Source organism: Parapedobacter sp., assembly GCF_053550995.1.
On the sequence record NZ_JBMQOC010000121.1, the window covers coordinates 57672 to 115342 of the forward strand.

The following is a 57671-nucleotide window of genomic DNA, read 5'->3' on the forward strand; positions in this document are numbered from 1 at the left end:
AAGCGCAAATCGGGCAAGGTGTATATGATGATGGAAACCGCATTGTACACCCGTGAATTCCTCTATGGCTTGAAATTGGCCGAGACCGGGCAACTTGGTAAGATCCAATTCGTCCGCGGATCGCACATCCAGGATATGAGCATGGAGGGGTGGGCCGAATATTGGAAAGGTTATCCGCCGATGTTGAATGGCACGCACGCGATATCGCCGCTGTTGCGCATTAACAATACCATTGCCGAGTCGGTGGTTTGCCACGGTTCAGGGCGACTATCGGACGATTTGGCCAGCCGTTACAATGCACCGTATGCCGTAGAGACCGCCACATTCAAGTTGAAAGGCACCGACGTCGTAGCCGAAGCCACCCGCTCGCTGTTTGATGTGGTGCGTCAGTATCGCGAAAGCTACGATGTGTATGGGACGAAGATGTCGTTTGAGTGGGAACAGTTGCAAGACGAAGAACATGTGATTTTCGACGGCGGTGAGAATGCCCAGCGCATCGATGTGCCGGATACAGATGAGTTACTAATCCCGGAAATTGCCGATTTCACCAAGCGTGAGCGCATTGATGACCCGAACCACGTGTCGTTCCTTCAAGGTGCTGGCCACGGCGGTTCGCACCCCCACCTCGTACAGGAATTCGTTGCTGCTATCGTCGAAGGCCGCGACTCGGCCGTGGATGCGGCACTTGCGGCAAATTATACGTGTGCTGGGATCTGCGCCCATGAATCGGCCATGAAAGGCGGTGCACGTGTGGAAATCCCAAGTTTTGAATAAATAAGATTGGTTCATCAGTTAAGTTGGTTTTTAAATGATGCATATAGGAATTAGCACATTTGTTTGGGTGTCACCATTTTCAACGGCATCGTTCGATGTGTTGCGCAAGGCGAAGGACATCGGTTACGACGTCATCGAAATCGCCGTGGAAGATCGCGATCTGATCGATTGGGTAGCCTTGAAGAAAGTGAGCCGTGAGCTGGGTTTGCATGTGACGGTCAGTGGTGCCTTCGGCATGGATCGCGACATTTCCAGCGAACGGCCCGAAATCCGGGCGAATGGGCTTTCCTATATCATCGACTGCTTGGAAATCGCCAACGACTTTGAAAGCCCCGTGTTTGGCGGACCGCTGTATTCAGCGGTCGGTAAAACGCGGTTGGTTGCAGCCGAGCAGAAGGCGCAGGAAATGCAATGGTGCCAGGATAACCTCTATAAGGCCATTAGACGAGCGGAAACGCTGGGTGTCACATTAGCGCTGGAACCGCTAAATCGTTTTGAGACCGACATGGTCAATACGGTGGATCAGGCCATAGCCATCGTGGACCTACTGGATAGCCCTTACTTGAAGATTTTATTGGATACATTCCATAGTAACATCGAAGAAAAAAATATCCCGGCCAGTATCGTCAAGTTGGGTGATCGGCTCGTCCATATCCAAGCCAACGAGAATGACCGCGGAACACCCGGAACGGGCCATTTGGACTGGTTGGGTATACGGGATGCACTTCGTACCATTGGGTATGGGGGAAGCTTGGTGATTGAGACCTTTGGTGCACCTTCCAAAGAACTCGCCCGGGCGGCCAGCATCTGGCGGCCGTTGGCCAACAGTGCCGATGAGTTGGCAGCGGAAGGGTTTTCATTTTTGAAAGGGACATTTTGTTAAAAACAACCATTTAATAACACCAAATTATGAGAAGAAGGGATTTCATCTACATGCTGAATGCCGGGGTGGCGGCGAGTATGTTATCTAAAACGGCTTTCGGTAGGGTATCGCGGGGCAGGTCTGCCGTAGCCCGTATGCAAGAAGAGCTGGCATACCATACCATACAATCGATAACGTTTGGTGATGTGCGCATGCAATACCCCCGCTTCGTAGGGAAGAATGCGCGGTTGGACGTACATGGTTTCGGCCCACGTATCAGCATCTGTACCATCACGACGGACAAGGGCGCAACAGGCTGGGCGTCCCTAAGAGGCAGTCGTAGCGACGCACAGCGGATCGTGCCGGTATTGGTAGGCAAGAAACTGTCGGATGTGTTCCAAATTGATTTAGGCATCACTGACGACCAATACCTACCCTTCGATATTGCGTTGCACGACCTGGCTGGGGTGGCATTGAACAAGCCAGTTTACGCACTGTTGGGCCGAGAAACGCCATTTACCACGAAGTACTACAGTGGGATGATTTATTTCGACGACCTTGAACCAGCCCATGCGCCGGGAGGTATCGATAAGGTGTTGGCCAACTGTCGCTATGATTATGACTATGGCTACCGCCAGTTCAAATTAAAAATCGGCAGGGGCCACCGTTGGATGGCCCAGAAAGACGGGTTGGCCCGGGATATCGAGGTAACCAAGCGGGTAGCCGCCGCGTTCCCCGATTGCGAGATCTTGGTGGATGGCAACAATGGTTTTACGGTCAATGAGTTTACGGAGTACCTCGAAGGGATAGGCGATACGCCGCTATTCTGGATCGAGGAGCCATTCCATGAAACCATCCAGGATTATCGTAGACTGCGCGACTGGATGGCGAAAGCCAATGTGAAGAGCCTGCTCGCCGAAGGTGAGGCGGACCCCGACCCGGCATTGTTGGGCCAGCTGATGCAGCAAAAACTGATGGATGTACACATTTCGGATATCGAAGGGCTTGGGTTTACCAACTGGCGGAAACTCATGCCAAAGCTAATACAGTACGGCGTGCAAGCCTCCCCGCATGCTTGGGGTTCGCTGCTCAAAACGTACTATACCGCCCACATGGCCGGCGGCTTGGGGAATACGGTAACCATTGAAGGGGTTACGAGCACGTCTGATGATATAGATTTTAGCGCATATACCATAAAAGAAGGGAAGCTGATTCCACCCGATGCGCCGGGGTTCGGGTTGAAGTTGCTACGATAATTTGGTAGCTCCGAGAAGCTTCCAACCTTGTTCCTGAAGGTGCTAGGTCATTTGTTGCCAGATGATATTCATTCATATGCAGGGTTAATAAATGCAGTTATAAACAATTAAAACAAAAACTAAAGAACAATGAGTAAAGCTTTACTTGTAGCATTGCTATGGTGCGTTGGACTATCCATAGCAATGGCCCAAACCCGTTCCGTAACCGGAACGGTGCGGGATGCGGAAGGTGGTACGCCGATTGGCAATGCGACCATCAAAGCCTTGGCTAGCGGGCGGACCACGTCGAGCGCGGTCGATGGCACATTCTCCATTGAAGTGGTGTCCAATGGAGACTCCTTATTGGTTACCTATTTGGGTTACGATCAAACAGTGGTGTCGGTGGGCACGAATGCAAACAATGTGCCCATTGATTTAAGCGCGTCTTCCGAATCGTTGGAAGAAGTGGTGGTGACTGGTTTTGGTATGGCGCAGAAGAAAGAAACGTTAACAGGCGCCATTGCCTCGATCGGTGCCGATGACATCAGCAGATCGTTGGCCTCCACTACATCGGGTGCATTGGTTGGGAAATTGTCTGGCGTAAACTTCCGCCAAACGGACGGCCGTCCGGGGTCGTCAACCCAGCTGCGTATCAGGAACATGGGTAATCCATTGTACGTTATTGATGGGGTGCAGAAGGATGCCGGTCAATTCAATAACCTCGACTTCAACGACATCGAATCGATTGCGGTGTTGAAAGATGCATCCGCTGCCATCTACGGTGTGCGGGCAGCAAATGGTGTGGTGGTGGTTACTACGAAAAAAGGTAAGCGGAATACCAAAAACACATTCAGTTTGACCTCAAACTATGGTTTCCAAAACTTGTCTACCTTTCCTGAGCCGGCTGATGCAGTGACCTATGTGGAAAGTTACATTCAGTCCCAAACTGTACAACAGGTAGATAATTATCGGTATACCGCAGAAGATCTAGCCAAGTGGCGGCAAGGCACCGAGAAAGGCTACGTGCCATTTGATTGGCGGGATTTCATTTGGGAAACTTCACCCCAGGTTTACCTGAATGCCAATGTATCGGGTGGTTCAGACAAGATTAACTACTATTTCAGTCTGGGCCACCTCAATCAACAGGATGTAATTGTGAATTACGGTGGATTCAAGCGCACTAACGTACAGATGAACATCAACTCGCAAATTTCCGATCGTTTGAAAATCGGCGCCAGCTACAATGCGCGCCTTGAGTACCGCGAAAATCCAGGTGTACCGGGTGGTGATGACTTGTGGCTACCGCGGTTCGGTACCTTCCGCAATTTGCCGACGGTCCGCCCTTTCGCCAACGACAATCCACTATACCCTACACTGACGTCTAATGACCCGGGAACTAACTTCGGTTGGTTGACCTATGATTTAGCAGGTAAACGAACCGATACTTGGCGGGTTAGTCAGCTCAATTTTGATGCGGAATACGATATTATTGCTGGTCTGAAAGCAAAAGCATTGGTTGGATATTATTTTGCCAATCGCCGGATGGACAACCAGGAGTATACTTATAAGCTATACGGGTATGATGAAGCAACTGACACCTATCCGGTTATTTTCGAAAACAACAACCCTTGGCGCGAGCGTGAAATGGGCCATGTGGAAGAAATGACCTCTAACATCCAGTTAAACTATATCAAATCCTTTAACAATCACAATGTCTCGGTAATAGGTGGTGTAGAAACGATTTTGAGAAAAGAGCCCGGAGCATGGTTGCACTCCATCCCTACGGCGAATACATTGCACCTGATTGACTACGAGACGATGGACACCTACAACGATCGGGGTGATAATCCGCAAGCACGGGTAGGTTATATCGGAAAGATCAATTATGATTATAATGGCAAATATCTTTTTGAGGTGCTGGGTCGTTATGACGGTTCCTGGAAATTTCCACCCAACGACCGTTGGGGCTTCTTCCCAGCAGCATCTGCCGGATGGCGTATTTCGCAGGAGTCATTTTGGCAAGACGGTAAGCTCGCTACTATTGTTAACGATTTGAAAATAAGGGGCTCCTACGGTTTGGTGGGTGACGATGACACACCGGGTTATGCGGCATTTGATTACATGCCAGGATATAATTACAAACAAGGAGGATCGGTAATAGACGGACAATATGTCTTGGGTACGCAGCCACGTGGTCTGCCGGTGACCACGTTATCTTGGCTACGCGCTACAATGATCAACGTTGGTTTCGATGCAGGCTTCCTCAACAACCGGTTGACGACTACAGTCGAATTATTTCAACGTAAGCGTACTGGACTACCGGCGGGTCGTTACGACATTTTGTTGCCTAGCGAAGTGGGCTTCGGGCTGCCCAATGAAAACCTAAACTCCGACATGATTAAGGGTTGGGAGACTATGGTTCGTTGGAGCGACCGCGCGGGTGAACTGACCTACTCGTTGGGCGGTAATTTTACTTATTCTCGTTTTTACGATTGGGATCGCTATAAGCCACGTTTCAGTAACTCTTGGGATCAATATAGGGGATCACTTGTTCACCGGTTTGGGTACTTAAACTGGGGCTTGCAATCTGATGGGCAATTCCAAAGTTGGGAAGAGATTGCCGACTGGCCCATCGATAACGATCGCCAAGGAAACCGTACTTTACGCCCAGGCGACGTAAAATACAAGGACCTTAACGGCGATGCAGTGATTAATGATTTGGACCTTCGCCCGATAGGTTACCGTCAAGATGCAACACCGGTTATCAACTTTGGTCTAAACTTCTCGTTTGCTTACAAAAGCTTTGATTTAGCGCTTGATTTTTCTGGCGGTGCTATGTATACGTTCTACAAAGAATGGGAGATGCGTACCCCTTTCCAAAACGACGGGAACATTCCTCAATACTATGCGGATGAGGCTTGGAAGCTTTCCGATATCTGGGATGCAAATAGTGAGTTAATCCCGGGTAAATACCCCATGTTATTGATTGGCAACGGTAACCATAGCAACTACTGGAATAGCGATTTCTGGAAGCAGAATATCCGCTACATCAAGTTGCGAAACTTGGACTTCGGTTATTCATTGCCAAAGCGGATACTGGAGCCGCTATCCATCACTGGAGTGCGGGTGTATTTCTCCGGCCAGAATCTTTATACATTGACAAATCTGATCGGTATTGACCCGGAAACACAAGACAACAACGGCTTGGGTTACCCTACCATGCGGATTATGAACTTTGGTATCAATGTGAGGTTTTAGCGGGGTGAATAATGTTAGTTACTAGAAAGAAAATTGTTATGAAAAAGTCAAATATATTCAAAGTGATGCTGTTGGCCGGCGGTCTTTATTGCTTTAGTGGTTGCTCGGAATTTCTTGAACGACAACCTGATACGATTATGACCGATGACCAGATTTTCGGCGACGAAGTGATGATCCGCTCTGTATTGGCCAACTATTACGGAAGGGTGAGCTGGGGGCAACACATCAGCAACGACTATGCATACACGATTCTGGATGAAGCGGGTAAGTCTGATGGCGGGCCCGACAATATCCAAGGTTATGCAAATGATCTTTGGAGGGTCTACGATTACACACTGATTCGTAATATCAATCAGTTTTTGAAGGGTCTGCGTGAAACCACGGTGCTGGCGGAAGAGGATAAGCAAGTATATGAAGGTGAGGCCAGATTCCTTCGCGCATGGACATATTTCAATATGGCGCGCGGTTTGGGAGGCATGCCGATCGTCGGAGATGAGGTGTTCGATTATGAAAGTGGTATGGATATCACGGCGTTGCAATACCCTCGATCTACCGAAGCCGGAATATATGACTACATTATCGAGGAATGTGAGGCTATCGTTCCCTTATTATCTGATGAGACCAATACCCATGCGGCGCGTGCCAATAAATGGGTGGCGCTCATGTTAAAGGCGCGTGCGGCCATTTACGCTGGATCGCTGGCGAATTACAATAATAAGATGGCGAGCCCAATCACTACTCCCGGTGGCGAAGTCGGGATTCCGGCTGATCGTGCGGCGGGGTATTACGAACAAGCCTTAGCTGCGGCAAAAGATGTAATTGACAACAGCCCGTATGAGTTACAATTGAATAAACCGGACGATTTGGAGCGGAATTTCTATGAAGCATTAAGTGTAAAAGATAACAATAAAGAAGTCATCTGGGCACACGATCGGATTTACCCGGGATCCGGACAACAGACGCCCTTTACTACACGGAACATCCCCGGTTCGCATGCCGAGGATATCGACCGCGCTTATGCCGGCCCAATTCTGAACCTGGTGGAAGATTTTGAGTACGTGGACAATCGGAATGGTGATATCCGAATTCGGGATAACCAAGGTAATTATATCTTTTATGACGACCCACTGGATGCCTTCGCGAATAAAGATGCTCGTTTAGGTGGAACCGTGATTTTGCCAAATGCAACCTTCAAAGGCACCCCCGTGATTTTGCAGGCTGGTCAAAAAGTGTGGAACAATGGTGCGTGGCAAACCATAACTAGCGGCGGTGATGAAATGGATGACGCCGGTCGACTGATTACCGCAGCTAATGGACCGAATCGTTCAAGCGAACCTTATGTCAATAAGACGGGCTTCTTCTTCCGTAAATTCTTGGACGAAACCCCATTGGCATCAACCCGTGGACGAAACAGTGAGATGTGGTTTCCCCGTTTCCGGTTTGCCGAAGCGGTGCTGATTGCCGCCGAAGCCGCCATGGAATTGGGCCAACAGCCGGTAGCCGTCGGTTACATTAACCAAGTACGCGCACGCGCCGGTATTCAGCCGTTGACAAGCGTTACTGTGGATGATATCATACAGGAACGCCGGGTGGAGTTTGCTTTTGAAAACCATCGGTATTGGGATTTGAAGCGTTTTCGTAGAGCGCATATCGTGTGGAACGGCGTGGTGAATAGCCCGACTGCCCAACAATACGCTTTATTTCCTTATCTGGTGGTTGCACCGGGAACACCCAACGACGGAAAATATGTATTCGATCGCTTAGTGTTTAGTGGTTCGTTGCACCCGCGTTTCTTCGAGCTGAGGAATTATTACAATTTTATTGACTTAGGCTGGCGGAATGCGAACCCGAAGATTGTGTTGAATCCGTTTCAATAACCTATATGATTACAACAATGAGAAAATATGTAAATATGTTATTGCTTCCGGCCATAGTGGCCGTGAGCAGTTGCGGACTGGATAATTACGATGCACCCGAATCCAAGTTGGTTGGCCGGGTCGTTTACAACGGCGAACCGGTGGGCGTCCGGGGCACGGGCGAAGCGGTACAGCTGCAACTTTACCAAGATGGCTATGAGTTGAGAAACCCTATCCCCGTATACGTCAGCCAAGACGGCAGTTTCGAAGCGAAGCTATTTGATGGCGAGTACAAGCTGGTTACCCGGGACAACAACGGCCCATGGGTAAACGACCGCGATACGACCGTCATTAATGTGAAAGGTACGGCAAACGTCGATATCGAGGTGACGCCATTCTACACCTTATCAAACGTCCAGTTATCGCTGGACGGTAGCAGCGCCAACGCGTCTTTCCAAATCAATGAAGTCGCAGGTGGTCGGGACATCGATTATGTGATGATTTTAGTAAGTAAAACATCTTTCGTTGACGACGTCTCATACACGGCCCGGGTCGATATCGATGATGCGGCAGCCGGAAATACCATCACCGGCTCGATTGATCTCACCAACAATCAAGATTTTCAGTCGGGCCGAGCATTGTACGCACGCGTAGGCTTACGACCCGTTGGTAAAGACCAAGCGATTTATTCGCAGGTTGTTAAGTTGCGATAAGTCGTAAAAGGCTGATATTTAACCGTCTCGCCTTAAGCGAGACGGTTTTTTTCGTTTTATTATCGGTCTCTATTGCATTAACCAATCGCCAAGGATACCCCGTTTCCCTTGCTTCAAACCCCACCTTTCCTTATCCTTCCTTCGGGCTCTATCCCCCTGTGTCCCGCATATACCTCGGTAAATGGCCCGGCCAACGGCACTTTATCGAAGGGTAAGCGGCTACATAGCGGGAGAGAGGCGCGTTTGGAAAAGCAATGTATAGGGCATGGGTCGTGCCGGGGTTGGCATCACCGAAGCCAATCCGGAGACCATCCCTTAAGGAGATGGAGCGCAGTGGAAGAGCATCTGATTTGTCTGGTGCTTGATGCCTGTACGGGCTAAAATGATATAATTTGACTGTAAAGGGGCAACATATTGTGGTTTTGCGACAGCACTCCGCTCTACCTTTGTAATACAAACAATTATAGCCGAAGGGTGCATGTAACTTTTACTGGGATGAAGAAGAAAATAGCCGACTATCGTATACTGACTGTATTGCTGATAACTTTCTGCGGCGGCGTGGCAACGGCCCAGTCGCCCGAAAAAAGGCCAAACATGATCATCATCATGGCAGACGACCTGGATTCGCGGCAACTGAGTTGTTATGGTGGACAGAACCTGAAAACAACCCATATCGACCGGCTGGCTTCGGAAGGGATGAAATTCAGCGCCTTGATTGCTTCCGAAGCGATGTGTATACCCACGCGGGCATCGCTGTTCACCGGCTTATATCCCGTGGGGCACGGCGCTTATCAGAACCATAAGCCGGTGAACCGTGACTTGAAAAGCGTGGCTCATTACCTCAATGACTTGGGCTATCGCGTAGGGCTCACGGGTAAGGATCATGTGACACACCCACGGTCTGTTTTTCCGTTCGATCGGGTGGATGGGTTTGAGCCGAATTGCGTCGCGTCAACCGACGAATACTTCTTGGATAGCATAAGGAACTACATCGGCCAAGGCGAGCCGTATTGCCTTTTTGTAATGAGTATCAACCCGCATGCACCGTGGACAGTGGGCAATCCAGATGAATTCAATCCGGAGGAACTCGTCTTACCCGCCCATTGGGTGGATACCGAACGGACGAGGACCGAATTCTGTAAGTATTTGGCGGAAGTACGCCGGCTAGATGACCAGGTGGGCGATATCGTGGGCCTGCTGGAAGAGACCGGAACCACTGATAATACGATTGTCATTTTCTTGGGTGAGCAGGGCCCCCAATTCCCCGGAGGGAAATGGACATTGTACGATAATGGGCAAAAAAGTTCGATGATTATCAAGTGGCCGGGGAACGTACAGCCTGGAACAGAAACCGATGCGATAGTGCAGTATGAAGATATTACGCCCACCTTGGTCGACATCGTGGGCGGAAAACCAATTACGGGGTTGGATGGACGAAGCTTCGCGGCGGTTTTAGTCGGAAAGGAGATGAGGCATCGGGACGTCGCCTACGGCATTCACAATAATATTCCTGAGGGACCCGCGTATCCCATCCGAAGTATACGTGACCTCCATTACAAGTTGATCTGGAACCTTACGCCCGATTCGACCTATTACATCAAGTACATGCTGAATACGGCGAATAAAAAGCTGGCGTGGACGAGCTGGATGGAACGCGCCGCCCAGGATGATCGTGCAAAAGCATTGACGGAGCGTATCGTGCGGAAGCCGGCGATTGAATTCTATGATATCGTTATGGATCCTTTCGAATTGGAAAACTTGGCCGAAAAGCCGGAATACCGGACGTTGGTTCAACGTTACCAAGCGAAGTTGCAAGGATGGATGGAAGCACAGGGGGACGAGGGCGCCGCGCTTGATGTACCGATTAGACGCGATTAATTACCATTATGAATAAACATACATCAAACCCTAATTTCTTCACCAAGCTAACGGTGTTTTTTGTCGCTAGCATCGTAGGCTCGATTGCCGGATCGTGTGCAGCGATAGATAAGCCGGAACAACCCAACGTACTGCTGATCATGGTCGACGATCTTCGGCCCGCGATCGGCGCTTATGGAGACCCGGTAGCCCTTACGCCCAATTTGGACAAGCTGGCAGCCGGGGGCGTGCTGTTTGAACGGGCGTATTGCAACCAAGCCGTCTGTGGGCCGTCGAGATACAATCTCCTGCTGGGCAGTCGATCCACATCGTCGGGGATATACAACTTCGGACGCGATTTCCGCGACCCTTATCCGGATGCGGTAACACTACCCCAATATTTCAAACAGCATGGCTATCATACCGAGTCGATGGGTAAAGTTTTCCACATCGGGCATGGCACATATGGCGACACCGCATCGTGGAGCGTGCCGCACCATAAGGACTTGGTAATCGAGTATGTCGACCCGGCAAGTAAGAAGGCAGGGCTTACCCGTGAGGAAGCTTTGTTTGCTAATATGGAGTGGGGTTACTCCAGGTCGCTTCCGCGGGGAATGGCGTGGGAATCGCCGGATGTGGCCGACGATGCTTATGCCGACGGACGTGTAGCGGCACGGGCCGCCGATCGGCTTCGGACGCTGAAATCAGCATCCCGCAAGCCGTTTTTTCTGGCGGTGGGGTTCGCACGGCCACACCTCCCGTTTTCGGTTCCTCAAAAGTATTGGGACCTATATGACGCGGATAAGTTGCCACTACCCCACCTTACCACACGGCCGGAGGGGGCACCTCCTTATGCGGTGAAGTATGGCGATGAAATAGACCAATATGCGCCATTGCCGACAAAAGTGACGGAAGAACCATTTTCGGATAGTCTTAGCCGGACACTGATCCATGGATACTACGCGGCGGTAAGCTATGTGGATAATCAGATCGGCACGGTATTAAACGAATTGGAGGCCTTGGGTCTCGACGAAAATACGATCGTCGTATTGTGGGGCGACCACGGTTACTTGCTCGGTGAGATGGGCATGTGGACCAAGCACGTGAATTATGAATTAGCCAACCGCATTCCGTTAATTATTGCCGCACCGGGTACCGCCCAGCCAGGCTCGCGTACCGCCCAGCTTACCGAAACCGTAGATATCTATCCTACGCTGGTCGCATTGGCGGGCCTACCTAGCCCCAAAGTGCAGCAGCCATTGGATGGCCTAAGCATGGTGCCCGTATTGAACGATCCCGAAACACGTATCCGTGACCATGCCTACCATTGTTTCCCTCGGGGCGGCCGGTTGGGTAGGGCTATTCGGACGGACCGTTACCGGCTGGTGGAGTGGCAGAAGATTGGTGATACCACCAGTCCGGTGGAATATGAGTTGTACGATTACCAAAATGGCGATATGGAAGTTGTGAACGTCGCGGATGAGCAGCCGGCTTTACGCGATTCCCTCCGGGCGCTCTTGGCAAGGCATCCCGCAGCGACGCCGCCACGCCCTGCAAGTAATCGATAATCTATCATGCAATGCATCTAAATTTATGTTAACTTCGACTTCATGATGAGAACCACGAAACCGGTGATAAAGACGCTTTTGCTATGGGGGCTTATGTGGTGTAGCTTAACCGCTTCTAGCCAAGAGCCCCCAAATATCATTGTCATCCTCGCAGACGATATGGGCTTCAGCGATATCGGTGCGTTTGGTGGCAAAATCATTCCTACGCCGCGGCTTGACCATTTTGCGACGGAGGGAACGAAATTCACCCAGTATTACAGTGCTTCCCCGATTTGCAGTCCGTCTCGGACAAGCATCTTAACGGGGATGTTTCCGGGCGAATGGAATTTTACCACTTTCCTGAACGATCGGCGCAGCAATGGCCGGGCGGAACAGGCCAACTACCTGAATGTGCATGCTCCTTCCATCGCTAAAGTACTGAAAGCAGCCGGATATGCCACCGGTCATTTCGGTAAATGGCATATGGGCGGTGGTCGCGACATCAAGAATGCGCCTGGATTCGAGCTGTACGGTTTCGATGAGCATGCGAGTACCTACGAAAGCCCCGAGCCCGACCCGGCACTGACCGCTACAGATTGGATATGGTCCGACGTGGACAGTGTGAAGCGGTGGGATCGAACGGCTTACTTCGTCGATAAAACCCTCGATTTCCTGCGCCGGCACAAGGGAACACCATGTTTCGTCAACCTCTGGCCCGACGATATGCATACCCCCTGGGTACCCGAAGAAAATCGACGCCAAGCTGGAGAGTTCCCCATGAACCCCAATGAAGAAGCCGCCTTCAAAGGGGTCCTTGCCGAATTCGATAAACAGATGGGTCGACTATTCGATGGGTTGGATGACCTGGGAATTGCCGAGAACACGCTGGTTATCTTTACCAGTGACAACGGGCCATTGCCAAGCTTCAAAGGTAGCCGATCCGGTGGACTCCGCGGAACGAAGCTGTCGCTTTACGAAGGGGGTATCCGTATGCCGTTCATCGTCCGGTGGCCGGGGCATGTCCCCGCCGGGATTACCGACAGTATCTCCGTACTGAACTCGACCGATCTTTTCCCAACGCTGTCGTCGGTCGCTTTTGCCGAGCTGCCAGCTAATTATAAAGGCGATGGCGAAAATCGGGTGGACGTGTTGACGGGAAGTCCGGCACCAAGGACAAAAGACATGTATTGGGAGTATGGACGGAATGACTATGCGTTTAATTATCCAAAGGGACGCAATCGGAGTCCGAACCTGGCCATCCGGTCTGGAAAGTGGAAACTACTGATGGATTACCAAAGTGACCATGTGGTGTTGTACGATATGGAAAACGATGGTTACGAAACGACCAACGTCGCTGCTTCACATCCCGACATCGTGGATGAATTGCGAACCAAACTTTACACATGGCGTTCGTACCTGCCCGACCTGACGCCGGAAAGAGCGGATCCCACACGGAAATAATTCCCATTCAATGGTACGATGTATTTTTAACGTGATAGATTTTGAAGTTTCCATTACTTAACAAACGGATGCTTGATATGATGATAAACAGAAAGAAATATGGTGTGGTAGGCTGGTGTTTGATCGCGTGGGTGTTTACGGGGTATGCACAGCAAAGCGAACGCTCCACGGCCTATCACCTCGTCGAGAATATCGGATATCGTGATCATGATATCGAAGATGCGTACGCAAAAGAGCGGTGTGTATTGGATGTGTACTATCCTGAAAATAAAGAAAACTTCCCCACGGTCGTCTGGTTCCATGGTGGGGGGATCACCGGGGGACAGAAGTTCATCCCCGATGAATTGAAAGAAAAGGGGCTGGCGGTGGTCGCCGTCAATTACCGGCTAAGCCCAAAGGTGAAGGCCCCGACCTATATCGACGATGCGGCAGCGGCGGTAGCCTGGACGTTTAAACACATTACGGATTACGGTGGCGACCCCACAAAAATCATTATTTCCGGCCATTCAGCAGGTGGGTATCTGGTGGCCATGGTGGGATTGGACAAATCGTGGCTCCAAAAGTACGGCGAAGATGCGGATAAACTGGCCGCTATTGTCGACTTCAGTGGGCATGCCATCACCCACATGACCGTCCGTGCCGAACGAGGAATCAAGGATACGCGGCCGATTATCGATGAATATGCGCCGCTTTACCACGTTCGGAAGGATGCCCCGCCGTTGGTACTCATCACGGGCGACCGGGAAATGGAGATGCTCGGCAGGTATGAGGAAAACGCCTATTTTTATCGGATGATGAAATTTGTAGGACATAACGATGTACATCTTTATGAATTGGATGGCTTTGATCATGGCGCCATGGCTGCACCCGCCTTCCATATCCTGCTCCATTATGTAAATGAATTGACCAAAACAAAACACTAGACGATGAATCCAAATAAAGTTATTGCCGCTCTTTTCACTGTCGCGCTGCCATTCGTTGTTAATGCGCAAAACATCCCCACGTCGTTCAACAATCCGTTGAATGTGGCCTTGGGGGATCCCTATGTGATTTATGACGAAGAGACCGCTCGGTACTATATGTATGGTACCGGCGGCGCGAACCATGGCTTTGCTGCCTATTCGGCTAAGGATCTGATGAACTGGAAGCCGGAAGGCCAGGTCTACTATGCCAGCAACGAAAATGGTTGGAGCGATTCCACGGCTGCATGGGGAGGCGCTTATTGGGCACCTGAAGTATACGCACATAAGGGCAAATTTTATATGTTCTACAGTGCGCAATGGAAAGATAATCCCGGTGGGGAGCTGGAGAATTTCCGTATTGGCGTTGCTGTGGCCGACAGGCCTACAGGGCCGTTCGTTGATCTGCCCAGCGGCCCGCTTTTCGATCCCGGTTACCCGATTATCGATGCCAATGTCTATTTTGCAGACGACGGACGCATATTCCTATATTATTCACGTTGCTGTTATAAGCACCCGGTAGAAAGCGAAGTGGCTAGCTGGGCGCGACAGAAAGGATGGTTCGATGAGATCGAAGAGAGCTGGGTATATGGCGTGGAGCTCAAGCCGGACTTCTCGGGCATTATCGGCGAACCTGTGTTGTTATTGCGGCCACCCGTTGAAATGACCAATGCGCAGGCGGAGTGGGAGAGCCGTTCGGTGACCAGTAAAGAAGTGAACCGTCGGTGGACGGAGGGTTCCTTCACCTTCAAACACGAGGGTACCTACTACATGATGTATTCGGCCAATCACTTTGCTGGTGAAAACTATGCCGTGGGTTATGCAACGGCCGAACACCCCCTTGGGCCGTATACCAAAGCGGCCAACAACCCCGTGTTGGAAAAAAATACCGCAAGTGGCGGCAATGTAACGGGTACCGGCCATAATAGCGTGGTATTCCTGCCCGGTGGGCGGATGTTGTGCGTGTATCACGGGCGTACCAAAAAGACGGGCAATGAACGGGTAGTCTTTATCGACGAGATGGAAATCAATGACAACGGCGTGCTAAAGGTGATGGGCCCTACAACGGCACGTTGATACTAAAGGATTTTGATGTTTTTTTGGGCGAAGGTGCCCAATAGTTGATCCGTAGGTTCTAGTTCGGTAATCAGGTAGTCAACCTGACTTGCTGAGCAGATGTTGAGCCATTTTACGCTATTCAGCTTTTCGGAAATGCTGATGACAGCCACTTTCTTTGCCGATCGGATAAGTGCTTTCTTTACCTGTACCACTTCCCAGTCAAGGTCTGTCAACCCCTCTTCCGAAGAAAAGGCATTCGCACCGAGGATACAGAGGTCGGCCTTTAAGCCCGCTAGCTGGTTAACGACGCTTGCTCCGATATGCAGATTCGCGTTTTTTGCCAATTTTCCGCCGATGCTGATCACGTCGAGGCTTTCATGCTGAGCAAGTGTAATGGCCACTTGTGGGCTTATGGTAATGAAAGTGGCTTTCAAATTTGAGGGGATAACTTTAGCCAGTTCGAGCATGGTTGTCCCACCTTCCGTCAAGATAACCATGTTGTTTTTAATCAATGTCAGTGTTTTGTGTGCGATTTGGGCTTTGGCGGTTGCCGCATAAACCACGTTGTCTGAATTGAAAGGTGTGACAAATGACTTGCCGATAGCACCCCCATGTACCCTGATCAATTTTCCTTCGGCTGCCAACTCCTTGATATCGCGGCGAATGGTGTCGTCTGAAACATTCAATTGCTCACTTAGGTCAACGGACAGCACTTTGTTATGCAGGTTGACTTCCTTCAAAATAAAAGCTTGCCTTTTATCCTTTCTCATCCCTTTGGTTGTTTGGCTGAATGTGCGGGTTCCCGCAAATCCGTACGTCCTAATACCGCAAATATACGAATTAATTCCATGTGGCGGGCCGTATTGCTGACTTGAATTCTTGGTTTATGCGTATTTGATATTTGTAAATTAGAAAAAATATTGCAATTTACGTTTCGATGTGTATATTTGCTGTTATTATGCTGTTTTTATGCGTTAATGAGAAAGTAATAACTAACCCAATACTTAATTTATGAATCGTGATTATACTCGAATCGCTTTAAATCAGGCCCGTATCGGCCCGTTGTATCACATCGTGAATGTGATAGCGCTGGTATTGATTTTCGCCTGCGCGGCGGTTGCACAAGAAGGGCGGCAGATTTCCGGCAAAGTGACCGATGACGTGGGACAGCCCATTTCCGGCGTCACAGTATCTGTCAAGCACCGTGCACAATCGACCGTGACGACCGGCGCTGAGGGACAGTTTTCAATTACGGCTTTGACCATGGATACCCTCCTGCTGACCCACCTCAGTTACGAGCCCCAGGAAATCCCTGTCGGAGACAACGTTGTTCTTACGGTGATTATGACGGCTTCCGCCAGTATGATGGAAGAGATTGCCGTTGTGGGGTATGGAACGCAACGGAAAATTACAGTGACGGGGGCACAGTCAACCATCTCAGTCAGGGAAGTGGAGCGGGCGTCCACGCCATCCATCTCTAACGCGATTGCGGGGAAGATGCCTGGCATTATTACCAGGCAGTCGAGCGGCGAACCCGGAGCCGATGCTGCACAAGTGTTTATCCGTGGACTTTCCACATTCGGGAACAATTCCCCCTTGATTCTCATCGACGGCGTGGAGCGTAACATGAATCAAATCAACGCACAGGAAATCGAGAGCTTTACCATACTCAAAGACGCGTCGGCGACCGCGGTCTATGGTGTCAGAGGGGCAAACGGTGTCATCATTATCAATACGAAGCGGGGGGTAGTGGGCAAACCGGAAATCACTTTCCGTACCGAAACAGCTTCGTTGACCGCGCTGCGGTTGCCCGAATACATTAATGGGGGTGAATATGCGCTTCTGATGAACGAAGCCCGCAATTTCCAGGGCCTGGACCCGCGATGGTCAGCGGCGGAAATTGACAAATTTTTTGATCAAACGGATCCTTATCTGTATCCGGATGCTGATTGGACGGCAGCTGTATTGAATAAAAAAACTTGGCAAACCATCAACAACCTTAGCGTAACAGGCGGATCGGAGATTATAAAGTATTATACCAATGTGGGTTATACCCTGCAAAATGGTATTTACAAGCAGGATCCCGCGAATAAATATAATACGAATGCCAACGTCAAACGCTACAATTTCCGAAGCAACGTGGATATCAACTTGGCCCGGAACCTGACCATGCAGCTGGGGATCGGCGGGATCATTCAAAACGGCAATTATCCGGGGGCCTCTTCAGGCCAGATATTCGACATGCTGAGGGTTATCTCACCGATCGCCTATCCGGTGCTGAATCCAGATGGCACACCGGGCGGCGCTTCCACCTATATCGGTGGCAACCCTTGGGGGCTTGCAACGCAGTCGGGTTACTCAACACAAGACCACACCACCCTCCAAGCGACTTTCGGTGGTAGATGGGATCTTTCATCGTTGTTGTTGGAAGGATTATCGGTGCGCGGGCTTTTCTCTTACGATCGTTATGCCCTAACGAACAACGTGCGTACCAAGGAATTTGAAGTGAAAAGATACCTGGGCAAGGATCCGGAAACGGGTGAAGACCGTTACAGTACGCCTTTCCGCGAGGAGAAACCCTTAGGCTATGCGATAGCTAATGCGGGCAATCGTGCCATTTATATGGAAGGCCAAGTCAACTTTGAGCGAACGTTCGACACACATTACCTGACAGCCATGCTGTTGTACAACCAGCGCGATTATGTGGATCTCACGGCAGGGAGCTCCATCCAGAACTTGCCTTTCCGGAAGCAGGGAGTTTCCGGGAGGTTTACCTATGCTTTCCATGATCGATATCTCGCCGAGGTGAACTTTGGATACAACGGCTCGGAAAACTTCCCCAAAGGCAGGCGCTTCGGTTTCTTCCCGGCGTTTTCGGCAGGCTGGGTGGTTTCGAACGAAACCTTCTGGAATTGGGAGCTGGTGAACCATTTCAAAATCCGTGGTTCGCATGGAAAGGTAGGTAACGATCAGATCGGCCAGCGCTTTCTGTTCCTGAACACCATCAATACCGCAGGCCAATCGTATCTGTTCGGACCCGACCAACAGTTGTACTACGGAATGGAGGAAAACCAAATCGGAAACGACAGGGTAACCTGGGAACGGGCGACGAAAAACAATCTTGGTATCGATGTAGGATTACTCAACGACAGGATTACACTGCAGGTGGATGCGTTTAATGAGCACCGATCAGGTATCCTCATGCGGCGGTCCACGGTGCCTGATGTGGCTGGATTCTTCCCATGGTCTATTCCCTATGCCAATATCGGGGTGATGAAGAATAAAGGGGTTGATGCCCTTCTGGAGGTACGTAACGCCACTACGTCCGGCTGGATGTATACATTCCGCGGCAACTTCACTTTTGCCAAAAATGAAATTATTGAAAACGACGAGCCGGAACGCCGTTATCCCTACTTGTCGTCGCGGGGGCTGGCGTTGGGGACACACCACACGTATATTGCGGAAGGATTTTTTGAAAGTGAGGAAGAGATAAAAGCCTGGCCCCGCCAAACGTTTTCAGTAGCTCGCCCGGGGGATGTGAAGTACCGTGATATAAACGGCGACGGGCTGGTCGATTCATACGACCGCGTGCCGGTTGGATACCCGCGACTGCCGCAGATGTCATTTGGTTTCGGCGGTACCGTTGCTTATAAGTGGTTGGATTTCAGTTTGTACTTTACCGGGGCTGCTCAATCGAGTATTTTCCTGAGCGGTTACTCCATGTGGCCGTTCTATGACGGCGAAGGGGTGAACAATGTCTTGCGCGAATACTATGATAATCGTTGGACTCCCGGCCGCGAGGACGCACTTTACCCTGCTATTGACCGTGGAAACAATCCGAATAATTTCCTTAATTCGACCATCTGGCTGCGGAATGGAAACTACCTCCGGTTACGAAATGCCGAAATCGGCTTTAATTTACCGGAACATGTAGTCCGCCGACTGTATGTGAAGGATCTCCGTTTATTTGTCAACGGCATGAACCTGTATACATGGGACCATGTCAAGATCATCGATCCCGAATCAAACGATGGGACCGGTGGATACCCGCTGCAGCGATCCTTCAACTTCGGCGTGCAAATTAATTTCAATTAACCATCACTAACCAAATAATGATGAAGAAGCTTATTACACTTGGATTTGCCGCCATCGTTCAACTGATGATCGCATCCTGCCAAAAGGGCTTTTTGGATAAAGCACCGGAGGAAGACATTACCATTGAAGAGGCTTTCTTGCAACGTCGGTATGCAGAAGCTTTCCTGACAGATATTTATGCCGGGGTACCGAATGAAATTTATTTCACTGACATGGCTGAAATTCAGCCGTTTGTTATTGCTTCTGATGAGCTGAACGTGCCGTGGCCAGAGAAATTTGCCAAGCTGGTGAACCGCGGCTCGTGGAATGCATTCAATGTGGCGGGGCAAATATGGAAGAACATGTATGAAGGAATACGAAAAGCCAATATATTCTTGAAATACATTGAGCTTACCCCATTGGATAACACCTTTACCCAAGTGGATAAAGACCGTTGGATTGGTGAAGCACTGTTTTTGCGGGCATTTTACCACTTTATGCTGATGCGGATATACGGCCCCGTGCCTATCATGGATTATGCGGCCAGTTTGGATGAAGATTTCCATCAGATTAAGCGCCGGCCACTGGATGAATGTGTAGCGTTCGTCGTTAGCCAATGCGACGAAGCCATCCAGCGACTACCGATGAAAGTCGTAGAAAACCGCCATCTCGGCCGTCCCACAGCCGCTTCAGCACTAGCTTTGAAGGCACGGGTACTGCTTTACAATGCCAGCCCGCTATGGAATGGGAATCCTGACTATACCGATTTTACCAACACCGATGGAACGGCCCTGTTTTCCACTGCATACGCTGCGGATAGGTGGGCAATCGCTGCCGAAGCAAATAAGCAATGCATCGATCAATGTGAACAAGCCGGTTATCGTTTATTCCGGTCGGCAAGCAACGATCCGATCGCAAACTATCAACAATTATTCATTACCAATCACAATGAGGAAGTGTTGTTTGCCCGTAACAGCGGCCGCGACGCATGGATGGAGCGTTGCGCTTTCCCTGGTAGCTTGGGTGGATGGAACGGTTGGAATCCCACGCAGTACATCGTCGACGCGTACGAAATGGCCAATGGCCAAATGCCGATAACCAGCTACACCCCTAGTGGTAGTCCGGTTGTCAATACTGCTTCGGGCTACCAAGAAGCCGGTTATGTGGCGGCAGACGATCCGCAGGGTAGATGGCAGGCAGGCGTGCGTAACATGTATATAAACCGTGATCCGCGCTTCTATGCAACGATCAACTTCAATGGGGCAACGTTTGCTGGCCATCGGATGGAATTTTGGCAGACCGGCGCCGATGGCCGGGGTAACGCCGGCCGGGATTATAACACCACCGGTTACCTGCTGAAGAAATTCCTTGACCCCTCGGTAAACCTTTCGAAGGGTGAAATTTCGCTGAAGACTTGGATTTTTTTCCGACTGGGTGAAATTTACCTCAACTATGCCGAAGCGTTGAATGAAGCGAGTGGCCCCGTTGGCGATGTATACCAATATGTAAATGCGATCCGCGAACGGGCAGGCATGCCCCCATTGCCTGCCGGCCTGTCCAAGGAGCAGATGCGAGAACGTATCCGGCATGAGCGGCGCATCGAGCTGGCTTTCGAAACCCATCGATATTTTGACTGCCACCGTTGGAAAATTGCCGATCAAACCGAAAGCGGCCCGTTCTATGGAATGAACGTAGCGGCGGGAACGCATTTGCAGGACGATGCCTTTTATCAACGGACTGAGTTTGAAAAACGCGTGTTCCAAGCACCTAAGCATTATCTTTTTCCCATTCCGCAGGCGGAAATTGACAAAAACCCCAGTTTCGTCCAGAATCCGGGATGGTAAGAATATGGCTAACGAGTAATAGAAAATGAACCCGGCATATCAAAGGCTCCATCTGACAATTAAGCGAAAAAAGTATATGAAAAGAATAAACCAATACATGGCCCCCGTTTTCCTGCTACTGCTGATGGGCTGTAGCGGTGATATCACTATCGATGAAGAGATGGCCGCATTAAAGGGGTTTGGCAAGGTGTATATACCACAGGCTAATTATGAGCCACTTGTTTTGAATGTGACCCTGACAGACGAGGATTTCCACATTGGATACAACGCCTATTATGGAGGTGTCAAAAATGCAGAAAGACCTATTTCGGTGTCATTTACCCCTGATGAGAGCTTGGTGGAGCCCTATAATCTGCAACACGATGCGGATTACGAATTCTTGCCAACTGCGAGTTTTTCGCTGTCGCAAACAACTGCATCGATCGACCCGGGGCAACGTTCCACCCCCGTATTTGATGTGGTGGTGAAACCCGTGGGGCAACTGGAGCCGTTTAGGCCCTACCTACTACCGATAACGTTAACAGCGGAAGGCGCACCTGTTAATGAGGCGCTGCAAACGGTATATGTGGAGGTGATCGCGTCGTTCGGACCCGGTGAAGTACCTCGTCAAAAGGTTTTATCGCTTGGGGCCAACCAGGGGGAGTTGTTGGTGCCTTTTGTAGAAGGACAGTTGATTGTACGGGACGCGGCTGGCACTTTGCAGCTTTATACTGCCCATGAAGGACGTTTCGGCGATGTAAGGGCAATCGGGCAGGGATGGGGTATTTTCGACCATATCTTTTATTTCGCACCGAACCGGATGGTTGGGGTTGCCGCAGACGTGTTTCAATATCAAATAGATCCGATGGGTACTTTCGGAGACAGTCGCACGATTGGCTGGGGATGGAATATTTTTGATCGCGTCATACCGTATCGGCATTATTTAATCGGCGTCCGGCCCGACGGCTTGGCAACTGCTTATCCATATAACGAGTTTGGCGACCTCGACGGTGGGAATATCCGTGATCTGGCTGCGGACTGGAATCGATATATCCATTTGTTTGCTTACGGGAATTCGCTGCTAGGTATTCAGGACGACGGCACGTTATGGCAAATCCCCATGGACGAAAGCGGTGTTCCGTTGCAGCGCGTACAACTAGGGAGCGGTTGGGATATGTATGAGTCTGTTATTGCGATGGGAGACGATTTGTTAGCTATGGACGCCGAAGGAGACGTGTGGCGTTATGCGTTCGACGCCCGCGGGTTTTGGCCGCTCAAGGCGTCCCAATAGTTATCCGTAGTTTTAATAATATTCCATTTTTTGATAGGTTTAGTTTAATTTTAATGAATCATATGAAACAGAAATTCAACAGAAGGGCGTTTATTGGAATGACCGCCGCTGCCGGTGCCGGACTTACCCTCGGTGGCCCCCAATTTGTTTGGGCACAACAGTCAGATAAGCCCGCCATCTTGGGGGGTAGTAAAGCATATACCACGGGTTTTAGTGCATGGCCCATTTTTGATGATACGGAAGAGAAAGCCTTGATCTCGGTATTGAAGAGTGGAAATTGGGGGCGGCTTAACGGTCCCGTCGTGGCCGGGTTCGAGGAGGCGTATGCCAAACTGAACGGCGTGGGCCACTGCTTGGGGGTATCCAGTGGTACGGCTGCCCTGACTACCATTTTGGGTGCACTGGATATCGGTCCGGGAGATGAAGTCATCATCCCCGTATACACATTCATTGCTACTTACAATGTCGTAGTGCTTAACTATGCACTGCCGATCTTAGTGGATACGGATATAGAGACGTTTCAGATCGATGCTAGAAAAGCGGAAGCTGCGATCACTGCCCAAACGAAGGCGATTATGCCGGTGCATATTGGTGGTACGCCGGTAGATGTCGACGCATTCATGCGGTTGGGCGAGAAGAACGGGATACCGATTATAGAAGACGCCTGTCAGGCACACCTTGCTGAATGGAAGGGCAAAAAGGTCGGCAACTTCGGACTGGCAGGTGCTTTCAGTTTCCAGTCGTCTAAAAATCTCAATTGTGCGGAAGGCGGCGCGATATTGACCAACGACCCAGATTTTGCTCGTGCCTGTTATACATTTCATAATCAGGGACAAGGCGGAACGGGAACGTCTTATGGTACGGGTTCGGGCACTCGGGCAACAAACCTGAGGCTCACCGAGTTTCAGGGCAATTTGTTGTTGGCTCAAATGGCACGTTTGCAGCAACAAGCGAAAACGAGATCAGAAAATGCCCAGTATTTGACTGAATTATTGGCTGATATACCCGGTATCGAACCGGCGAAATGGTATCCGGGTACGACACAGAGTGCTTACCATTTATATATGTTTCGTTATCTGAAAGAACATTTTCACGGTTTGAGTCGCGACAAATTTGTGGAGGCGATCAATGCGGAAGGAATCCCCTGCGACCGGGGTTATGGCCAGATGAACCGTGATATATACGTCACCGGGCTTGCTTCAAACCCGCACTACCTGCGGATCTATGGTGAGAAGACGATGCAGGAATGGTTAGAACGCAATCAATGTCCGCAAAATGATAAATTGACCCGGGAGCAGTCGCTATGGTTTTTCCAAACCATGTTGCTCGGGACGCGTGAAAATATGGAACAGATAGCGGCAGCGATACGGAAAATCCAGAAATACGCCAAGCAAATCGCGAAGGCATAGGTGAGGCCCTCTGATGGTGGTTTATTAATAGGGAGTAAAAAGGAACATGCATGGAACCTGCGGAAGCGTAAGCTTCATTGCCGTTGAGATTAAATAGTGCCAATGAAAATGCAGGTTCCATGAGGCCATTAAAGAACAAACTGCGAAGCATTCATGAATACCATTGAAAGCACGCAGTTAAATGAATAATTATTTTCGAATGAATTTGAGAGTTACGGAAAGCCGGTCTGTGCACAGGCATTTGGAAAAGAAATCAGTTGACGAGCTTATCGGGTTGATTAATCAAGAGGATCAATCGGTTGCCATCCGGATAAAAGAGGCGCTACCCCAAATCAGCGGACTGATTAAGGCGATCGTCGAAAAAGTCAGCGCCGGTGGCCGACTGTTTTATGTGGGTGCTGGTAGCGGTGGCCGGCTTTCCGTATTGGATGTTATCGAACTTCCGACAACCTACGGGGTGCCTAAGGGAATATTCAATGTCATTTTGGCCGGTGGTATCGAACGGCTGGCGGATGCCTTGGAAGAAAAGGAGGATGACATGGAAGAGGCTTGGACGAAATTGCGGGAGGCGGCGGTTACCTCCAAGGATATCGTCGTCGGTATTTCGGCCAGTGGCACCACGCCCTTTGTGCTGGCAGCCCTACGCCAATGCAAGCAAAACGGCATCCCCACGGGTTGCATCGTCAGTAACGCGGATTCGCCCATTGCGGCTGCCGCCATGTTTCCCGTAGAGGTTGTCACGGGGCCGGAATTCGTTACCGGTAGCACCCGGATGAAATGCGGTACGGCACAAAAGATGATACTAGACATCATCAGTACCACGACCATGATCCAATTGGGTAGGGTGGAAGATAACAGCATGGTCAACGTCGCACTGATCAATGACAAAATCACGGATCGGGCCGTACGGATGCTAATGGAAAAGACCGGTATCGCGGACTATGATGAAGCCAAAACGATACTGTTGAGGCACGGTAGTGTAAAACAAGCGTTGGAAAATGTATCGAAAATTGTTTAATATGGTAAACGATCGAAAATGGGGCAGCTTCGGTTGGCTGATCGGCTTTGGAGCGTTAGTGGCTTTCCCCCCGTCTGCTTTTGCACAATACGCCTACCGTGTCGGCAAGGGGCAAGCGTCCATCGAACCCAATCAACAGGTGCTTTCGGTAGCATTGGCGGGTTATGGAGCACCCCGAGAAGGAGGTTTTTCACTCGAATGGACGGCATTGGCCCGTCCTGGAAAAGCAGATGATGCTACCATCGCAGCCGATCGGGTATATATGCTGCACGGCGGGACGATTCGGCAGATGGGTTTGAATGATTTGGGAAGCGGGGCAATCGCGGTGGAACAACCCGAAAGCATCCGTATGATTGCCGGTAATGGAAACCACTTGGTTGCGCTCAATGCCCATAATGAATTATTGGAAACTAAGATATCCGGCCGGGGCAAGTTGCGCTGGAGACATCGGGGGACGCTGCAACAAACACCGCGGTCACTATCGTATTGGAAAGGTCGATTGGTTATGCTGGATTCCGAAGGGATGCTTTGGACGGCGGAAGGCGACCGTAGCCGGTTGACTTGGCGTCCGATAATCGAATGCGAAGATGTAATCGATATCATGGGAAACCGGGACGAGCTGTATGTACTTACTGCCGAACAGGAAATCCTACGGTATGATGAACCGCGGGGTTGGCTGCGGGTGGCCATTCGCAACGGAATTACCTACGATCAGGATATGCAGTTGTTGATGGCGTCGAGTGGGGGATTTTGGGGGATGGACAGTGCAGGCGTACTGTATCAGGGACAGCATAGCAGTACCCATCAGCTAGCCGTAAATGTGTTAATGATCCAGAAAGGCAAAGACCGCGTGGCGCTGTTGGGCGCGGATGTCTGTGGGTTTGATACCAGCTTTGTGAATGGCATGAAGGACGAAATCCAACGGAAATTTGGGCTGCCCCCCAACGCCGTCATGGTGAATGCATCCCATACACACTTTGCCCCCGTTACGCAAAACTGGCATACTTGGGGCCCGCATTGCCAAAAACCCGATAGTGCATATCTTTATACCGTGGTGAAATCTGCGGTCTTTGATGCCATGCGGCAGGCCAAGGAGGCGCTGCAGCCGGCAAACCTATATATCGGGAAGTCCGAAGTCGAAATCGGACATAACCGGAGTCTGCCGGGTAACGATTTGCCTTATGACAAGGCCCTTGATGTGATCCGCGTCGATTACGAAAACCTCGACAAGGACGATATCGTATTTTTGGCGGGCTGCCATCCCGTATTCCAAAATGCAGGTCGCGAAGGCTTGACCATTAGTCCGAATTACCCCGGTATGGCGAGGGAGATGCTGTTGCACCACTCGGATGTAAAATCCGCGATGTTCCTGCAGGGCTGTGGTGGCGATATCAATCCTGTAGATGGGGATCATCGGGTGACCGCGGAAAAAGTCGTCTCTGCCGTCACGGAAGTGCTTGATCAAGGCGCCATGCAGCCTATCAAAGGCGATATCACTTTTTATTTGGATACCGTAAAGTTTGATAGCCGTCCCTGGCCAGAAGGTAAGATCATGGAATTCCGGGCAGCGAATGCGGGCAGGGAAGGTGACGTGGGTGCCGAAAAGAATGTCCGGTGGGCGGATTTGATGCTCCAATACATCAAAAACGACGAAATGCCTACGACCATGCCGGTATTCGTTCAGACATTTAATATCGGGAACTGGAAATTGGTAGGGGTTTCAAGGGAAACAACAACCGAGTACAGTTTGGGCATCAAGGCTCTGTGGCCCGATAAATTGGTTACCGTGGCTGGTTATTGCAACGATGTTTCCAGTTATCTGCCCACCCGCAGGCACATTCAAGCCGGCACTTATGAAGGGGCTGATTCATTCTTTTGGTACGGCCAACCCAATATATTTCCTGAGAACGTCTATGAAACGATTATCGAGTTCATTAAATCAAAAAACCGGTAATAGCTATGGCGCAATTTCTTCAGGCCGTAACGCAGGAAAAAAAAGGTTCCCTGCGGTCATCCCCTGTTACCTCATCATCGGTTGGTATGCGAGTATCGGTTACCGGCTCGGCAAAAAGCAGGAAGGAGGGTATCGACTATGATATTGGTTGCAGATAGCGGCTCTACAAAAACCGATTGGGGAGTGATTTCGGCGGAAGGCGTGGCGACCTATTTCTCGACGTCAGGCTATAATCCCTTTTTTATGGACAGCGATTCCATTCGGGATGCCATTTCATCGGAAATAGGTTCATACCTGGCCCCGGTGGACGTGCAGCGCGTTTTCTTCTATGGCGCGGGATGCCAAGGTGGTCAAGTGTCAAACATGGCGCGGGCATTGAGGCAGGTATTCACATCAGCTATTACGGTAGAAGTATCCATGGACCTGCTCGCGGCTGCGAAAGCGTTGCTCGGTAATCAGCCGGGCTTTGCAGCTATTTTGGGCACAGGTACCAACACCTGTTTATATGACGGCAACACAATTACCTACCACATCGATTCATTGGGATTTCTACTTGGCGATGAAGGGAGCGGGGCGGCTATCGGGAAATGCATATTGGTGGATTTTTTAAGGCATCAGATGGACCATCCGATACGTGAGGCATTTGGACGCAAATATGCGTTGGATGAAGCTGTGATTATGGAACAACTATATTCATCACCCTATCCGAGCCGGTATTGTGCATCATTCACGCGGTTTCTGGATGAGCCCGAAGCAGTGGAAAGCTACAGGGCGCGGATTGTCGGAGAAGCGTTTCGGCTTTTCTTCGAAAAATTGGTGTGTTTATATCCTGCATATCGATCGCTAACCTTCAATTACGTGGGGTCGATCGGTTACCATTTCCATGATCTTTTGAAAATGGAGGCCGAGAATCGTGGCATGAAAGTCGGACGCGTGCTTTCTACGGTCATTGAAAAACTCACTTTATACCATAAGTCAGCTAACTGAGTCGTATAAATACCCAACATCGTCCAGAAGAAACCTACATGCCACCTGTTGATATGCCGTTTTCAGGATGGGGCGGGTTGCGTCAGTACAGTGCGGGTTGCGATTGCGCATTATTGGATTTACATTGTGCCTACATATAAGCCATAAAACACAGGGGTGGGATTTCAAGGATGATGTGGGTTTTTATGCAGGACCATTATGAAATATATTAGTATATACATTGCACTTGCGCTGTTGGCTGCGAATACCTATTCGTTGGCACAGGAGGTTGCGGCGGCAAAGCACGGCAGGGATAGTACCTACTTTCGGGATATTTATCCGGATACGTGGGTTGCCTCGGACGCTCTGGGTCGTACAATGCCCGATTATGAGGATGTAGGCCCCGTAAAAAATGACCAGCGGCGGGTAGTCGGTATTTTTTACATCACTTGGCACGGTGACGATCGTGCCGATCTACCGGCACCCTACGCCGCCGATGTTTCCCGTATATTAGCGGCCGATCCCGGAGCCCGGTTAGATGCGAAACATCCGCTGTGGAAAACAGGGGCTTATCACTGGGGTGAGCCCGAGATGGGATATTTCCTGAGCAAAGATGCGTATGTCATCCGAAAGGATATGTCGATGTTGGCTGATGCGGGCGTCGATGTATTGGTGATGGACGTAACCAATGCCGTTCGTTACTGGGAAGAATGGGAAGTGCTTTTCACCACCATGCAGGCAATGAAGGCCGAAGGGAATAAAGTGCCACGTTTTTGTTTCTGGGCATTCAATGGGCCGGTGATTACCGTGGTCCAGGACCTCTACGAACGTATTTATGAAGCCGAGCGTTTCCGCGATCTGTGGTTTTATTGGGATGGCAAGCCGTTGCTCTTATATAATGGCAACCCCAAATATGACGCCAATGGGAAGGATGCCAAACAACCCAATCTACACTACGACCCCCAGGCTAAAAGCGATGTCAACCATCCCCATTACGGTGATCCGGCCTATACGGAGGAGTTTTATACCGACTATACGCAAGAGGTAAAAGATTTCTTTACACTGCGTACCATGTGGTGGGGCTATCATAAATGGGCAGGAGAACGGTTTGTAGGTACCGAAGACAACTGGAGCTTCGGCTACGATCTGGGTAACGAGGCGGTACGCCTTATGGATCCGGATAGCCTGCTTTCCCGGCACCGGGGCAAAAAAGAGCAAGCGGCGGTAACGCCTGCCCAACATTCGTCGACGCTGATCGGGAAATCATGGACCCGGGAACAAGGCGAACCCACCCTGAATGACCAAGACATGCCCGAAGCAACGGAAGTGCCCTGGTTAGGGAAAACGGTTGCCCACCCGGAGGGGTATGGAATCTACTTCCAGGAACGATGGGACGAGGCGCTTCACGCCGACCCTCAATTCCTATACATTAATGACTGGAACGAATGGACTGCTGGGAAGTACGATTCGGAAGCGGGAAAAACGCAAAATTTCATGCGGCGCAAAAGCCCGTTTATTTTTATTGACCAGTATAACGCTGAATTCAATCGAGGCATACAACCGATGAAGGGGGGGTATACGGACAATTATTATATGCAGATGGCCCAGAACATCCGCAGGTATAAGGGTGTCCGACCGATTCCGGAATCATATGGTATTCATGCGGTGGCAATCGACGGTGATTTCGCGGAATGGGACCAGATCGATGTGGAGTACCGGGATACCAAGGCCGATGTGGCCCATCGTGATTACAAGGGATATGGGGGACTTCATTATACAAATGTGTCCGGCCGGAACGACATCGTAACCAGCAAGGTAGCCGTCCAACGGAAATCGATCGCTTTCTATGTCGAGACTTCTGGCTACCTCTCACCCCATACGGACAACCATTGGATGCTATTGCTTATCGATGCCGACCAAGACCCGGAAACAGGGTGGTTCGGTTATGATTTCGCGGTAAATAAGCAGGTAAATGATGGAAGCCAAACGACACTCATGCGCTATGATGCGACGAATGGGGATAATCCATGGTCAAAAGTTGCCGATCTCGAGTATCGCTATCAAGGCAATCAATTAGAATTAGCCATCCCGAGGAAAATATTGGGCTTGGATACGGATCAACTCAGTTTTGACTTTAAATGGAGTGACAATGCGGCGAGTTTGGAGGATCCGATTTCCTTGTGTGTCGATGGGGATACCGCGCCTAACCGGCGGTTTAACTATCGGTACATATGGCAAAAAAAGACGGAAACAAAATAGATAAACGATGAATTTACACCATCCATCCATGAAGTGGCTTGCCGGAGCGTTGTTCGTAGCCATGGTGGCCATGGCCTGTCGCCAGGAAAAGCAGCAGCAGGCATATGATGTGGCAGCCTTCTACTGGCCGGCCTATCATTATGAACGCCGGGCCGAATTCTTGTTTCCCGATAAGAAAGGCGAATGGGAAATCATCTACAATGCGGTACCCAAAGAGGAGGGGCATGCGCAGCCGAAGGTACCGCTGTGGGGATATCTGGATGAAGCCGATTCGGCGGATATGAACAAGAAAATAACGGCGGCCGTAGCCCATGGAGTCAACACGTTCATCTTTGACTGGTATTGGTACGAGGGGCAGCCGTTCCTGGAAAGCTGTATCGATAGCGGGTTCATGAAAGCCAACAATGGGCGCATGAACTTTTACCTGATGTGGGCAAATCACGATGCGACCACCTACTGGGATGTAGATAACCCCCGGATCGATTCAGTGATCTGGAAGGGAGGGGTCGATCGTGAACAATTTGACGTGGTGGTGGATCGTGTGATCAAAAACTATTTCCTTGACCCATCGTATTACAAAATCAATGGCGAACCCGTATTTTGTATCTATGAGCTGCAAACGTTAATCGATGGGTTAGGAGGTGCCCAGCAGACAAAGGAAGCGCTGGATGATTTCCGGACAAAGGTTAAGGCCGCAGGTTTCCCCGGATTGCACCTGCAGGGGATCCTTTGGTCGGCACTCCCCTCGACCATCGCGGGCGTTCCGGGCGACCGGATCGAAACACAGGATAAAGTTTTGGAATATTTTGGGTTCAGTAGCCTCACCAATTATTGCTGGGCACACTTGCAGGATCCTAGCGGCGACTACACGAAATGGGCTGAAGCGTCTACGGCCATGTGGGCAGATTTTGACCGTGATTTCTCCATTCCTTATTTCCCGAATCTGACGGTGGGTTGGGATGCGAACCCGCGTTTCCTTTTCAAGGCAGGATACATTACCAACCCAGCCCCGGAAAAATTCGCTACGTATGTGGAAAAGGCGAAAAGCTATGCCGATGCCCATCCCGACCAACCTAAACTCATTACCATCAACGCGTGGAACGAATGGTCGGAGGGTAGTTATCTCGAACCTGATACCGTGCATGGATTGGGTTACCTGGAGGTTCTTAAACGGGCATTTATCGGTAACGACTAACGCCGATAGGCCGGCGGCGACAGGCAAATAAGGTGGGGCCATTTGTATTTTCCCAAGGAAGTATGTAGCTTTCGGCCATTATTTGGTTACAAGGCATATGGGAAATCAAACGACGTTCATCGAGAAAGTAACTGCGTCCTATAATCCGAAAGGGGCTTTCATCTTCTTGGGGGCCGGGCTATTGAATGGAGAAATCCTCGCGCAAGCCAAAGTGAACCTGCCGCTGAAGATGATGAACCGGCACGGCCTCATTGCCGGTGCCACCGGCACGGGAAAAACCCGTACCCTCCAATTGATTGCCGAGCAGTTATCGGATGCCGGCGTACCCGTATTCTTACTTGATGTTAAGGGCGATCTCTCGGGGTTGCATCAGCCGGGCGAATCGAATCCGGCATTGGTGGAACGCGGCAATGCACTGCAATGGCCGTTTGAGCCTTCGGGGTTTCCCGTTGAGCTCTTTTCACTGAGTGGAAAAATAGGCAATCCCATGCGGCTCACCGTGGAGGATTTCGGTCCGGTGATGCTCGGCAGGATTCTCGACTTGAATGATACACAGACAGGCGTATTGGCCGCTGTGTTCAAGTATGCTGAAGATAACCAGTTGCCGCTGGTTGATTTTGCGGACCTGAAGAAGCTGCTGGGTTACCTGACCGATGGGCCCGGTGCGGAGGAAATCAAGGATACGTACGGCCGCATCAGCGGTAGCACCTCGGGGACCATATTGCGTAAGCTAGTGGCGCTGGAGCAACAGGACGTGTCGGATATTTTCGGCGAAAAGGAATTCGAGATCGATGACCTATTCGGTCGGGTCGATGGTAAGGGGGTGATCAGCCTCCTCAATATTTCAGACATTCAAGATCAGCCCATCTTATTTTCCACGTTCCTGCTGAGCCTGCTGTCCCAGCTGTTTAAGAACCTTCCCGAAGTGGGCGACCTCGACAAGCCGAAGCTGGTTTTCTTCTTCGAGGAAGCGCACCTGCTCTTTAAAGATGCGCCGAAGGCATTCCTCACCCAAGTGGAACAGATTGTACGGCTTATCCGCTCCAAGGGGGTAGGTGTATTCTTTTGTACGCAATCGCCCACCGATATCCCCGAGAGCGTATTGGGCCAATTGGGAAACCGCGTGCAGCATGCGCTTCGTGCGTTTACACCCAACGATGCGGAAGCCCTGCGTAAAACAGTGAAGACCTATCCGCGATCGGATTTTTATGAGATAGACCAAGTGCTCACCACATTGGGTATCGGACAGGCGCTGATTACCGTGCTTAACGACAAAGGTATTCCCACGGAAGTGGTGGCCACCCACCTGATACCCCCACGTGCCGTAATGGGGCCGTTGGATGAACAGACGTATGACCAACTGGTCGGCGCCTCACCCATGTATGACAAATACCACCAGACCGTGGACCGTAGGAGTGCATCGGAGATACTCGAGGAAAAGTTGCAGGCCCATGTAGCAGCCGAGGCACGTACCGCCGAAGCCAAGGAAGAAGCGAAAAGCAGATCTCGGAAAAGCACGCGGCAGACCCCGTTGGAGGCCGCACAAAAGGCTGCGACGACGACATTGGCCCGGGAGGCGACCAAATTGCTGGCCCGCATAGCGAATGGTTTGGTAACAGCGATGTTCAGAAGGAAACGTTGAGGCGCTATCGCCCCGGAGGTATTTTTATATCAAAGGGAATTTAGGTAGGTTTGGCCATTTGAGAATACAAATTCATCTTAATAAGTTAAAATAATGAGTAAACCCACCTTGTTAATTCTAGCGGCAGGTATGGCCAGTCGCTACGGAAGCATGAAGCAGATAGACCCTTTCGGGCCCAACGGTGAAACGATTATCGATTATTCGATCTATGACGCCGTCCGGGCAGGATTCGGAAAAGTAAGTTTCATTATCCGTGAAGAATTTGCACCGAAGTTCAAGGAGATATTCGAGCCTAAACTAGCCGGGAAAGTCGAGACCGACTACGTGTACCAAAGTTATGATTTGACTCCTTTCGGTATCGATAAGCAGATCGAGCGCTCCAAGCCCTGGGGTACGGCGCATGCTGTCCTTTCGGCGCGTAACCAAATCAATGAGCCGTTCTGTGTCATCAATGCCGACGATTTCTACGGTTATGAAGCCTTCGAAAAAATGGCGAAGTTCCTCACGTATGAAGTGGCCGACGATAAGTTTTCTTTGATGGGTTACCAGATAGACAAGACCCTTTCGGACTATGGTTCGGTATCGCGCGGGGTATGTAAGGTAGATGATGAAGGAAATATGACCGAGATCAATGAGCGGCTCAAGGTTTACTTTAAGGAAGTGGATGGTGAAAAACGCATTTTCTTCGAAGAGGATGGGGTGGAAACCGAATTACCCAGGAGCAGCCGCGTATCGATGAACTTCTGGGGTTTTACGCCGGCAATTTTTAAGGAGAGTGAAGAACTATTCAAGGCATTTGTGCCGGCCAACGAAGACAATCCGAAATCGGAGTTTTTGATCCCCAAGGTAGCCGATGAGCTGATCAAGCAGGGCAAAGCCACCTTTAAAGTACTCCCTACGTCGCAGAAGTGGTTTGGCGTTACCTATCCGGATGATAAACCCATTGTACAGGAAAGCATTGCTAAATTGGTGAATAGTGGGGTGTACCCCGATAAGCTGTTTTAGTATTAAAAAAAACAGACGCCATAAAAAAACCTCGCAGGATTGCCCTGCGAGGTTTTTTTGTTCGTTGTTATAATGAACGACTTAACTTATTTCTTGTCGTCGTCTTTGACTTCTTCGAACTCGACATCGGTCACGTCGTCGCCGGCATTATCTGCCGGTGCTCCGTCACCTCCTGGTGCTTGCCCGTTGGCGGCGCCAGCTTCCTGGGAGGCTTTGTACATGTCCTCAGAGGCGGCGTTCCATGCATTTTGCAATTCGGCTTGCGCCGCATCGATTGCATCGAAGTCTTTGGCTGCATGCGCGTCTTTCAGTTTTTTCAGGCCATCTTCAATGGGTGCTTTTTTATCTGCACCGATCTTATCACCATACTCTTTCAGTTGCTTTTCTGTCGAGAAGATGAGGGCATCAGCGGCATTCAGCTTGTCAATTTCCTCTTTGGCTTTCTTGTCTGCCTCGGCATTGGCTTCCGCTTCCTGCTTCATCTTTTGGATTTCGTCGTCGGTCAACCCAGACGAAGCCTCGATCCGGATTTTTTGCTCCTTGCCGGTTGCTTTGTCTTTTGCCGAAACATGCAGGATACCATTTGCGTCGATGTCGAAGGTCACTTCGATCTGCGGTACGCCGCGTGGGGCCGGTGGTATGCCATCCAAGTGGAAGCGTCCGATGGTACGGTTCTGCGCGGCCATGGGCCGTTCACCCTGTAAGATGTGGATTTCCACGGACGGCTGGCTGTCCGACGCCGTTGAGAACACTTCCGATTTTTTACTCGGGATGGTGGTGTTCGACTCGATGAGCTTGGTCATGACGCCACCCATCGTTTCAATACCCAATGACAGGGGGGTTACGTCAAGCAACAAGACGTCTTTCACTTCGCCGGTCAACACCCCCCCTTGGATCGCTGCACCGAGTGCAACCACCTCATCGGGATTCACCCCTTTGGAAGGCTCCTTGCCGAAGAATTTCTTCACCGCTTCCTGGATGGCCGGAATGCGGGTCGATCCACCGACGAGGATGATTTCGTCGATATCGGAAGCGGAGTAACCGGCATTTTTCAATGCTGATTTACAGGGGTCGATCGTCCGTTTGATCAAGCTATCGGCCAATTGCTCAAATTTGGCGCGGCTCAGTGTGCGCACCAAGTGTTTGGGGCCCGTTTGGTCTGCCGTGATATAGGGCAGGTTGATTTCAGTGGATGAAGCGCTTGACAATTCCACTTTGGCTTTTTCCGCAGCCTCTTTCAGGCGCTGCAATGCCATCGGGTCTTTACTCAGGTCGAAGCCGTTGTTTTCGCTCTTGAATTCCTCATTCAACCAATCGATGATCACTTGGTCGAAGTCGTCACCACCGAGGTGGGTATCCCCGTCGGTTGATTTTACTTCGAACACACCATCGCCCAGTTCCAGGATGGATACGTCGTGTGTACCCCCACCGCAGTCAAATACCGCGATTTTCATGTCCTTGCTGGATTTGTCCAGCCCGTAAGCAAGCGCTGCCGCTGTCGGCTCGTTGATGATCCGCTTTACCGTTAATCCCGCAATTTCACCGGCTTCTTTGGTCGCCTGGCGTTGTGCATCATTGAAGTAAGCGGGTACCGTAATCACAGCTTCCGATACTTCCTGGCCCAAGAAATCCTCCGCGGTTTTCTTCATTTTCTGCAAAATCATTGCAGAAATTTCCTGTGGCGTATACTTGCGGTCATCAATTTCCACGCGGGGCGTGTTGTTGTCGCCCTTTACAATGCTGTAAGGTACACGCCTAGCCTCCTTGGCTGCTTCGTCATAAGTGGTACCCATAAACCGCTTGATGGAAGAGACGGTTTTTTTCGGGTTGGTGATGGCTTGGCGCTTCGCAGGATCACCCACCTTGCGCTCACCATTCTCCACGAATGCTACAATCGAAGGCGTGGTACGTTTGCCTTCGTTGTTGGTGATGACTACCGGCTCATTACCCTCCATCACAGCTACGCAAGAGTTGGTAGTTCCTAAGTCGATTCCAATAATTTTTGCCATATCTTTATTTCCTTTTTCTACTTGATAAAATCAGTTGCTCTATCCATGTAACAAGCCTTGTGCCAATCGCGGGTTTGGTGCCAATTGGCCCCTGATGATGAAAAAAGCGTCATTCCAAATGACGCCGTCATGACATTGTGTCATTTTAGGTGCTAGGCGATTAGAGAGGTTAGACATTTGTCCCGGTAACCAAGGTCGTCGGCAAGGATGCCCTTGGGCAGCAAGGGGTACGATCGCCAGAAGCGGTACGTCGCGATGTGCTAGCCATTTTGTAGAGAGTTGGATGATGATGATCCGAATTCGCATCTTAAAATTGGGAAAACGGATAAACACTCGTCCAAATAATCAAAATTTTATTTATATAATTGGGGCATATCTCTTAATTACTTGCTTTTGGAAAGGTAAGATTATCGTGAACACATTAAATTATGATTCGCCTCGTATTTGCTTTATTGTTGTTTGTACCACTTTTAATGGGAAACGGTGTTTCGCATCCTCCGGAAAAAATCAACGTACTGTTTCTTTTTGCCGACGACCAACGGGCCGATGCATTGGGGATTTCGGGCAATCCCTACATCCGTACACCAAATATCGATCAGTTGGGCGGAGAGGGTAGCCGTTTTTCTAATGCCTACGTAATGGGCGGGAACCACGGGGCTGTCTGTATGGCCAGCCGGGCCATGCTATTGAGCGGCAAGAGCCTATTCCACGTGTACGACCGATTACAGGGAATCCATACCTTGCCCATGCATTTTGCCCAAGCCGGATATGCCACGTTCGGTACCGGCAAGTGGCATAATGAAAAAGGAGCGTTCGAAGCCAGTTTCCAGTGGGCCAAAAATGTATATCTCGGAGGGATGGCTAACCATTATGAGGTGCCCCTGCGAGATTATGACGCAAATGGAAAACTGGGAGAGCCAACCGATAAAGGATATTCCACCGAAGTGTTCGCGCAATCGGCCATCGATTTTATCGAACAGCATGCCAAGACCCAGAGCGATCAGCCATTTTTTTGCTATGTGGCCTTCACCGCGCCGCATGACCCGTATTCGCCCGAGGCAAGTTACATCAACTATTATCCCGATGGCAGCCTGCCTCTCCCGGGGAATTACATGCCGTATCATCCGTTCCAGTTTGATAACCTGATGGTACGAGACGAGAACCTGACCGGCTGGCCAAGGGAACCAGCGGTGATTCAGCAGATCCTATCTGACTACTACGCGTTGGTTACCCACCTGGACCACCAAATCGGCCGTATCATTGAAACTCTGAAACGTACGGGCCAGTATGAAAATACGCTGATCGTGTATGCCGCCGATAACGGGCTGGCGGTAGGAAGCCACGGTTTATTAGGTAAGCAGAGCTTGTATGAACATAGCGTTAAAGTACCCCTGATTATCAAAGGGCCGGGGGTACCCGCCGGCAAGACATTCGATGCGCTTACCTATCTATATGATTTGTACCCCACGTTGGCAGAGCTCACCGGACTGCCCCGGCCCGACCAAGTGGATGGCAAGAGCTTGGTGCCGGTATTGCAGGGGGCGCGTGAGCAGGTACGGCCGTCTTTGTTTACGGCCTACCGCAACACCGTCCGCGCAGTCCGGACAGCCGATTGGAAGCTCATCCGCTATCCCGAGCGGAATTACACGCAGCTTTTCGACTTGGTACACGACCCGTTGGAGCTGAATAACCTAGCTGAAAAGAAGGGGTTCCTTCGTAAAAAGGAGGCGCTGCTGGCCTTATTGAAGGAAGACCAGCAAGCGAATAGCGATACCCTTGCGCTGACGTCCGATCGGATTAAGCCGATGGCATACGATCCCGATACGTTGCGGCGTAAACCGGATAAGTGGCAGCCGGAATATACATTGGAACGGTATTTTAAGTGAATTGGGTAAGTAATGCTCGTTCTACCCGTGTTGAAAATCCTGAACCCAAACCGTTGACAAAGGGTTTGCCACGGCCGCTCAAATCTTTGAACCGGATGTTGAATCTACGCTCATTTTAGATAGATACACTTAATGGCACATGTCGGTAGGGTATCAGCTACCCGACCACCATGCATAGCTACCATTGTTCCAGATTATTCATTAGTTTTCGTGACGATGACTGTAAAAATCGAAAGGCAAAGCAGGAGAGTTGGTCGGTTATCAAGTGATTTAGGTACACCTACACGAGCCGGCGGTGGATAGAAATATTTTAGTACTTTTGCGTTATGGGATATTTAATCGTATATCCAGGCAGCAGTGGGAAGCTAACCGCAATCAAGGCTGTATTGAAAGCCCTGAAGGTTGATTTTGAGGAAGGCAAAACAACATACAACGCCGATTTGTTGCAAAATTCAAGAACGTGAAAAGGATATCAAGACGGGCGTACAATGAAAATGACAATGGACGAGCTATGGAAATAGAATTTACCCAAAGGGCGTTCAAAGAATGGGAAGAGTGTAAGAAAGCGGTACACAAGAATCACAAAATGTATTGCTGAGCTTACCGAAACCATTCTGAAAGATCCTTTTGGTATTGGTAAACCCGAACGACTTAATTAATCGGACGATTCCCATTTTTATAAACCATGCACATGATTACGAACATAGGATTGCGCGGGGTTTCGACGAATTGGATACGGAAAGACAAGCAATTATAAATTGTCGACCTAGCAACGCATGGGAAGTCATGTTAAAATGAGTTGTTAGATTTTAGCAAATTGGGGACGTATAACCATGTATAGCTATAAACAAAAGATAGTGGCATACCGACGAAAACACATCATGAATAACCCGATGCTTGCATTCACAGCTTTGGTATTGGCTTGGGGATGCGCCCAAAACCCGAAAGAGACAGCACACCAACGGCCCAACATTGTCTACATCATGAGCGATGATCATGGTTACCAAGCAGTCAGTGCTTACGGTTATGGGCTAAATCAAACACCCAACATCGACCGGATTGCCCGTGAGGGGGTATTGTTCACGCGTGCAACGGTAACGAATTCTTTATGTGCCCCCAGTCGGGCGGTTCTCCTAACGGGCAAGCACAGCTTCATCAATGGAAAGGTAGACAATATCGCAAAGTTCGACTGGTCGCAGGATAATTTTCCCAAGCTGTTGCAAAAGGCGGGCTATCAGACGGCCATGGTGGGTAAAATCCATATGGATGGTCTTCCGCAGGGATTTGACTATTCTGCAGTGGTCCCCGGGCAGGGCCATTATTACAACCCGGATTTCCTAGTGAATGGTGAAAAGGAGCGGATTCATGGATATGTAACCGATATTACAACGGATCTGGCCTTGAAATGGCTGGACGGCCGCGATAAGGAAAAGCCCTTCTGCCTGCTCTTCCATCAGAAGGCGCCGCACCGGGAATGGCTGCCGGCCGAGCGGCACTACCCAACGTATACGAAGATGGCCTTCCCGGAGCCGAAAACCCTATTTGACGATTTCGAGGGAAGGGGCACTGCGGCCAAATCTGCGGAGATGAATATCTTAAAAGACATGAATTGGGCCGGCGATTCTAAAATTAGGCCGGAATTGATGGATGAATTGGGTATCCCGAGCACGCTCAGCTGGGATAAAAATGCGTATGAAAATAATCTGGGTCGGATGGACTCCACCCAACGTGCCGCATGGGATGCCGTATACGACCCGATCAATGAAGACTTCAAAAACCGCTACCCATCGATGTCAAAAGAGGAATTGATGCACTGGCGGTACCAGCGTTATATGCAAGACTATCTCGGTACGATTGCCGCGGTGGACGATGGCGTGGGGCGGCTATTGGATTACCTGGAAGAACATGGGCTGGATGAAAATACAATTGTTGTGTACACGTCAGACCAAGGTTTCTATATGGGTGAGCACGGATGGTTCGATAAACGGTTCATGTACGAGGAATCGCTCCGTACACCATTGATGGTGCGCTATCCGAAAGAAATCAAGGCGGGCACCAAAACCGATGCACTGGTACAGAACTTAGACTTTGCGCCGACATTCCTGGACTATGCGGGTGTGGAGGTTCCGGCAGACATGCAGGGCGAATCGTTCCGGAAGCTTGCTGCCGGTGAAACCAAAGATTGGCGGGATGCGATCTATTACACATACTATGAATATCCTTCGATACACATGGTAAAACGGCATTATGGCGTCCGCACCGATCGCTACAAGCTGATCCATTTTTATTACGATGTGGATGAATGGGAATTGTATGATCTAGAAAACGATCCACAGGAAATGCGGAATGTATACGATGATCCTGCTTACAAGGATATCAGGGAGACGCTGCATCATAAGCTGGATGAGCTCCGTACAAAATACAAAGACTCGGATGAAAACAACCAGCGATTCATCGATCAGGCGTTATCGGCGAATTGATGCATAGCCGTTGCCGTGCTGGATGATTCCAATGTTTGTAGCGTAACGTATGACTTTCGGCTGACGACATAAGACTTAACATGCACATCGAACAATTGCGTGAATATTGCCTCGCCAAACCTGCGGTCACGGAAAGTTGCCCCTTCGGGCCGGACGCGCTCGTGTTTAAGGTGGTGGATAAAATGTTTCTCCTCATAGGGCTGGATAGCCAGCCGCTATCGTTTAGTGCCAAGTGCGACCCCGAGTACGCGTGGGAATTGCGCGACCGCCACCCCCATACGATCCAAGGGGCTTACCACATGAATAAACGGCACTGGAACCAGGTGGCCTGCAATGGTGAATTAAGCGATAATGAATTGATGGACCTCATTGACCATAGCTATGACTTGGTGGTGGCGGGATTGCCTAAACGGCAACGCGAGGCCGTGGAGGATCGTTAGGGCGTGAAATGTTATTTAACTCCAATTATATACCATATGAATAAAGTAGTAATAGCAGTAGCAACCTTCGCCTTGCTTTTTCACGTCGCTTGTAACCCCAAAATGCAGGAAGCGCCAAAGCCAAACATCGTCTTTATCTTGGCCGATGACCTCGGTTACGGCGATGTGGGAGCCTATGGGCAACAACACATCCAAACACCGAATATCGATCGTTTAGCCGAGGAGGGTATGCGTTTCACGCAATTCTATTCGGGCACAACGGTCTGTGCCCCGTCTCGATCTGCACTGATGACGGGGCAGCATACCGGACATACCTTCATCCGTGGCAATAAGGAAATAAAACCCGAAGGGCAATACCCGTTGGCAGACTCCGTGCAGACCTTTGCCCAACTCTTACAGGAAGCGGGTTATGCAACGGGGGCGTTTGGCAAATGGGGGCTGGGCATGGTGGGTACGGGTGGCGCACCCAACCAAAAGGGCTTTGATACCTTCTTTGGTTACAATTGCCAGCGTCAATCGCACCGCTATTACCCAACCCATCTGTGGCATAACGATGAAAAGGTGGTGTTGGAAGGGAACGATTTGGCGAACAAGGCGGTATATGCACCGGAAGTTATTCAGGAACAGACCCTGAAATTTATTACGGACCATAAGGATACGCCCTTTTTCTTATTTGTACCCACGGTACTGCCACATGCCGAGTTGCAGGGTCCGGAAGACGAACATTACCGGAAGTATGAAAACAGCTTTGACGAAACCCCACATAAGGGAAATGATTATGGCCCCGAGGCGGCAATAGGGGGGTATGCGTCGGTGGAAAAACCACGCGCTACGTTCGCAGCGATGGTGAGCCGGATGGATGCCTATGTAGGCCAGATATTGGCCAAGCTGGATGAGCTGGGCCTGTCGGAAAATACGATCGTCGTTTTCAGCAGCGACAATGGACCGCACTTGGAAGGCGGCGCGGATCCCCGGTTTTTCAATAGTTCGGGTGGGTTACGTGGGCATAAGCGCGATCTGTATGAAGGAGGGATACGGGTTCCGTTTATCGTAAGGTGGCCGGGAAAAGTACAGCCCGGAAGCCAAAATGATTTTGTTGGAGCATTTTGGGATGTTATGCCGACCTTCGTGCAACTAGCTGGAACCAACCCGCCCAACTATACAGACGGCGTATCTATCTTGCCCACGTTGTTGGGTAACGACGACCAACAACAACAGCATGCCTACCTGTACTGGGAATTTCATGAAGGCGGTGGCCGGCAAGCAGTGAGGCAAGGGAAGTGGAAAGCGGTGCGCCTACAGACAAAAAACAAGGAAAAAACCACCATTGAACTGTATGATTTGGCTACGGACCCGGCGGAAACTACAAATTTGGCCGGAGAAAACCCATCGCTCGTCGAACAACTTGCTGCCCTTATGGACGAAGCACATCGGGAAAGCGAAGTGTTCCCCTTTGCGCATTGAATGGTGCCACACCGCTCCATATAGCCTAAGGCTAGGACTATTGCCCAGCCATTGTACATTTACCGTACATTAATAGCTGAGCATTAGTCCTGCCCCCAAGCCCATATCACTGTCGTAGTGAGCACGGATACCGATGTTTTTCGTGATGATATACCGAAGATCACCCATATACTCGAGATCCGTGTTAACCATAAAACCTCCCCTTAACCGTTTTGAGATGGGGATATCCTCGCGCATCAAGGACAGCCTCACGATGCCATCATGATAGACTTCGGCCTGGAAATCGACCAGCATCGGCAACGTGTACATAAAACCCAAGCTAACGGCCCGACGTGTGTCTTTTTCATTTTTCTGTCCGAATAGGTTGGTTTCGTGCTCGTCCATTCCCATTTTCCGATATCGCCAGTCAAACCCGACAAACGGCATGAACCACTGCATTTTGCCGATAAATCGTCCCAAATGGGTCTCCACTTCATACCCATGCATCGCGTTATAGCCTAAACGCCATTCGGTGCCCAATGACCACCGAGCATTCTGGAGCATGGCCTCCCCGTCGTTTCCATTGGTAGCAAAATCATTCTGGACCATGAAATGTGGCATGTTGCTTTCCATCTGCAAAGCGTTGTAGGCTCTCGCCTTGTCGGGCAAATAGGGGTTTTGATAGTCGCCTACCGCAAACACCCGGTTCATGCCGGCCATCATGTGATACAGGATGTGGCAGTGGAAGAACCAATCGCCCTCCTCATTTGCCAAAAACTCAATGGTGTTGGTCTCCATCGGCATGATGTCCATGACGTTTTTCAACGGTGCATTTTCACCGTGATCGTTGATCACCCTGAAATCAAACCCATGCAGGTGCATCGGGTGGCGCATCATGGAATTATTGTAGATGGTGATGCGTAATATTTCGCCTTTCTTAACCGGTATCTTATCCGTTTCGGAAAGTATCTTATTATCCATGCTCCATACATAGCGGTTCATGTTCCCGGTGAGGGTGAATTTCAGTTCTTTTACCGGGGCATCTTCGGGGAGTGCCGTGTTATGTGGCGATTTGAGCATGGCATAATTCAGGGTAACGATATCGCCCAGCGCGTTTGCATCATAGCGATTGGATTCGTTATCCATGTCCATGCCGTGCTTGCTGTGATCCATTTTTTTTTCGGTTTCCCCAGTAATTTCGGGGTACATCACCACGTTCATGTCCATGCGGTTCAGGCTCATCTTCATTCCCATGTCGTCCAGGTCACCATTCATTTTCATCATGTCGTTCATCATCTTCATCCCCTCGAAATATTTCAGTCGCGGAAGCGGCGAAATAAGCTGCTTGACGCCATTGCCAATAAAATAGCTTGCGGATTGTGTCCGGTCTTCTGTGGTCGCCAGGAACTCGTAGGCCACACCGTCTTCGGGGATGGTAACCACAACGTCGTACGTCTCGGACACGGCAATGATCAGCCGGTCGACTTCAACCGGTTCGACGTCGTTTCCGTCGCTCGCAACGACGGTCATTTTACCCCCGGCGTAGCGCAACCAGAAGTAGGACGACGCGCCGCCGTTGGATACGCGGAGCCTTACCCGATCTCCAGCTTTGAGCGTTTCACCGTCTACGGTTTTTAAGTCTGATGCATTTTCGCCGTTGATCAGGATTTTATCGTAATATACATCGCTGACGTCCATTGCCAGCATCCGTTTCCATTCATTGGTTACTTTGGTGTGGAACTGGCCCTCCTTAATGGCCTCAACGTATGATTGTGTAGCGTCTTTCTTGATGGCCGCCCAATCGTTGGCATTGTGCAACATCCGGTTGACGTTGTCGGGGTTGAGGTTTGTCCACTCGCTTAACATGAGGGGCACGGTAGGTAAATCATCGATCCCTTTTCTGAAAGTCCTATCGTCGCGGCGTTTTTTCATGACGAAATTGCCGTACATCCCAATCTGTTCCTGTAATCCCGAATGAGAGTGGTACCAATGTGTGCCGTGTTGGATAATGGGAAACCGGTACGTATAGGTTTCCCCGGGCTTGATGGGCTGTTGGGTGAGGTGGGGTACACCATCTTCCTTATTGGGCAGGAATACGCCGTGCCAATGCAGCGAAGTGCTTTCTTCGAGCCGGTTGTGTACCACGATTTCAGCGGTATCACCCTCTGTAAAGGTAAGGGTAGGCATGGGGATTTGCCCATTTACGGCTATCGCCCGTTTTTCTTTACCGGCATAATTGACGAGTGTATCGCTAACGTATAAATCATAACGTACTACTTTTTGCGCAAATGAGGCGGATGTGCAGAGCAGTAGCATCAATACAGCTTGCCCTATTTTTGAAAATACATTTTTATGTCTGTTCATTTATTGATGTTTTGTTTCTTCTGCGCTTATCGCATGGAGTTATTCGTTATTTCATCTGTTTGTTGATCTTCAGGAGGCTCGCATTAATAGCCACCACAATGGTGCTTACGCTCATCAGTACGGCGCCCATTGCCGGACTTAAGATAAAGTTCGGATAAAGTAGGCCGGCCGCCAACGGGATGGCTACGATGTTGTAGCCTACCGCCCAGATGAGGTTTTGAACCATCTTTTGGTAGGTGCGCTTACCGAAGTCAATGAGCTTAACCACGTCCCGGGGGTCGCTATCCACCAAAATGATGTCGGCGGTTTCGGCAGCTACATCGGTACCGGATCCGACGGCAATCCCCACTTCGGCCTGCGCCAATGCAGGAGCGTCGTTTACACCGTCGCCGGTCATGGCCACGGTTTCACCCTGGGCTTGGAACGCTTTCACTTTCTCCTGTTTTTGGTGGGGAAGCACATTGGCCAGATAGCCATCCATACCCAGCTTCCCAGCCACCGCTGCGGCGATTTGTTCATTGTCGCCGGTGAGCAGAAAGGATTGGATGTTCATTTTCCGCAGTTCATTGACCGCTTGCTGGGAGCCATCGCGGATACTGTCCGCTAAGGTGATGATGCCCACAAGTTGGTCTTCAAGTAGGACAAAGTTTACCGTTTCGGCTTCCCGATTGATTTCCTTTGGGATTTCCGGAAGAGGCAATTTGTTCTCATTGAAATAATTCGGACCGACTGCGGCGACCGTTTTGCCGTGGACCATACCCTTCACACCGATACCTTGTAGGTAACTGAAGCGATCGGATTTCCATAAAGCAAGTTTCTTTTCCTTGAGGGCCGCCGTGATGCCCTTGGCGATATGGTGCTCTGAGTTTTGTTGTACAGCGGCGGCATATTGGATAATTTCGTCGGCGCTGTAACGTTCAGTCAATGGGATGATCCGTTCCACAGCGTGAGACCCCTGGGTGAGTGTTCCGGTTTTATCAAAAATAATAGTGGATAACTTTCTGGTTGCTTCAAATGCGGTACGATTGCGGATCAGCAGCCCATTCGTTGCAGAAAGCGTCGTGGAAATAGCGACCACCAGCGGAATAGCCACGCCTAATGCGTGCGGGCAAGCCGTTACCATGACCGTTACCATTCGTTCCAGGGCGAAGGCCATATCTCCATCAAGGGCAAACCAATAGACAAAAGTGCCGAAGCCAACGGCAATGGCGATGAGGGTCAGCCATTTGGCCACCCGATCTGCTAAGTTCTGTGTGTTGGATTTGGTCGCCTGTGCTTCCTGTACGAGATTGATTACCCGGTCCAGGTAGCTGTCTTTTCCAACGGCCGTAACCTTTACCCTCAATGCGCCATCGCCATTGATGGAGCCGGCGATGACCTTGCTGTTCGCTTCCTTTTTCACGGGGGCGCTTTCTCCCGTAAGCATACTTTCGTTGATGTACGAAAGGCCATCGGTCACCACACCATCGGCGGGTATTTTTTCGCCGGGTTTGATGACAGCGGTTTCCCCACTTTGCAGGTCTTCGAGCTTTATCTTCACCGTTTCACCGTTCCGTTCCACGGTAACGTCGTTTGGCAATAAAGCCACTAACGACTGTAGCGCCCTAGAGGCTGCCATCTGTGAACGCATTTCGAGCCAATGCCCTAATAGCATGATCACGATAAGGGTTGCCAATTCCCAAAAGAAATCCATCCCTTGGAGGCCGAAAACAACCGCAACCGAATAGCTATAGGCCACCGATATGGCAATGGCGACAAGCGTCATCATCCCGATGGCTTTGGCTTTGACCTCACCGACCATTCCCTTTAGGAAGGGCAGGCCGCCGTATCCATAGATCACGGTCCCCAACGTTAGCAACACATAGTCGTCGCCGGGAAAAGTAAAATGGAAACCTGCCCATTCCTGTATCATATCCGATAGCAACAGAATAGGTACGGTAATGACCAGACTTATCCAAAAGCGCTCCAGGAAGTCATGGGTATGGTGCCCTTCATGTTTATTAAAATGTTCCTTTGCCTTATTAGACCTATGCCCGGTATGTGCATGTTCCCCGTTATGTGCGTGGGAAGTGGGATGCGTACCCACGGGAACCAATGCCATGCCACAGCGTGGGCATTTACCCGGTTCGTCTTTTAGCACCTGCGGATGCATGGGGCAAGTGTATTTTTGCATAACCAAGAATTTAAAAATGGCGACCTGTCATGAACGATAACATCGTAATCACATCGAATGTTCAAGGGTTTCGACGGTCTGGCCACAGGTAAGCATCTGCGCGCCGTAATATGGATTTTTAACCGCACTTTCCTTGCTCAGCCAGTTTGCCCCCCTGCCATCATACATCGGGCAATGCTGGTAATAAACGGGGAATCCCAGCTTGGATACCTTGGCCAGTGCATAGAGTTGTGTGGATAGTGCCGCAAAGGCTTCCCGTTGCTCAACAATGTCTTTTGACAGGGAAATCCGCTCTGCATTTGCCGTCAAACCACTCAATACCTCCATCCACGCGGTATGTTCGGCACCGGAGAGCTTATCCATTTCGACGGCGCTGATGGCCGCGAGCCAGTCCGCTGCTTTTGCGGATGCGTCAGGGGCATTTGTTTTAACCAGCGCATCTTTCACGGAAAAGTACCCGTCAAATACGGGTTTTAGTTGCGATGCGTTTTTTGTTTTCGCATGTGCGGATGAAGCTGCCTCATGATGGGCATGCGGCATTTCAGTTTGGCCGGATGGTTTTAAGACCCTATCGTACTGGCAGCATTCGGGCAACTTTGCATATACGTCATCGGGGGCCAGGAAGCTTTCACTGTCGTAACCGGCTAAGGCAATCCGTTTCAGGATTTCATCGGGATTGGTTTTTCCACTGCTATAGGTCAGGGTCGCCATTTTGGTTTTTTGATCCCACTGCACGTTGGCCTCTCTTTTTACCGTCCCTGCTTGCTCGATGGTCGCTTTGCACATCTCGCAATTGCCATAGATTTTGATGGTTGTTGTTTTTGCATCTTTGATTTGTGCGAAAACGTTTATGGAGGATAGTGATACGGCGATCACCATCAATAGTTTTGATATAGCGTTCATGTATAAAAAATTTAAATGATGGATGAATGAAGGATGCCAGAAAGCTGGTTCCAGCTTTCGACAAGGCACACGTATGGCTACTAAGCCAACTGTTTAGCTTATTTTGGGCGGTAGCCAAACGGAGCCGAAGCCCGGGGAATAGTGAACGGCTTTAAAACCGAAGGGTTCCTTTCCGGCGTCAGCAAATGGCTCTTTTTCTTTTGATTCGATGACCATTGCCAAACCTGAAGAACACGTTGAAGTGCTGCACCTGCAAGCGTTATGCTTACAGTTTTCGCCGCAATCGTGCTGAGGTTTACCTTTTTCGTGGGAGGCGGTTGTGCAGCAATCGTTATGCGCTGATTTTTCGGATTGTTCTGTCGAGCAGGTAGTGGCGTGCTCGGTCTTCGGTGATGTTTCCGCGCAAGCACGGCTTTGTATGGGTATCAAAAAGACGCCCAAGCAAAACAAGACAATCATGCCGATATGTACGCTTGAATCTCTCAACGATAACAAAGGTATGAATAAAATTTCTTTTTTTTTCGCCTCAAAATTCCTTATCCCCAAATTCGCTGTTGGGAAGCCGCAACTGTCGGGTCAGCCGATTGAGATTAAAGGAAAGATTGAGCATGACGACATCGACTTCGTAGATGTAATTGGTGGTCGTATAGAAATCAGGTGCCCACGTGGTAATCCGTTGTTGGTTACTGTCGAATATACCCATGCCAATGTTTTGCCATTGCACGAGCGCGGTGAGGGCACCGTCCATAAAGGTATGCTTCACCGACAAGCTGGGCGATAAAAACCGGGAGTCTTCACCCTGTACGGTCGGTCGGGATGACAGGTAGTTTACATTGCCATGTACGCTCAGCCGTTGGGTCAGATCAATGTTGGCGTTTCCGCTGATGGAATATACCCAAGCCCGGTTTTCGCGCTCTTCCATGTCATCCAGTACGACGCCACTGATGCTGCTTTGATATAGGTTGGTTCCCAAGTAAAGTTGACTCCATTTGGCAGGGTTGTAAGTTAGCCCCAATTCAACGCCTGTCCGCCTTGCCCGATCAGCGTTGGTGTATACACGGTTCAAAATGGTGTCTGCATATACGCTGTTAACCCGCTGGATCGGATTTTCGATATCCTGGTAGTAGACCGTGCCGAAAACCGACCCTTTTTTGAATTCGCCGACGACCCCCAATTCGGCCAGGTAAATGAACTCAGGCAACAAATCGGCATCGCCCTGCTCCAGCGTTTCCGAGTGTTCTCGCTCGGGAATCGGATTCAGCTCGAAATTGCTGGTACGTTGTACCCGTCGGCTGATGCCCGCTTTGGCCTTCCAATGGTCGGACATGTGGTATAACGCACTGGCCGAGGGAAATAAGTTGCGGAGCTTCAGTTGATAGTCGTTATCGTCAACAGACTGCACCAACAAATCGCGGTAAGCGTATTCGTATCGTAATCCACCCGTATATTCCAACTGCTCTGTTTTGCCGGCATACTGCGTATAAAAGGAGTGGATTTGATTCACTGCGGCCACGGCGCCACTGAAATCCGGTACGGTAACCAAACCCGCATCATCCAGTTCCTGCACGCGGTAAATAAATTGACCATCCTGCTTGTCCCAACGATATTGGTAGCCACTTTCCCATGTGCCGTTGCCCAGTGGAACGGAGAAGTCAACTTTTCCGCGGAAGCCGTCAAGCGGATTCCGATAGGTGCTAACCGTATGCTGCAGGGTATCGCTGCCCTCGATGTTCCGGTTTTGCGTAGATCCATACAGATCGGCACGCTCATACAGCGCCGAGAATGTCAGCGACGACCCCTGTTTGAAGGTATGGGTATAATCCAGGCTACCCAAAATGAAATCGCCTTGCTTGGTTTGCAGGTTGGGATTGAAATATTGGCTCCTCCCAATCACCGTGCCCGTCGCTACGTCGGTGGCCACATTATTGTAATGGATGTCGGCAATACGGTCTTGGAACCGATGGCCGGCGAAGAAGCCCACGGAAAACGCGTTCCGTTCGTTGGGCGTGAACCCCACGTTGAACCGACCCCCATAGTTGTATTTGTCAAAGCTGCGCTCGCCATGTGACGGGAAGACCGTTTTGCGGTTGCCAATGATGGTATATACCTCGCCGTCGCGCAACCCGGCGTTATCGTTGCGGAGGTAATTGCCGCTCGCGGAGATGTCCCAAGCACCCGTCCGGTAGTTTACGGTAATATCCGTGCCGTAGCGGGATTGTGGGGCAGCATTGCCGAAATCGTTCATGGAGGGGAGCCCTCCTTGTACATTGGCTATCAATGCCAACCCGTCGGTAGCGCCTTTTTTGGTTGTTATGTTGATAATTCCACCCCGTCCGTCAGGGTCGTATTTGGCCGAAGGGGAGGTAATCAGCTCAATATTTTCCACTTGGTTGGCGGGTAGTTGGCTGAGTATGGCCGTAGCATCGGCCACCACCGGCTTTCCATTGATAAGCAAAAGAAATCCCGGCGCACCGCGCATGGAGATCTGGCCTTGCCCGTCCACAGAAACGGACGGCATATTGCGGAGTACGTCAATGGCCGTTCCCCCCTTGGAAGCTTCGAATTGATCGGCATCGAAGACCTGCTTGTCGATTTTATTCACGATCTGCGATTGCTGGCCACTGACATTTACTTCGTCGATGAATTGCGATGCCCCCACCAGGCGAATAATGCCCAGGTCAGTCGGTTGGTTTCCTGTTACGCTCACTTCTTTTAAAGAAAGGGTCTCGTAGCCCAAAAAAGTCAACCGAACGAGGTATCGCCCCTCTTTGACGTTAGCAAACCGGAAATGGCCACCTTCATCGGAAAGTAGCCCGTCGGTGGCGGCGGAATCGCCGGATGGGTACAGGGAAACGCTGACATAAGGTATGGGGTTCCCGGTGGTTGTGTCCTGCACCGTTCCGGTGATCGACCCTGTTTGTGCCAGGGCGGGCGTGCCGATTACAAGGAAAAAAAGACACGGTAACAGGAGCAAGCGGAGGTTATGTATGGTGTATTCCATGGTATGTATCGTTCGTTGCGGCAAAGATAAGGCGATGGACGGGTGGGTTACGGTATATTTGAAAAATAAATGGCATCTTTATTTATGCCTGCTTTCGGAACGCTTGGGGAGGCAGGCCGACGTGTCGCTTGAAATACTTGATGAAATGGGAGCTGTCGGCGAAATCGAACCGTGCGGCGATTTCCTTTACGGTCAGTTCGGTGTAGTGCAGCAGGCGTTTGGCCTCACTGACCAAGTGGTTTGCCAAAACCGTCGCTGCAGACTGTCCGGTCGTCTTCCGGCAAACCGCATTGAGGTGCTGCGGTGACGTGGCTAGTACTGCGGCATAGTGCGCGACGTTGTTGCGCAACGATTCCGTATGCCTAAGTATCTCCACATACCGGTAGTAGAGGTCCTTGTTGGTTTGGATAGGTTGTTTTTTGGGCTGGGCATACCGGAGTATGCTGCTCAGAAGCGTCTTTAACAACCCATCTATTTCGTCCGCTTGGTAGGGATGGTGTCGATTCCAGCTTTCCAACAGTAACTCGAAGAGTTTGGTCAAGTTGTTCGTAGCGTCGATTGGAACACAGGTGTGTGTGCTGACCTGGGTCAGTAGATCACGCAGTGCCATATCCCTGCTATTTTCAACGTATTGCTTTTTGAGGATAAGTACATAGCCTTCGGGTTCGCCCGTCAGCTCCCAATGGTGCACCTGCTCCTTTCGGATAGTGAATATCACCGGAGGTGCCACCCGGTGGGTTTCCCCATCAATGGTGTGGGTGCCGCGTCCGTCGGTTAGAAAAACGAACTCCATATAACTGTTGTGTTTATGCGGTGTGGTGGTACGGATGTTTTTCCGAAACGCCGCAATTTTAAGGTGTTGGTGGGGATCGATTTTCGTTTTTACATCGAGTGTTCTCATAACGCTTGCCAAGATACAAAGGATTCTTAGGTCGGCGATATTTTAGATCCCCTTTCTTCTTTGACATTCTGCCGACCTTAACATCCGCTTGGAGATGTACCTTTGTGGCCGATTGTCAAACGAACGCATATATGGATTTTCAAGCATATTTAAACAGATTCGAACAAATACTGAAAGATCAGGCCCCCCAAGCGCCCTATGACAAGCCGGCGTATCTCGATTACACGCGGCTCAATTGGTCGCGGATGAACCGCTGGCTGAAGAAAGGCATATTGTCTGGAACCTTTATTGATGTCGTTGAGGGCGTTTCCCAGCCCCAGCAATGGGTTGTGATTACTGAACCTTGGTGCGGTGATGCGGCGCACTCCGTGCCTTTTATCGAGTTGGCGGCCCAATTGAACCCGTTGATCACCGTGGCGTATGAACTGCGCGATTCCGAGCCGTTCCGTATCAACGGATACCTCACCAACGGAAGCAAGTCTATCCCGAAATTGATTATCCGGGATGGCCAGGGCGTCGACCTCGCCACGTGGGGGCCCCGGCCCGCGGAATGCCAAGTGCTGTTTGATCGGCTCAAGACCGAAGATGCAGATTTCGAAACCCAGAAGACGGCCTTACAACATTGGTATAATGCCGATAAGGGCGAGTCTGTGCAGGCTGAGTTGGAAGCTATTCTCAGGGCGTTGTAAGCCGATATTACATCTTTAATCCGATTTCCTTTAGCCGCTCGTCTAGATATTCCCCCGCTGTCATATCCGGATATGCTTTGGGGTGCTCGGCATCGATACATGACTCGAGCGCCGCAAGGCTCATGTTGGCCTTCGGATGCAAAAAGAACGGCACGGAGAACCGCGATGTCTTCATCAATTCGCGCGGTGGGTTGACCACGCGGTGGGTCGTCGATTTCAGTTTGTTATTGGTAAGCCGTTGCAGCATATCGCCCACATTCACCACGATGTCTTCACCGTAGGCTTTCACGGGGTACCACGTGCCCTCACGGGTGAGTACTTCCAATCCGTCTGCACTCGCGCCAATCAGTAAGGTGATGAGATTAATATCTTCATGCGCGCCGGCACGCACGGCGTCGTCGGGCAGGCTGTCTGGATCTTCGATGGGGAAGTAGTGGATGGCCCTTAGGATGGAGTTCCCCTTTATGACCTTGGGTTCGAAATAATCTTCCGTTAACCCCAGGTATACCGCAATCGCTTTGAGCAATTCGCGTCCGGCCGTTTCCAGTCGCCGGAACACGTCGCCGGTTACCTGGTCGAAACGGGGGAGTTCATCCACAACGGGATTGTCGTCCTGTCCACGTTGCCAGAATTCCTTGAGGTCGGGAACCTTGGCGTCTTTGGCCCTTTCTTTCCCTTTGGAGGTGTAGCCCCGTTGCCCGGCGAGACCGGGTATTTCATAGGCCGATTTTGCCGCTTCGGGCAGGGCGAAAAACGCCTGCACTACCTGGTACAGCTCATTGATCAGTGCTTTTTCCATGCCGTGGTTGGCAATGGTCACAAACCCCGTTTCGTTGAACGCTTTGCCGATATCCTCCGAGAACCGGTGGCGTTGTTCCGCCGTGCCGTGGGTATAGTTGTGAAGGTCGAGCCTTGGGATATTGATATTCGCCATCTTTTTTAGGGTAAAGGTACAAGTTTCTCGCGACAATATCCGGGGCCGCCCTTAGTTGTTCAACGCGATATAAACCAACCCGTCTTCGATTTTTACCGGGTAGGTTTTGATGGCGCATTCATCGCCCGACAAGCACTCTCCGGTATCCAGGGCGAACGTTTTTTTGTGGAACGGACATGCAACCTTCGGACTATCACCAAGCGACCCGATCATGCCGCGGCTCAAGATCATCTGCCGTTTGTGGGGGCACTCGTTTTGCGTGGCATACCATTCGTTCCGCCGTTTGAAATAGAACAAGGCGATCTGTTGGTTTTCGAGCTTCAGGCAGACCCCACCATTCGCAATGGTGTCTTCTACGCGGCAGGCTAACTTCCAGGATGTTGATGTGGCTAACGTTTCCATAAAAAATGTTTTTTAAATAGTGGATTGAACAAGTGTTTCTTAATATGATGTTAATGCATTCCAATCGGCGGCCTTTTTCTGCCCCCGCAACGTTTCAAAGCGCACCGTATCATCTTTTTCTTCGGGCGCGTTGACGAAGTGTACAAAGCGTTTGCGTATTTCGGGATTGTTAACCGCCGCTTTCCATTCGCATTCATAGGCATCGACTAGTTCCTGCATCTCTCTTTCCCAAATCTCGGCCATGCCCAGGCCGTCGTTCACCACCACGTTGCGCAGGTAGTCGATGCCGCCTTCCATCTTGTTCAACCAGGTAGCCGTCCGCGTAAGCGGATCGGCAGTCCGTATGTAGAACATGAGAAACCGATCGATATATTTGATGCAGGTGGCCGAATCGATGTCGCTGGCGAGGAGTAGCGCATGCTGTGGTTTACTGCCGCCATTGCCGCATACATGGAGGTTCCACCCTTTCTCCGTGGCGATGATGCCGAAGTCTTTGCTCTGTGCTTCGGCACATTCGCGCACACATCCGCTAACGGCGGATTTGAGTTTGTGCGGCGACCGCAATCCCCGGTAGCGTTCTTCGATCTGGATGGCGAAGGAGACGCTGTCGTGTAGCCCGAAGCGGCACCAGGTGCTGCCGACGCAGCTTTTTACCGTGCGCAGCGCCTTGCCATAGGCGTGGCCGCTTTCGAACCCGGCGGCAATCAATTCTTCCCAGATGTCCGGTAGGTCATTCAGGTGTGCACCGAACAGGTCGATCCGTTGACCACCGGTGATTTTGGTGTACAATCCGTACTTTTTGGCAACCTGCCCGATGACAATCAGTTTGTCGGGATGGATTTCACCTCCGGGCACACGCGGAACCACCGAGTAGGTGCCCCCGCGTTGGATGTTGGCCAGGAACCGATCGTTGCTGTCTTGCACCACATCATTGCCGCGGCTCAGGATCATCTCGTTCCATAGGCTCGCCAGGATGGAAGCCACCACCGGCTTGCAGGTTTCGCATCCGTCGCCCTTGCCCACGCTATCCAATACGTCGTCGTAGCTTTTCAGTTGGTGTATCTTCACCAGGTCATAAAGCTCCTGCCGGCTGTAGTTGAAATGCTCGCAGATGGTTGCACGGATGTATTTGCCCTGCTGTTTCATGGTGTGGGCAATCAGGTCCTTTACCAGGGGAACACAGCCGGCGCAGCCGGTGCCCGCTTGGGTGCGTTTGCTCACGCCGTCGAAGGTCTCGCACCCCCCGTTGGTCACCGCGTCGCATATCTGGGCTTTCGTAACCCCTTCGCAGCTACAGATGAGCGCCGAATCGGGGAGGGAATCCAACCCCGGGCCACTGGGTTTGCTGCCGGTTTTTTCCCCTAGCAGGAGTACTTCCGGGTCGGCAGGGATGGGCATGTTGTTGTTTACGGTCTGCAATAACATGTTATAGCTGCTGGCTTCGCCCACGAGTATGCCTCCAAGCAGCCGTTTGCCGTCGGAGCTGATGTTCACCCGCTTGTACACGCCTTTGTTGGCGTCGTCGAGGAGGATGGTGCGGGCGTGGGGTTCGGTGATGAACGGGTCGCCGAAGCTGGCCACGTCTACTCCCATCAGCTTGAGTTTGGTGCTCATGTCAAAGCCGTTGAACGATTTTTCTTCATCGCAGATCGTACAGGCCGCAACTTCAGCCATCTCGTATCCTGGCGCTACCAGGCCATAGATCATCTCGTTTGATAAGGCACACTCACCGATGGCCAGTATGGCCGGGTCGGACGTGCGCATGTTTTCGTCAACAATAATGCCGCCACGCGGGCCGGTGGCCAGGCCGCAAGCCGTCGCCAGCTCGTCGCGCGGCTTGATGCCGGCGGAAATGATGAGGATATCCACGTCGATTTGGGTGCCATCGGCAAAGGCCAGTCCGGTGATGCGGTTATCGCCAAGTACCTGGCTGGTCGATTTCTGCAAGAGGCAACTGAGCCCTAGGTTGTCCAGTTTGGTTTGCAGCGTACGGCTGGCACTTTCGTCGATTTGCCGCGGCATCAGGCGGGGTGCGAATTCGATGACCGTCGAGGCACCGATGCCTAAATCCACGAGCGCCTTCGCTGCTTCCAAACCAAGTAGCCCCCCGCCGATGACGGCGCCTTTTTTTGCCTGCGTGGCATATGCCCTTATCCGGTCGAGATCCTGGATGGTACGATACGGGAAGACACCTTCTTTATCCACCCCCGGTATGGGGGGCACAAAAGCGGCCGATCCAGTGGCCAATACCAGGAAATCGTAGTCGATTTGGAGACCTTTCGATGAAGTGATCGTTTTATTATCCCGATTTATTGAAATGACCGGGTCATTTAGGTGTAATTCGATGTCATTTTCGGTATACCACTCGTCTCCGGATAGGTAAAGTTGTTCCAAAGTCTTGTCGCTGAAGTAACTGGTGAGATGAACACGGTCGTATGCGCGTATTTCTTCTTCTCCAAATGCTATTATCTTGGAAATTTTGTCTTTTTTTCTAATTTTTTCACAAAATTTATGACTTACCATGCCATTTCCAATAATAATTATTGTTTTTTGCTGCATTTTAATCGTATTAATTTATTAAAAGACAAAATAATATTATTTACGATTGCTAAAGTAGAGTTTTTTTATAAAAAATGAATAATTAATATTATTTATTTAACAATAAAATGTATTTTTGTTTATCATATTATTAATATATATCATTTTTTGATGTTAAATATACAAAATATGTTCTATATTGTGGGTTCTGGTCCGGGGGATCCCGAATTACTTACCCTAAAAGCGTGTAAAGTGCTGGCGAAGGCGGATGTCGTGCTATTCGATAACTTGGTAAATGCCGATTTGCTGGATATTTCGCCTCCCCATTGCATAAAGCGGTACGTAGGCAAGAAGCCTTTCGGCAAATATATTCCACAAGACAACATCAACGCGTTGATTGCGTATTACTGTACCCACTACGGGACGGTGGTGCGATTGAAGGGAGGCGATCCCTATATATATGGCAGGGGCTTCGAAGAATGGGCTGTGGCCAAGCGCTTGGGAATACAGGTCACTTATGTGCCCGGAATAACCAGTATGCAGGGAGTGGGGACATGGGATATCCCCCTTACCCATCGCGGGACCAGCGAAGGCGTATGGGTATTGACCGGTATGAAGCGTGATGGCAATATCGCGTCGGATTTGTCGCTGGCCGCGCAAAGCAATTCGACGGTGGTCATCTATATGGGTATGCGCAAGCTTTCCGAGATTGCACGCACCTATGTGATGCACGGCAAAGGCGATACGCCCGCTGCCGTCGTGCAGGACGCGACGAAGCCGGAGAGCCGCAAGGTGACCTGTGCTGTGCGCGACCTGGCACGATGCTGCCGGGAGGCCGGTATGCGTAACCCGGCGATTATTGTCATCGGCGACGTTGTCAACCTCAATGAAGCGCTGACATCCTTTTCGGTAAAGCGCAACGTGGTGTAGTATATATAATTAGGCGTACAACATATCAAATAGCAATGGTTAACAATCGGCAACCACTTACCAAACTCAATATTTTTTCGTTTAAAGGTATCCAGATGCGGACATTCCATATCACCTGGATCACCTTTTTTTTCTGCTTTTTCGGATGGTTTGGCGTAGCGCCGCTGATGCCGATCATCCGCGACCAGCTGGGGTTGACCAAAAGTGAGGTTGGTAACGTCATCATCGCCTCCGTTTCGGCCACTATCATTGCCCGTCTAGTCATCGGCAAGCTGTGCGATACACTGGGGCCGCGGCTAACCTACACGATCCTGCTGATGGTGGGGGCTATTCCGATGATGCTTATTGGTCTCAGCACGAG

Annotated in this window: 40 protein-coding genes (2 of these 40 cut by a window edge); 30 read left to right on the plus strand and 10 right to left on the minus strand. The window is 50.5% G+C overall.

The genetic code is table 11. The features are described 5' to 3' along the window. From ACO1NT_RS16630 to ACO1NT_RS16680, 11 genes are all read left to right on the plus strand, one after another. Nucleotides 1-774: the 3' portion of a Gfo/Idh/MocA family protein gene (locus ACO1NT_RS16630; protein ID WP_449049863.1), read on the plus strand. 336 nt of this gene lie to the left of the window's left edge; the window shows 774 of its 1110 coding nt (coding positions 337-1110); its start codon lies off the left edge, out of view; the stop codon is at nucleotides 772-774. Between the two features lie 67 nt (nucleotides 775-841). Next, nucleotides 842-1657, plus strand: coding sequence for a sugar phosphate isomerase/epimerase family protein (locus ACO1NT_RS16635; RefSeq protein ID WP_449049864.1), 816 nt, complete (start codon nucleotides 842-844; stop codon nucleotides 1655-1657). A gap of 26 nt (nucleotides 1658-1683) precedes the next feature. Beyond that, complete coding sequence (locus ACO1NT_RS16640; protein ID WP_449049865.1) at nucleotides 1684-2892, plus strand: enolase C-terminal domain-like protein; 1209 nt, start codon at nucleotides 1684-1686, stop codon at nucleotides 2890-2892. 129 nt (nucleotides 2893-3021) lie between these two features. Next, on the plus strand, nucleotides 3022-6129 hold the full coding sequence (locus tag ACO1NT_RS16645) for a SusC/RagA family TonB-linked outer membrane protein (RefSeq protein WP_449049866.1): 3108 nt from the start codon (nucleotides 3022-3024) through the stop codon (nucleotides 6127-6129). Nucleotides 6130-6167: 38 nt separating this feature from the next. Continuing rightward, nucleotides 6168-8006, plus strand: coding sequence for a RagB/SusD family nutrient uptake outer membrane protein (locus ACO1NT_RS16650; RefSeq protein WP_449049867.1), 1839 nt, complete (start codon nucleotides 6168-6170; stop codon nucleotides 8004-8006). A 17-nt stretch (nucleotides 8007-8023) separates the two neighbouring features. Then, nucleotides 8024-8698: a DUF3823 domain-containing protein gene (locus ACO1NT_RS16655; protein ID WP_449049868.1), complete on the plus strand. Its 675-nt coding sequence runs from the start codon at nucleotides 8024-8026 to the stop codon at nucleotides 8696-8698. Nucleotides 8699-9193: 495 nt separating this feature from the next. Further along, nucleotides 9194-10576: a sulfatase family protein gene (locus ACO1NT_RS16660; protein WP_449049869.1), complete on the plus strand. Its 1383-nt coding sequence runs from the start codon at nucleotides 9194-9196 to the stop codon at nucleotides 10574-10576. A gap of 8 nt (nucleotides 10577-10584) precedes the next feature. Next, nucleotides 10585-12123, plus strand: coding sequence for a sulfatase (locus ACO1NT_RS16665; RefSeq protein ID WP_449049870.1), 1539 nt, complete (start codon nucleotides 10585-10587; stop codon nucleotides 12121-12123). A 42-nt stretch (nucleotides 12124-12165) separates the two neighbouring features. Continuing rightward, nucleotides 12166-13563, plus strand: coding sequence for a sulfatase family protein (locus tag ACO1NT_RS16670; RefSeq protein WP_449049871.1), 1398 nt, complete (start codon nucleotides 12166-12168; stop codon nucleotides 13561-13563). A 77-nt stretch (nucleotides 13564-13640) separates the two neighbouring features. Next, nucleotides 13641-14486 (plus strand): alpha/beta hydrolase, encoded by an 846-nt coding sequence (locus ACO1NT_RS16675; RefSeq protein ID WP_449049872.1) that lies wholly within the window; start codon nucleotides 13641-13643, stop codon nucleotides 14484-14486. A gap of 3 nt (nucleotides 14487-14489) precedes the next feature. Then, a complete protein-coding gene (locus ACO1NT_RS16680) occupies nucleotides 14490-15599 on the plus strand; it encodes a glycoside hydrolase family 43 protein (protein WP_449049873.1) in 1110 nt (369 codons plus the stop codon). 2 nt (nucleotides 15600-15601) lie between these two features. Here the strand turns inward: ACO1NT_RS16680 and ACO1NT_RS16685 are convergent, their stop codons facing one another. Next, on the minus strand, nucleotides 15602-16351 hold the full coding sequence (locus ACO1NT_RS16685) for a DeoR/GlpR family DNA-binding transcription regulator (RefSeq protein ID WP_449049874.1): 750 nt from the start codon (nucleotides 16349-16351) through the stop codon (nucleotides 15602-15604). 241 nt (nucleotides 16352-16592) lie between these two features. Between ACO1NT_RS16685 and ACO1NT_RS16690 the strand changes: the two genes are divergently transcribed. The 11 genes from ACO1NT_RS16690 (at nucleotide 16593) to ACO1NT_RS16740 (ending at nucleotide 34217) form a co-directional block, all read left to right on the plus strand. After that, nucleotides 16593-19676 (plus strand): SusC/RagA family TonB-linked outer membrane protein, encoded by a 3084-nt coding sequence (locus ACO1NT_RS16690; RefSeq protein WP_449049875.1) that lies wholly within the window; start codon nucleotides 16593-16595, stop codon nucleotides 19674-19676. A 17-nt stretch (nucleotides 19677-19693) separates the two neighbouring features. Next, nucleotides 19694-21499 carry a RagB/SusD family nutrient uptake outer membrane protein gene (locus ACO1NT_RS16695; RefSeq protein WP_449049876.1) on the plus strand — a complete coding sequence of 602 codons (1806 nt, stop codon included), beginning with the start codon at nucleotides 19694-19696 and terminating at the stop codon, nucleotides 21497-21499. A gap of 76 nt (nucleotides 21500-21575) precedes the next feature. Then, nucleotides 21576-22769: a BT_3987 domain-containing protein gene (locus tag ACO1NT_RS16700; RefSeq protein ID WP_449049877.1), complete on the plus strand. Its 1194-nt coding sequence runs from the start codon at nucleotides 21576-21578 to the stop codon at nucleotides 22767-22769. A 62-nt stretch (nucleotides 22770-22831) separates the two neighbouring features. Further along, nucleotides 22832-24178 carry a DegT/DnrJ/EryC1/StrS family aminotransferase gene (locus ACO1NT_RS16705; protein WP_449049878.1) on the plus strand — a complete coding sequence of 449 codons (1347 nt, stop codon included), beginning with the start codon at nucleotides 22832-22834 and terminating at the stop codon, nucleotides 24176-24178. A 199-nt stretch (nucleotides 24179-24377) separates the two neighbouring features. Further along, nucleotides 24378-25196 (plus strand): N-acetylmuramic acid 6-phosphate etherase, encoded by an 819-nt coding sequence (locus ACO1NT_RS16710; protein WP_449049879.1) that lies wholly within the window; start codon nucleotides 24378-24380, stop codon nucleotides 25194-25196. Between the two features lies 1 nt (nucleotide 25197). After that, a complete protein-coding gene (locus tag ACO1NT_RS16715; protein WP_449049880.1) occupies nucleotides 25198-27150 on the plus strand; it encodes a hypothetical protein in 1953 nt (650 codons plus the stop codon). A gap of 138 nt (nucleotides 27151-27288) precedes the next feature. Next, entirely contained in the window at nucleotides 27289-28137 is an 849-nt protein-coding gene (locus ACO1NT_RS16720; protein WP_449049881.1) for an N-acetylglucosamine kinase, read from the plus strand. 198 nt (nucleotides 28138-28335) lie between these two features. Then, a complete protein-coding gene (locus ACO1NT_RS16725; protein ID WP_449049882.1) occupies nucleotides 28336-30375 on the plus strand; it encodes a hypothetical protein in 2040 nt (679 codons plus the stop codon). Nucleotides 30376-30382: 7 nt separating this feature from the next. Beyond that, nucleotides 30383-31570 carry a glycosyltransferase WbsX family protein gene (locus tag ACO1NT_RS16730; RefSeq protein WP_449049883.1) on the plus strand — a complete coding sequence of 396 codons (1188 nt, stop codon included), beginning with the start codon at nucleotides 30383-30385 and terminating at the stop codon, nucleotides 31568-31570. A 97-nt stretch (nucleotides 31571-31667) separates the two neighbouring features. Further along, nucleotides 31668-33212 (plus strand): helicase HerA-like domain-containing protein, encoded by a 1545-nt coding sequence (locus tag ACO1NT_RS16735; RefSeq protein WP_449049884.1) that lies wholly within the window; start codon nucleotides 31668-31670, stop codon nucleotides 33210-33212. Between the two features lie 93 nt (nucleotides 33213-33305). Continuing rightward, nucleotides 33306-34217 carry a nucleotidyltransferase family protein gene (locus ACO1NT_RS16740; RefSeq protein ID WP_449049885.1) on the plus strand — a complete coding sequence of 304 codons (912 nt, stop codon included), beginning with the start codon at nucleotides 33306-33308 and terminating at the stop codon, nucleotides 34215-34217. 86 nt (nucleotides 34218-34303) lie between these two features. On the opposite strand, the gene dnaK is transcribed toward ACO1NT_RS16740, so the two are convergent. Then, nucleotides 34304-36226, minus strand: a complete 1923-nt coding sequence (gene dnaK, locus ACO1NT_RS16745; protein ID WP_449049886.1) for a molecular chaperone DnaK — start codon at nucleotides 36224-36226, stop codon at nucleotides 34304-34306. Nucleotides 36227-36699: 473 nt separating this feature from the next. On the opposite strand from dnaK, the gene ACO1NT_RS16750 reads away from it, so the two are divergent. The 5 genes from ACO1NT_RS16750 to ACO1NT_RS16770 all read left to right on the plus strand — a co-directional run bounded on the left by ACO1NT_RS16750 (nucleotide 36700) and on the right by ACO1NT_RS16770 (nucleotide 42496). Further along, a complete protein-coding gene (locus ACO1NT_RS16750; RefSeq protein WP_449049887.1) occupies nucleotides 36700-38112 on the plus strand; it encodes a sulfatase-like hydrolase/transferase in 1413 nt (470 codons plus the stop codon). Between the two features lie 326 nt (nucleotides 38113-38438). After that, nucleotides 38439-38576 (plus strand): DUF2683 family protein, encoded by a 138-nt coding sequence (locus tag ACO1NT_RS16755; protein ID WP_449049888.1) that lies wholly within the window; start codon nucleotides 38439-38441, stop codon nucleotides 38574-38576. Between the two features lie 429 nt (nucleotides 38577-39005). Beyond that, complete coding sequence (locus tag ACO1NT_RS16760) at nucleotides 39006-40592, plus strand: sulfatase family protein (protein ID WP_449049889.1); 1587 nt, start codon at nucleotides 39006-39008, stop codon at nucleotides 40590-40592. 80 nt (nucleotides 40593-40672) lie between these two features. Continuing rightward, on the plus strand, nucleotides 40673-41032 hold the full coding sequence (locus tag ACO1NT_RS16765) for an MmcQ/YjbR family DNA-binding protein (protein WP_449049890.1): 360 nt from the start codon (nucleotides 40673-40675) through the stop codon (nucleotides 41030-41032). A 36-nt stretch (nucleotides 41033-41068) separates the two neighbouring features. Continuing rightward, nucleotides 41069-42496, plus strand: coding sequence for an arylsulfatase (locus ACO1NT_RS16770; RefSeq protein WP_449049891.1), 1428 nt, complete (start codon nucleotides 41069-41071; stop codon nucleotides 42494-42496). Nucleotides 42497-42565: 69 nt separating this feature from the next. Here the strand turns inward: ACO1NT_RS16770 and ACO1NT_RS16775 are convergent, their stop codons facing one another. The 5 genes from ACO1NT_RS16775 to ACO1NT_RS16795 form a co-directional block, all read right to left on the minus strand. Further along, nucleotides 42566-44839 (minus strand): multicopper oxidase family protein, encoded by a 2274-nt coding sequence (locus tag ACO1NT_RS16775; protein ID WP_449049892.1) that lies wholly within the window; start codon nucleotides 44837-44839, stop codon nucleotides 42566-42568. Between the two features lie 46 nt (nucleotides 44840-44885). Beyond that, on the minus strand, nucleotides 44886-47012 hold the full coding sequence (locus ACO1NT_RS16780) for a heavy metal translocating P-type ATPase (protein ID WP_449049893.1): 2127 nt from the start codon (nucleotides 47010-47012) through the stop codon (nucleotides 44886-44888). Between the two features lie 48 nt (nucleotides 47013-47060). Then, nucleotides 47061-47915: a DUF3347 domain-containing protein gene (locus ACO1NT_RS16785; protein ID WP_449049894.1), complete on the minus strand. Its 855-nt coding sequence runs from the start codon at nucleotides 47913-47915 to the stop codon at nucleotides 47061-47063. A 526-nt stretch (nucleotides 47916-48441) separates the two neighbouring features. After that, nucleotides 48442-50916 (minus strand): TonB-dependent receptor domain-containing protein, encoded by a 2475-nt coding sequence (locus tag ACO1NT_RS16790; protein ID WP_449049895.1) that lies wholly within the window; start codon nucleotides 50914-50916, stop codon nucleotides 48442-48444. Nucleotides 50917-50998: 82 nt separating this feature from the next. Next, on the minus strand, nucleotides 50999-51817 hold the full coding sequence (locus ACO1NT_RS16795; protein WP_449049896.1) for a helix-turn-helix domain-containing protein: 819 nt from the start codon (nucleotides 51815-51817) through the stop codon (nucleotides 50999-51001). A gap of 131 nt (nucleotides 51818-51948) precedes the next feature. On the opposite strand from ACO1NT_RS16795, the gene ACO1NT_RS16800 reads away from it, so the two are divergent. Continuing rightward, the gene (locus ACO1NT_RS16800) at nucleotides 51949-52506 is read left to right on the plus strand and encodes a thioredoxin family protein (RefSeq protein ID WP_449049897.1); all 558 of its coding nucleotides are present in this window, start codon (nucleotides 51949-51951) and stop codon (nucleotides 52504-52506) included. 7 nt (nucleotides 52507-52513) lie between these two features. Here the strand turns inward: ACO1NT_RS16800 and ACO1NT_RS16805 are convergent, their stop codons facing one another. From ACO1NT_RS16805 to nirB, 3 genes are read right to left on the minus strand one after another with little or no spacing between them, the layout of a single operon-like run. Continuing rightward, nucleotides 52514-53440: an isopenicillin N synthase family dioxygenase gene (locus ACO1NT_RS16805; RefSeq protein WP_449049898.1), complete on the minus strand. Its 927-nt coding sequence runs from the start codon at nucleotides 53438-53440 to the stop codon at nucleotides 52514-52516. Nucleotides 53441-53491: 51 nt separating this feature from the next. After that, nucleotides 53492-53842: a nitrite reductase small subunit NirD gene (gene nirD, locus ACO1NT_RS16810; protein WP_449049899.1), complete on the minus strand. Its 351-nt coding sequence runs from the start codon at nucleotides 53840-53842 to the stop codon at nucleotides 53492-53494. Between the two features lie 39 nt (nucleotides 53843-53881). Further along, nucleotides 53882-56401 (minus strand): nitrite reductase large subunit NirB, encoded by a 2520-nt coding sequence (nirB, locus tag ACO1NT_RS16815; RefSeq protein ID WP_449049900.1) that lies wholly within the window; start codon nucleotides 56399-56401, stop codon nucleotides 53882-53884. A 150-nt stretch (nucleotides 56402-56551) separates the two neighbouring features. Between nirB and cobA the strand changes: the two genes are divergently transcribed. Beyond that, a complete protein-coding gene (gene cobA, locus ACO1NT_RS16820) occupies nucleotides 56552-57310 on the plus strand; it encodes a uroporphyrinogen-III C-methyltransferase (protein WP_449049901.1) in 759 nt (252 codons plus the stop codon). 95 nt (nucleotides 57311-57405) lie between these two features. Next, nucleotides 57406-57671: the 5' end (the start) of an MFS transporter gene (locus ACO1NT_RS16825; RefSeq protein ID WP_449049902.1), read on the plus strand. 985 nt of this gene lie beyond the right edge of the window; only the first 266 of its 1251 coding nucleotides appear in the window; its start codon is at nucleotides 57406-57408; its stop codon lies beyond the right edge, outside the window.

What these genes read in the sequence shown, in the direction of transcription:
- ACO1NT_RS16680 (WP_449049873.1), top strand. Translation starts at nt 14,490, where the DNA reads ATGAATCCAAATAAAGTTATTGCCGCTCTTTTCACTGTCGCGCTGCCA.
- ACO1NT_RS16755 (WP_449049888.1), top strand. Translation starts at nt 38,439, where the DNA reads ATGGGATATTTAATCGTATATCCAGGCAGCAGTGGGAAGCTAACCGCA.
- ACO1NT_RS16780 (WP_449049893.1), bottom strand. Translation starts at nt 47,012, where the DNA reads ATGCAAAAATACACTTGCCCCATGCATCCGCAGGTGCTAAAAGACGAA.
- ACO1NT_RS16795 (WP_449049896.1), bottom strand. Translation starts at nt 51,817, where the DNA reads ATGAGAACACTCGATGTAAAAACGAAAATCGATCCCCACCAACACCTT.
- ACO1NT_RS16740 (WP_449049885.1), top strand. Translation starts at nt 33,306, where the DNA reads ATGAGTAAACCCACCTTGTTAATTCTAGCGGCAGGTATGGCCAGTCGC.
- ACO1NT_RS16750 (WP_449049887.1), top strand. Translation starts at nt 36,700, where the DNA reads ATGGGAAACGGTGTTTCGCATCCTCCGGAAAAAATCAACGTACTGTTT.
- ACO1NT_RS16735 (WP_449049884.1), top strand. Translation starts at nt 31,668, where the DNA reads ATGGGAAATCAAACGACGTTCATCGAGAAAGTAACTGCGTCCTATAAT.
- ACO1NT_RS16705 (WP_449049878.1), top strand. Translation starts at nt 22,832, where the DNA reads ATGAAACAGAAATTCAACAGAAGGGCGTTTATTGGAATGACCGCCGCT.
- nirD (WP_449049899.1), bottom strand. Translation starts at nt 53,842, where the DNA reads ATGGAAACGTTAGCCACATCAACATCCTGGAAGTTAGCCTGCCGCGTA.
- ACO1NT_RS16710 (WP_449049879.1), top strand. Translation starts at nt 24,378, where the DNA reads ATGAATTTGAGAGTTACGGAAAGCCGGTCTGTGCACAGGCATTTGGAA.
- ACO1NT_RS16645 (WP_449049866.1), top strand. Translation starts at nt 3,022, where the DNA reads ATGAGTAAAGCTTTACTTGTAGCATTGCTATGGTGCGTTGGACTATCC.
- ACO1NT_RS16660 (WP_449049869.1), top strand. Translation starts at nt 9,194, where the DNA reads ATGAAGAAGAAAATAGCCGACTATCGTATACTGACTGTATTGCTGATA.
- ACO1NT_RS16775 (WP_449049892.1), bottom strand. Translation starts at nt 44,839, where the DNA reads ATGAACAGACATAAAAATGTATTTTCAAAAATAGGGCAAGCTGTATTG.
- nirB (WP_449049900.1), bottom strand. Translation starts at nt 56,401, where the DNA reads ATGCAGCAAAAAACAATAATTATTATTGGAAATGGCATGGTAAGTCAT.
- ACO1NT_RS16650 (WP_449049867.1), top strand. Translation starts at nt 6,168, where the DNA reads ATGAAAAAGTCAAATATATTCAAAGTGATGCTGTTGGCCGGCGGTCTT.
- ACO1NT_RS16685 (WP_449049874.1), bottom strand. Translation starts at nt 16,351, where the DNA reads ATGAGAAAGGATAAAAGGCAAGCTTTTATTTTGAAGGAAGTCAACCTG.
- ACO1NT_RS16700 (WP_449049877.1), top strand. Translation starts at nt 21,576, where the DNA reads ATGAAAAGAATAAACCAATACATGGCCCCCGTTTTCCTGCTACTGCTG.
- ACO1NT_RS16640 (WP_449049865.1), top strand. Translation starts at nt 1,684, where the DNA reads ATGAGAAGAAGGGATTTCATCTACATGCTGAATGCCGGGGTGGCGGCG.
- ACO1NT_RS16730 (WP_449049883.1), top strand. Translation starts at nt 30,383, where the DNA reads ATGAATTTACACCATCCATCCATGAAGTGGCTTGCCGGAGCGTTGTTC.
- ACO1NT_RS16760 (WP_449049889.1), top strand. Translation starts at nt 39,006, where the DNA reads ATGCTTGCATTCACAGCTTTGGTATTGGCTTGGGGATGCGCCCAAAAC.
- ACO1NT_RS16785 (WP_449049894.1), bottom strand. Translation starts at nt 47,915, where the DNA reads ATGAACGCTATATCAAAACTATTGATGGTGATCGCCGTATCACTATCC.
- ACO1NT_RS16665 (WP_449049870.1), top strand. Translation starts at nt 10,585, where the DNA reads ATGAATAAACATACATCAAACCCTAATTTCTTCACCAAGCTAACGGTG.
- ACO1NT_RS16690 (WP_449049875.1), top strand. Translation starts at nt 16,593, where the DNA reads ATGAATCGTGATTATACTCGAATCGCTTTAAATCAGGCCCGTATCGGC.
- ACO1NT_RS16715 (WP_449049880.1), top strand. Translation starts at nt 25,198, where the DNA reads ATGGTAAACGATCGAAAATGGGGCAGCTTCGGTTGGCTGATCGGCTTT.
- ACO1NT_RS16805 (WP_449049898.1), bottom strand. Translation starts at nt 53,440, where the DNA reads ATGGCGAATATCAATATCCCAAGGCTCGACCTTCACAACTATACCCAC.
- ACO1NT_RS16695 (WP_449049876.1), top strand. Translation starts at nt 19,694, where the DNA reads ATGATGAAGAAGCTTATTACACTTGGATTTGCCGCCATCGTTCAACTG.
- ACO1NT_RS16765 (WP_449049890.1), top strand. Translation starts at nt 40,673, where the DNA reads ATGCACATCGAACAATTGCGTGAATATTGCCTCGCCAAACCTGCGGTC.
- ACO1NT_RS16675 (WP_449049872.1), top strand. Translation starts at nt 13,641, where the DNA reads ATGATGATAAACAGAAAGAAATATGGTGTGGTAGGCTGGTGTTTGATC.
- cobA (WP_449049901.1), top strand. Translation starts at nt 56,552, where the DNA reads ATGTTAAATATACAAAATATGTTCTATATTGTGGGTTCTGGTCCGGGG.
- ACO1NT_RS16770 (WP_449049891.1), top strand. Translation starts at nt 41,069, where the DNA reads ATGAATAAAGTAGTAATAGCAGTAGCAACCTTCGCCTTGCTTTTTCAC.
- ACO1NT_RS16655 (WP_449049868.1), top strand. Translation starts at nt 8,024, where the DNA reads ATGAGAAAATATGTAAATATGTTATTGCTTCCGGCCATAGTGGCCGTG.
- ACO1NT_RS16725 (WP_449049882.1), top strand. Translation starts at nt 28,336, where the DNA reads ATGAAATATATTAGTATATACATTGCACTTGCGCTGTTGGCTGCGAAT.
- ACO1NT_RS16790 (WP_449049895.1), bottom strand. Translation starts at nt 50,916, where the DNA reads ATGGAATACACCATACATAACCTCCGCTTGCTCCTGTTACCGTGTCTT.
- ACO1NT_RS16670 (WP_449049871.1), top strand. Translation starts at nt 12,166, where the DNA reads ATGATGAGAACCACGAAACCGGTGATAAAGACGCTTTTGCTATGGGGG.
- dnaK (WP_449049886.1), bottom strand. Translation starts at nt 36,226, where the DNA reads ATGGCAAAAATTATTGGAATCGACTTAGGAACTACCAACTCTTGCGTA.
- ACO1NT_RS16800 (WP_449049897.1), top strand. Translation starts at nt 51,949, where the DNA reads ATGGATTTTCAAGCATATTTAAACAGATTCGAACAAATACTGAAAGAT.
- ACO1NT_RS16720 (WP_449049881.1), top strand. Translation starts at nt 27,289, where the DNA reads ATGATATTGGTTGCAGATAGCGGCTCTACAAAAACCGATTGGGGAGTG.